Raw genomic sequence first — 57671 nt, forward strand, 5'->3', positions numbered from 1 at the left:
CGCAGCTCCGACTGGTTCAAACAGACGCTGTACGAGGCCGACCCGCATTTCCCGCCGCGGGGCAGCGCGGTCACCCGCCACTGGCATTACACCCCGGCCTACAACGTGGCCTGCATTGAAGACACCCGCTGGGACGAGACGCGCTACGGCTACAATGCCAATGACCAGGTGGTGACCGCCCAGTTTGGCGGGCCGCGAGCCTGTGACGAACAGTTTGTGTATGATGCCGGCCAGCATCTGCATTACCAAAAACGGGTACCGGAACGGCTCAGTGAAGACCTACGCCAGAGCTACCACACCCAGCAGGCGGGGCGGGTGATTCAGCACGGCGCCTGCGCTTATCGCTACGATGAAAACGGGCGACGAACAGAGAAAACCGAGCAGCGACGGGGCTACCGGCCGCGGACCTGGCGCTACCGCTGGGATGCGCAGGACCGGCTGACCGGGGTTATCAGCCCGGAAGGCACGCGCTGGCGCTATGGCTATGATGCTTTCGGGCGACGGATTAGCAAGCGGAAAGAGGAGGACACCGCCGGACCGCCGGTGAAACCGACCGCGATAATCGGCTACGATTACCTGTGGAGCGGGGAGCAGCTGATTGAAGAGACGCCGGTGTATGCGGACGGCACCGTCGGGTATGAGAACAGCATTCACTGGCTGTATGAGCCGGGTGCCCTGACGCCTTCGGCCCGGTTTGAAAAAGGCCAGCTATATTATGTCGTGAGTGATCACCAGGGGACGGTGCGGGAAATTCTGACCGAGGCAGGGGAACTGATCTGGGCAGGACGATTACTCACCTGGGGCGAGCCGGAATGCTGGCCGGTGCTGACGGTCAATGACCCGCGGAATCTGACCTGTAATCTCAGGTTTTGTGGCCAATATGAAGACACGGAAAGCGGTTTATTTTATAATCGGCACCGTTATTACGAGAGTGATACAGGCCAGTACTTATCGCCGGACCCTTTGAATCTTAGTGGCGGATTTAACCCGTACAGCTATGTCCATGATCCGGTAAACTGGATTGACCCTTTAGGGTTAGCGGGTTCACCTTCGCAATTATTAAATCGGAAACTTAGAGCTTTACAAAAAGCTCAAGGTTCTGCCGTAAATATCCGCGAATTACCTGATGGACGAATCCGTTATTATGATAAGGAAGCGTTAGCTAGAACTGAAGGGCCAACGCGTGGACGTTCTCATGTCACAGAGTGGAATCCATCAACAGGAAGTGTGAAGTCTTGGGAAGAAACTTACGATCATTCCAGCAAGGTTAATCGTGTACATCCTAAGATGAAAGATGGCCGGGTATTGGATTTACCTCATTATCCACCTACCAAAGCGGATATAGATTCAGGCATAGCAACAACTTCAGGAAAAGCTATTAAAAAATGTGGGGGATTGTCATGAACAATCTAATCCATCTTTTTATAAGTGGCCTGAATGAAAAACTTCAAGAAAATTACGATACTGCTAACATTGCTAGATATGCATATGAATTTTACCTTGATCATGACATTGATGATGAGAGGCTAAGATATGTTGTTGATTATTTAAAAGGAATGGATGCAGATCCTGTATTTGAATTAAGTAAAGACGAAGTCATTTCTTTTGTTCGAGAAAATCTTTTTTACGTCTAAAAACACCGGAAGATCCCAGTGATCTTCCGGCTTTCTTATAATCTATCTTGGCGCATACCTACAGTAAGCCTACGTTGATTTCACTCGTTCAATGTTTGCACCAAGTCCACGCAACTTATCTTCGATATGTTCATAACCCCGGTCAATATGATAAATACGGTCAACAACCGTTACGCCTTCCGCAATACAACCCGCCAGAACCAAGCTTGCCGATGCACGTAAATCCGTCGCCATCACCTGAGCACTAGATAATTTTTTAACACCATGACAAAGCACAGTATTACTTTCAATTTCCGCATGAGCTCCCATCCGAATTAATTCAGGAATATGCATGAAACGGTTTTCGAAAATAGTTTCAGTAATCATCCCTGCACCTTCAGCAACCAAATTCAACAAGCTGAACTGCGCCTGCATATCAGTCGGGAAACCGGGGTGCGGAGCAGTACGTAATGTCACAGCTTTAGGGCGCTTACCGTGCATATCAAGGCTTACCCAATCTTTACCAATTGCAATATCCGCACCCGCCTCACGCAATTTAGCTAATACCGCATCCAGCGTATTAGGCTGAGCATGACGGCAAACTACCTTGCCACCGGATATCGCCGCCGCAACAAGAAATGTCCCCGTTTCAATCCGATCAGGTAGTACACGATATACACCACCACCAAGACGTTCTACACCTTCAATGGTGATATGGTCTGTACCCGCTCCGGTGATTTTTGCACCCAAGGTATTGAGAAAATTAGCCGTATCTTCGATTTCAGGTTCACGTGCTGCATTCTCAATAACTGTTGTCCCTTCTGCCAACGTTGCCGCGGTCATAATCGTGACTGTCGCTCCAACGCTGACTTTATCCATCACAATGCAAGCCCCTTTCAGACGCCCATTAACGGAAGCCTTAACGTAGCCCTCTTCCAGCACAATTTCAGCACCTAACTGTTCCAAGCCACTAATATGCAGATCAACCGGGCGGGCGCCAATCGCACATCCCCCCGGTAAAGAAACTTGCCCCTGACCAAAACGCGCCACCAAAGGACCTAACGCCCAAATAGAGGCACGCATGGTTTTTACTAGCTCATAAGGCGCACAATATTGATTCACATCGCGGGCATCTACAAATACAGAACCATTACGTTCAACTTTAGTCCCAAGGCGATTCAACAATTTGATAGTGGTATCAATATCTTTCAATTCTGGAACATTTTGCAACTCAACAGGCTCTTCAGCCAACAACGCGGCGAACAGGATTGGCAGTGCAGCATTTTTTGCCCCGGAAATAGTAACCTCACCCGACAGACGAGTAGGCCCTTTCACACGAAATTTATCCATCTGTGACGACTCTCTTTATATAATTTGCTGTTCGCGGCGAGGCAAACAACATTAAAAACCGTTGAGCTTGCGATCCCGTTTCCAATCATCCGGTGTGTAGGCTTTAATTGACAAGGCATGAATACGATTATCAGCAATGTATTCCATCAAAGGCGCATAAACGGCTTGCTGCTGTTTTACCCGGCTCATGCCGGCAAACATTTCACCAACCACAATAACCTGGAAATGGCTGCCATCTCCGTTAACGATGACTTCATCCAGTGCTAATTTATCCATCAGCACTTGTTTAATCTCATTAGTATCCATAATTGCTCAATGTTCTGTACCCGTCATCTTTCAAGTTGCCTCTTTGTTGGCTGCACTCACTCACCCCGGTCACATAGTTCTCTATGCTCCCGGGGATTCGCTCCCTTGCCGCCGCGATGCATCTTGAAATCCATAGGGTATGTAGTTAGAAATAAATAATAGACAGCCATCTATCCTAATAGAATCCTGCTTATTCTTAAACTATGAAAACGCCCTTGTAATATTTCTGCTTACAAGGGCGCTGATTATACCCGTTATCTTTCAAGTTGCCTCTTTGTTGGCTGCACTCGCTCACCCCGGTCACATCGTTATCTATGCTCCCGGGGATTCTCTCCCTTGCCGCCGCAATGCATCTTGAAATCCATAGGGTATGTACAGATAATTAATGAGATTATCGGTTAGCTATCAATGATCATTTCTTGCATATCATAGAGCTTAATCAGGGTGTTAAGCCGTTCATCAATGCCAGAAAAGCGCAATTTATCCCCTCTCTTTTGCATATGATGTTTGAAACGGACTAAAAGAGCTAACCCGGTAGAATCCACATATTCAAGTTGTGACACATTGATGTCATTGATATCGACCAATAATTTCTCTTTTTGCTGCCAGAGAGGAAGCAAACTATTACGATCCAAAGTGCCCTTGAGAATCAATGTTTGCCCTATTTTTTCCCAGATCAGACTCTCAGCCATCTTATTTTTTCTCTTCCAGAGTAATTGGCTGACGGGCACTGATTTCAAGCTGCTTAGTTAAGCCATCAATACCTTGCTGACGCAAGATAGAGGCCCATTCACTCTGTTTAGTCGTAATCATACTGACTCCCTCAGCAATCATATCAAATGCCTGCCAGTAACCAGTTTTGCTGTTTTTGCGCCATTGGAAATCAAGACGGACAGGAGGACGGCCATTCGGATCGATAATAGTGACACGAATAGCAATAACATTGCTGTCCCCTAACGGCTTTTCAGGGTCAATCTGGTAAGTTTGATTATGATACATTGCCAAAGCCTGCCCATAGGCCTGCTCAAGATAAGATTCAAATGCAACAAAATAAGCCTTGCGCTGCTCTGGAGTCGTATCTTTATAGTATTTCCCCAGAACCAATGCCCCTGCGTATTTGATATGGACATAAGGCAGTAGCTCCTCTTTCACCACTTTACGCAGATAATCTGGATTTTGACGAATTTGTGATTGGCTATTTTTCAAACGAGTAAAAGTCTTTTCCGCCGCATCCTGCATCAGCTTATAAGGATTCGTTTGATCAACTGCGCTCGCTAATGGCGCAAAAACCAATAGCGCCATCATTAATAATCTCTTCAACATAATGGGTTCCTCTTAATGATATTCAGTTGCTGGCTAAGGTGTCGGCGGGTGCTCTGCCCCACTTTGGACATTATCACCACTCTTATACAAGAACTGGCCGATGAGATCCTCAAGTACCATTGCTGATTTGGTATCTTGTACGCGGTCACCCTCTTTCAGAATACGGGTGTCCATATCGGGATCTTCAAACCCTATATTCAAGGCAATATATTGTTCACCTAATAGGCCAGAAGTACGAATGGAAAGAGAACTGGTATCAGGGATATGGTCATATTGCTTCATAATATCCAGTGCCACTTGCGGCGTATAAGTTTTTTCATCAAGAGAGATACTTGCAACACGACCAATCACCACACCCCCAATTTTTACCGGTGAACGCACTTTCAAACCTCCAATATTGTCAAAAGTTGCGTACAAACGGTAAGTTGGCTGGTTGCCTACCGATTTAATATCTGCCACTTTTAAGCATAAAAAGACGATTGCAGCCAGTGCAATCAAGACAAAAAATCCAACCCAAATTTCACTTTTCTTGCTTTGCATTGGCTTAGTTCCCAAACATGAGTGCTGTCAGCACAAAATCCAAACCTAAAACCGCTAACGACGCATGAACCACCGTTCTGGTCGTTGCTCGGCTTATCCCTTCCGAAGTCGGGATCGCGTCATAACCATTGAATAGAGCAATCCAGGTCACAGTAATGGCGAAAACGACACTTTTAATAAAACAATTAAGCAAATCTTTCTGCCACTCGATAGCAGACTGCATGGAAGACCAGAAGAAGCCACTGTCAATCCCCTTCCAATCAACACCAACCATCGCACCGCCCCAAATACCTACCGCAACAAAAATCAAAGATAATAGCGGCATACTGATAAACCCGGCCCAGAAACGGGGAGCTATCACACGCCGTAATGGATCTACCGCCATCATCTCCAGGCTGGAAATTTGCTCCGTGGCTTTCATCAAACCGATCTCTGCGGTCAGGGCTGATCCTGCTCGACCAGCAAACAACAGTGCCGTGACCACCGGCCCCAATTCACGTAACAGAGATATCGCCACCATCATACCAAGACTGGCTTCCGCGCTGTATGTTGTCAGTACCAGATACCCCTGTAAGCCAAGCACCATGCCAATAAACAGCCCTGAAACGATAATAATCAATAATGACCGAACACCCACGCTGTAAAGCTGCTGTCGGAGTAACGGCCATTGTCTGGCAGGTTCTGGCTTGCCAATTATCGCGCGGAACAGCATAAAACCTGCACGGCCAAAAGAGGCAAACACCTCAATGGCTCGTCGGCCAAGTGCCGCCAGCGCCTGTGTTAACATTAACATCCCATTATCCTAATAACTCAGTTTTATAATCCCCTGCCGGGAAACGGAAAGGTACCGGCCCATCAGCAATACCATCCAGAAATTGCCGTACTCGCCTATCAGAATTAGAGTGCAACTGTTGAGCTGTACCCTCAGCAATAATCTGTTGTTCAGCGATAATATAAGCGTAATCTGCAATGCTCAGAACTTCCGGTACATCGTGGGAAACAACCACACAGGTAACGCCAAGTGCCTTATTCAGCTCATCAATCAACTTCACCAAAACCCCCATCGTAATCGGGTCCTGACCAACAAAAGGCTCATCAAACATAATCAGATCAGGATCAAGTGCAATGGCACGAGCCAGAGCCGCACGCCTTGCCATACCACCGGAAAGTTCGGAAGGCATCAAATTCGCGGCACCACGTAATCCTACCGCCTCTAATTTCATCATTACCGTGGTCTGTATAATTTCTTCAGGCAGGTTCGTATGTTCACGCAGCGGAAAAGCAACGTTCTCAAAGACATTGAGATCAGTGAATAATGCCCCAGATTGAAACAGCATACTCATCTTCTTGCGAGCAGCATACAAGTGAGAACGGGATAAAGCAGGAATATTATCACCATCAAACCAGATCTCTCCACGTTCAGGACGTAACTGACCACCAATTAATCGTAATAGTGTCGTTTTCCCTATCCCAGAAGGCCCCATAATTGCAGTGACTTTTCCTCTAGGCACAACTAGATTAATATCAGCAAAAATCAAACGGTTACCACGGGTAAAATACATACCACGGATCTCGATGAGATTTGCTGTCTGTTGATTCATTATTGATAGCCCTTAACGGTTAATAAATTGGCTTTAATATTTGGTTCATATATTAATCATATATACTACAAAAAAACTGGAAAATTTTCGCCATTAATGTGATGACAAATTTTACTTTTCTATCCACCGCCGTCAGAATATGTCCCATCTAACTGGGCAGACAATTTTTGTTTAGAAAATCAACCAGCGTTAACATTAATTCGGAATATACCTTACAAGGGACGCTTCATGCTTCTGACCTTTTTACTTCTAATTGCCGGGTTGATTTTACTGGTATATGGTTCCGATAGATTAGTATATGGTGCTGCAATTTTTGCCCGTACTCTGGGACTGCCTGCATTTATTATTGGTATTACCATTGTTGGCATTGGAACTTCTCTACCAGAATTAATGGTTTCAGTTACTGCAATGCTAGATAATCAACCTGATATGGCCGTGGGTAATGTTATTGGCTCCAACATTACTAATCTGCTATTAATACCCGGTGCTGCTGCATTTATTCGCCCAATGGAAGTAAAATCAGATATCCTGCGGCAGGAACTGCTGTTGATGCTACTGCTCACCGTCTTCTGTGGTTATTTAATGAGTGATCACTATCTCAGCCGGATGGATGGGTTGGTATTACTCGCTTCCGCCATAGTGTATATCTTACTGATGATAAAAATGGTTGCTCTACCGCGCCGCGCCGAAGCGGATATTTATACGCAAGAACAGGCTGCGGAATTACCGGTCGAAGGCAATAAACACATTGCCCTGCTTTGGATTCTATTAGGGTTACTTATTTTACCTATGGCAACTCGTATGGTTATTGATAATGCAACTGTTATTGCCCGCATTTATGGCATCAGTGAATTAGTTATCGGGCTTACCGTACTTGCGGTCGGTACCAGCCTGCCAGAATTAGCAACCTCCATTGCCGCAGCATTCAAAGGCGAAGATGACATCGCATTCGGGAATATTATAGGTTCGAATATATTCAATATATCAATTGTTTTGGGCCTTCCCGCATTACTCTCACCAGCAGCCATTTCACCTGAATCTTTCCATCGTGACTTTTGGGTAATGATGGTAGCCAGCATAATATTTACTGCATTTTGTCTGGGTCGTAAACACCGATTAAACCGATTTAAAGGTGTCCTGTTATTAAGCTGCTTTATCGCTTATTTTATCGTACTGTTTATTTCCCAATTACAGCATTGAATAAACACGAATGAGTAGGAAAAAGAAATGCCTAAGATTGATTTTCAGCAAGCGGGTAAAAAAGTATTACACATAGAACGGGATGGATTAACAGAACTTGAACAACATATAAACGGAGATTTTGACCGTATCTGTGAACTGATGTTCAACTGCGAAGGTAAAGTGATTGTCATGGGGATGGGTAAATCCGGCCATATCGGGTGTAAAATTGCTGCCACTTTCGCCAGCACCGGTACACCATCCTTTTTCGTTCATCCGGGAGAAGCCAGCCACGGCGATCTCGGCATGATCACACCTAAAGACATTGTCTTAGCCATCTCAAATTCGGGTGAATCCAGTGAAATTTTATCGCTGATTCCCGCATTAAAACGCCAAAAAATCCCGCTTATCTGCATGACTAACAATTACAACAGTAATATGGGAAAAGCCGCCGATATCCACCTGTGTATCAAAGTCCCGCAGGAAGCTTGTCCGCTAGGTTTGGCTCCTACAACCAGTACCACTGCAACACTGGTTATGGGTGATGCTTTAGCGGTTGCATTGCTCCAGGCACGCGGCTTTACTGCTGAAGATTTCGCACTATCACATCCAGGCGGCACTCTTGGACGCAAACTTCTGCTACTGGTGAGTGATTTGATGAATACAGGCGATGATATTCCAAAGGTTAATCGTCACGCCACCTTACGCGAAGCACTGCTCGAAATCACCCGACAAAAACTGGGGATGACCGTCATTTGCGATGAAAATATGTATATTGATGGTATTTTTACTGATGGTGATTTACGGCGAGTGTTTGATATGGGCGTCGATTTGTACAATGTCAAAATTTCAGATGTTATGACAACAGGTGGCTTCCGCATCAAACCAAATGCCCTTGCAGTTGATGCATTGAATTTAATGCAGTCACACCATATCACGTCCTTATTGGTTGCAGAGGACAATAAATTGCTTGGTGTATTACATATGCATGACCTGCTACAAGCTGGTGTGGTGTAACCGGAGAAAATGCCTTAATGAGCCAATTAGTTTATTTGGACACCTGTTATGGTCCAGTTAATAAAGACGTTATTGAAAAAGCCCGTAAAATCCGCTTGCTGATTTGCGATGTTGACGGTGTTATGTCCGATGGCCGGATCTATATGGGCAATAACGGTGAAGAATTAAAAACATTTAATGTTAGAGATGGTTACGGAATTCGCTGCTTAATTACTTCAGGAATCGAAGTCGCTATTATTACCGGCCGTAAAGCAAAATTGCTGGAAGATCGAGCAAATACCTTGGGTATTACACATCTTTACCAAGGACAAAGTGATAAGGTTTTGGCGTACAAAGAATTGTTAGATAAACTGGGATTAAAACCAGAACAGGTTGCTTATATTGGTGATGATCTGATTGACTGGCCTGTCATGGAACAAGTGGGGTTATCTGTCGCTGTGGCAGATGCACATCCATTACTCTTACCAAAAGCGCATTATGTCACCCAAATTGCAGGGGGACACGGTGCGGTAAGGGAACTTTGTGATTTGGTGCTTTTTGCTCAGAATAAGCTGGAAGAAGCCAAAGGATTATCAATATAGTAGGTTGAAGTGAAACGAGAATGGATAGAATCAAATCCTGGTTGGTGATAACTCTGGTATTAATCATCCTGGCGTTAATTGGCTGGAACTTGTCTGATTCAGATGAGATTAAATCATCTTCTGCCACAGATAACAGTCAGCCAACCTATCAAAGTCAGGAAGCTATAACTTTTGTTTATGACCCTACGGGGAAATTGACGTATAAACTGGTCGCTGATGACGTCCAAAACTATGCAGAGTCAAAACTTACCTGGTTTACCAAACCGGTATTAATTACTTATGACTCAAATGCCATTGCTACATGGACAGTTCGTGCTAACAAAGCCAAACTAACTAATGACAAAATGCTCTATCTTTACGGAGACGTACAGGTTGACAGTCTGACTAATACGTCACAATTACAACGTATTACTACAGAGAACGCTATCATCAACTTGGTCACTCAGGATGTTTCATCTGACGATCAGGTCACACTGATTGGTGTCGGGCTAAAATCCGTCGGTATGAAAATGCGTGGCAACCTGCGAAACAAAACCGCTGAACTGATTGAAAAGGTTAACACCTACTATGAAATCCAACATGAAAAACAGAATCCGTAATGCTTTTATTGCCAGTGCTATCTTTGTAGTCAGTCTTCCCGCTATGGCACTGAAAGATGACACACAGAAACCCATTTCTATCGATTCTGTTAAACAAGCCCTTGACATGACAAGGAACACTTCCACATTTACAGAAGATGTGATCATCAAACAGGGTTCTATCGATATCCGCGCTGACAAAGTTGTTGTGACTCGCCCAGATGGCGATTCTAAGAAAATGGTTATTGAAGCATTTGGCAATCCGGTAACCTTCTATCAATTACAGGACAATGGCAAACCAATCAAGGGCCGCGGTTCCAAAATACGTTACGAAATGGATAAAGAGCTGGTTACACTCACTGGCAATGCCTATTTGGAACAGTTAGACAGCAATATAAAAGGCGACCGTATCACCTATCTAGTCCCAACTCAGCAAATGGAAGCGTTTAGTGACAAAGGTAAACGAGTGACAACCGTCCTACTACCTTCTCAATTACAAGAAGAAGGCCCTGCTGGGGTTAACAACAAGAGTAAATAACGATATATGGCAATACTAAACGCAGAAAACCTGGCAAAAGCTTACAAAGGCCGTAAGGTCGTTGAAAATGTTAGCCTAAACGTGAACTCCGGCGAAATTGTCGGCCTGCTTGGTCCGAACGGTGCAGGGAAAACGACGACTTTCTATATGGTCGTCGGTATCGTTTCACGGGATACCGGGACAATTACCATTGATAATGAAGATATTAGCCTACTGCCACTTCACGAACGGGCACGACGTGGTATCGGTTATTTGCCTCAGGAAGCTTCTATTTTCCGCCGTCTAAGCGTATTCGACAACCTGATGGCTGTATTGGAGATCCGCCAAGATTTGACTCAAGAACAGCGGAAAGAACGTGCCGAAGAGCTGATGGAAGAGTTCCATATCAGCCACCTACGAGACAATCTTGGTCAATCACTTTCCGGAGGTGAACGTCGCCGCGTAGAGATTGCCAGAGCGCTGGCAGCTAATCCTAAATTTATTTTGCTGGATGAACCTTTCGCTGGCGTAGATCCTATCTCAGTCATCGATATCAAGAAGATTATTCAGCATTTGAGAGATTATGGACTAGGGGTCCTTATCACAGACCACAATGTCCGTGAAACATTGGATGTATGCGAACGTGCTTATATTGTCAGCCAAGGGCATCTGATTGCTCACGGCACACCTAATGATATTCTTAATAATGAACAGGTGAAGCGCGTTTATTTAGGCGAAGGTTTCCGGCTCTAATTCGGCCAGGAGAATTGATTTAACGCTATGAAGCAAAGTTTGCAACTCAGGCTTAGTCAGCAACTGGCTATGACACCACAGCTCCAACAAGCTATTCGTTTGTTGCAACTTTCTACGCTTGAACTCCAACAGGAAATACAACAAGCGTTAGAAATGAATCCTTTGCTTGAACAGGATGAAGATCATCAGGAAATTGGCAATCAGGAACTTCCCAATCACGAAACGGAAGCTATGGATACGCTTGATGCCTTGCAACAGAAGGATATGCCAGATGAATTACCCCTGGATGCCAGTTGGGATGAAATTTACACCGCTGGCACACCTTCCGGGACACGCAATGACTATAACGACGACGAACTGCCACTTTACCAAGGTGAAACAGTTCAAACCCTGCAAGACTATTTGATGTGGCAAGCAGAATTGACCTCTTTCACGGAAATAGATGCGGCGATTGCGACATCAATCATTGATGCCGTAGATGACACTGGCTATCTCACTGTACCACTAGAAGATATCCTTACCTGCATTGGCGACAATCAACTCACTCTGGCAGAAGTGGAGGCTGTGCTCAAACGGATACAGCATTTTGATCCTATCGGTGTCGCGGCTCGTGATTTAAAAGATTGTCTACTCGTCCAACTATCCATATTTCCACCAGAAACCCCTTATCTGAAAGAGGCGAGACTGATCATTTGCGAACATCTAGAGTTATTAGGTCATCGAGATTTCCGCAATTTAATCCGTCTGAGTCGCTTGAAAGAAGATACACTGAAAGAGGCTATAAATTTAATCCAGTCACTTGAACCAAAGCCTGGTCTGGCAATAAACACTGACCAATCAGAATATGTCATCCCCGATGTACTGGTTCGAAAAGAGGGTGAACACTGGCAAGTAGAATTAAATACAGATAGTATCCCCCGTTTACACATTAATCAGCATTATGCAGAGCTTGGGCAACATACGCGCAATGAAAGTGACAGTCAGTTTATCCGCAATAACCTACAAGAGGCCAAGTGGCTTATTAAAAGCCTGGAAAGCCGAAATGATACTCTGCTGAAAGTTGCGCGTTGTATTGTAGAACAGCAACAGGAATTTTTTGAACATGGTGAAGAATATATGAAACCTATGGTTTTGGCAGACATTGCTTTCCAGGTTGATATGCATGAATCCACCATTTCCAGGGTGACTACCCAGAAATTCCTGCACAGCCCACGTGGTATTTTTGAATTGAAGTATTTTTTCTCCAGCCATGTCAATACAGAAAGTGGAGGCGAAGCCTCTTCAACTGCAATACGGGCTTTGGTGAAAAAACTGGTAGCAGCGGAAAACCCCGCCAAACCATTAAGTGACAGCAAACTGACAAGCATGCTAGCCGATCAAGGCATCATGGTTGCCCGACGGACTGTCGCAAAATATAGAGAGTCGTTATCCATTCCGCCATCAAACCAACGTAAGCGTCTGGTTTGAAATGAACAGAGAAGGAAGACAATATGCAACTCAAAATAACCGGCCACAATATTGAAATTACTGATGCATTACGCGACATTATCACTGCAAAATGCAGCAAACTGGATCAATATTTCGACAGGATCAACCTGACTCAGGTAATCCTCCGAGTGGAAAAGGTACAACAAATCGCCGAAGCTACTGTACACATTAACGGAGGTGAGTTGCACGCATCATCAGAACATGAAGATATGTATGCAGCAATTGATGGACTGGTCGATAAACTGGCGCGTCAATTAACCAAACATAAAGACAAACTGAGACATCATTAACAGTTAGTTAACAAAAAATGTAGTAACAACAGCAGAGTATTACTGTAAAACAGTGCGCAAATACAGGATGCCACAGATAACCTATGGCATCCTGTATCAATAAGCACCTAAGTGAATAGGAAAATGAATAATCAAGCAGATTTACTACTAAGCTCTGTGCTTTCCCTCGCATGTACGCGCAATAATGTACATTGTTCGAGCAAAAAACGGGCTTTAGAGATTATCAGTGAGCTAGCATCTAAGCAGCTTAAGTTACCAGAAAATGTCGTATTCGAAGCAATATTAACCCGAGAAAAAGTAGGTACTACTGGAATTGGCAGTGGTATTGCTATCCCTCACGGTAAGTTAGATGAAGAAAGCTCAGATCAAGCGGTTGGCGTTTTCCTAAATCTGGAACAACCTATTGCTTTCGATGCTATTGATAATCAACCAGTCGATTTGCTGTTTGCTTTACTGGTTCCAAACGATCAATGCCAAACACACCTACACACATTGTCATTGATTGCCAAACGTCTTGCAGATAAAAATCTCTGCCGTCGTTTAAGATCGGCACAAAGTGATGAAGAACTATACGCAATTATCACTGAATAACTGTTGCAATGCATGGATAGCAATAGATAAGAGTGGCTCATAATAACCACTAAGAAATTAAGGGGAGTCGCCTCATGGTGCTGATGATAGTCAGTGGTCGTTCCGGTTCAGGTAAATCCGTTGCCTTACGCGCACTGGAAGATATGGGTTTTTATTGTGTAGACAACTTGCCGGTAGTATTACTGCCGGAATTAGCAAATACGCTAGCTGACCGCGATATTTCTGCTGCGGTTAGTATTGATGTAAGAAACATGCCGGAATCACCTAAAGTTTTCGAAGAAGCTCTGACTAAACTACCAGCGAGTTTCTCACCGCAATTACTATTCCTTGATGCTGAACGTAATACGTTGATCCGCCGTTATAGCGACACCCGCCGTCTGCATCCGCTATCAAGCAAAAATCTTTCTCTGGAAAGCGCTATTGATCAAGAAAGTGATCTGCTGGAACCCCTTCGTTCAAGAGCTGACCTGATTATCGACACCTCTGAAATGTCAGTCCATGAATTGGCTGAAATGCTAAGAACGCGTCTGCTAGGCAAACGGGAACGTGAGTTGACAATGGTCTTTGAGTCTTTCGGCTTTAAGCATGGCATTCCAATTGATGCCGACTATGTTTTTGACGTACGCTTCCTACCAAATCCACACTGGGACCCCAAATTACGGCCAATGACCGGTCTTGATCGTCCTGTAGCCGCTTTCCTCGACCGTCATACGGAAGTGCATAACTTCATCTATCAAACCCGCAGTTATCTTGAACTCTGGCTACCTATGCTTGAAACCAATAACCGCAGCTATCTGACCGTTGCTATTGGCTGTACCGGCGGTAAACACCGTTCTGTTTATGTGGCAGAACAGTTGGCCGATTATTTTCGTTCCAGAGGAAAAAACGTACAGTCGCGCCATCGTACTCTCGAAAAGCGAAAATAATGACTGTCAAGCAAAGACTTGAAATCAAAAATCGGCTGGGAATGCACGCCCGGCCAGCAATGAAGCTGTATGATCTAGTACAGCTCTTTGAATCTCATGTTATTTTACGCAATGATAGCCATGTTGAAGCCGAAGCCAGCAGTGTAATTGCTATGTTGATGCTGGATTCAGAAAAAGGCAGCTATATTGAAGTTGAAGCCAGTGGCCCAGATGAAGAACAGGCTCTTGCAGCTATTATTGATCTATTTAATTCGGGATTTGACGAAGAATAACCTTGCTCACTCACCTATGGATTATCATGTCCTTCACTGTTTTCATTAGCAGCACAAAACAGTTCGTGATCATGATCTCTTTATTTTCCAGTAAGAACAGCCTACTATCAGGTTAATCATTTTAAATAACACCCCCCTCCTCATGGTGCGGGGTGTTATTTTGTATTGGAATCCATTTGGAGTGTGGTATGACTAAACCAGCAATTATCATCAACGAATTAGACGCAGAACGTTTAGATTCCCTGTTGGAACAGCCAGCGTTTGCAGATACTAGTATCGCTGACGCTTTGAATGAGGAGCTGGATCGTGCAGAGATTGTACCGCCAGCAGAAATTCCATCAGATGTTGTGACGATGAACAGCCGGGTTCGTTTTATTGACCTGACAAGCAATGAAGAACGGGTACGTACTTTAGTTTATCCAGCGTCACTGCAAGACAGTTCAGATCAGCTTTCTGTTATGGCTCCTTTAGGTGCTGCATTATTGGGCCTTCGTATCGGTGACGAAATCAGTTGGGAATTGCCAAACGGCGAAGAAACCCGCGTCAAAGTATTAGAATTACTTTACCAACCAGAAGCTGCCGGTGAGCTCCACCGTTAATTCAGCCAGCCCATTTGATCCGGGCTGGCTAAAGTAATCGGAAACGAGTATCTCTTATTGACCAGCGATACTCATTTCCGGCAGTAAGACTGAACCACACTGGATATTACTACGCGTTTCAATATCATTCCCAATAGTGACCATATTGGCCCACATATCCTTTAAATTGCCTGCAATAGTAATCTCGCTGACAGGATACTGAATCTCACCATTTTCTACCCAAAAACCAGCGGCACCACGGGAATAGTCGCCAGTTACTGCACTGACTCCCTGCCCCATCAGTTCAGTGACCACTAACCCAGTTCCCATCTGACGCAGTAAATCTGCAAAATCTTGACCTTGCCCTGCAATGCACCAGTTATGAATCCCTCCTGCATGGCCGGTACTTGCCATTCCTAGCTTACGGGCAGAATAACTGGTCAGAAGCCAAGTCTGTAATATACCATCCTTGATAATATCCCGATTGCTGGTAGAAACACCTTCACTATCAAATGGAGAAGATGCTAACCCCGCCAGCAAGTGTGGCCGTTCTTCAATTGTCAGCCATGATGGCAGAATTTGTTTGCCCAGATGATCAAGCAGGAAAGAGGATTTCCGGTAAATACTGCTACCACTGATAGCGCCAACCAAATGACCGAAAAGGCCCGTTGCAACCTCCGCAGCAAACAACACCGGTGCTTTCATAGTCGGTAATTTACGTGGCGACAAACGAGATAATGCACGACGAGCACACTCCTGCCCAACCCATTCTGGCGATTTTAAATCTTCAAAACGACGACTAATGGTATACGCATAATCCCGTTCCATATCGCCATCAAGTTCAGCAATCACACAACTCGACATAGAATGACGACTGGAGCAATAGCTTTGCAACATACCGTGGCTGTTACCAAACACTCTGATACCGTAATGGCTGTTAAAACTGCCACCTTCAGTATTGGTAATACGCTTATCTGCCTGTAATGCAGCTTGTTCCGCACGAGCAGCCAGTTCAATTGCTTTATCCGCATCCAACTCTGTTGGATGGAACAAATCAAGATCTGGCGCTTCAAACGCCAGTAGCGCTTTATCTGCCGGGCCAGCACACGGGTCCCGAGAGGTATAACGAGCGATATCAATCGCAGCCTGAACAGTACGGGCAATGGCATCCGGGCTTAAATCTGTTGATGATGCGCTACCTTTACGTTGCTGATGATATACGGTGATCCCCAGAGCACCATCACTATTGAATTCTACATTTTCAATTTCACCAAAGCGGGTACTGACACTAATACCCGTTGTTTTATTAACCGCAACCTCCGCAGCATCACAACCCGCTTTTGCCAGCTCTAGTGCCCGTGAAACTGCGTTTTCCAGTTGTTTGCGTTGTTCCGCAATTTGATCCGTGATTTTCATTAATTACCTGTAATTTGATGAATAAAGGGAAAATCTGTCGGAAAAACAGAACCGTTTTATCCACACAGTCAATGTCGAGTGGTAATCCGACGTTTTTCCCAGTTACAATACACGATATTAGGATGTTAACACCCACCGAGCTACAGGTCATGCTCCAAAAATAAACCTGCCAGCTCCGGCCTTTTTAAAAGGAAAACCACTATGGCAAAGCAGCCTGAAGATTGGCTCAATGATTCTCCTGCCGAAGAGGAAGAGGAAGAGATAATTTGGGTCAGTAAAAGTGAAATTAAACGTGATGCCGAAGCATTGAAAAAGCTGGGTACAGAATTGGTTGAGCTCAGCAAAAGTGCGCTTGAACGCGTTCCGTTAGATGAGGATCTGCTGGCCGCCATTGAACTTGCACAGAAGATAAAAAGAGAGGGGCGCCGTCGCCAACTACAATTTATTGGTAAACTGCTGCGTACTCGGGATGTCGAGCCAATTACCACCGCGCTTGATAAACTGAAAAATCGTCATAATCAGCAAATCACTCTGCTCCATAAACTGGAAGAATTACGTGATAAATTGATTGATGGCAATGACGATGTTATTGATGAAGTGGTGGCGTTATTCCCACAAACCGATCGCCAGCAACTGCGTACTTTGATCCGCAACGCCAAAAAAGAAAAGGCGGCAAATAAGCCACCTAAATCTTATCGTCAGATTTTCCAGTATCTTAAAGATATGGCTGAATCCGCTTAACGACCTAAAACCCGTAAGGTTCTAATTTCTGTTAGGGGAAAATATTAAAACTAAGTTCCCCTTCCAGTTCTTCAATCACTGATTACGCGGGCGAGTTTGGAATTTTTCATCAGGTTTGCCATCTTCCGCGTCTCCACCATTATCGCTTGGTTTTCGTCAACAATTGCACGAGAAAGTTTGTGTTGAAAGTCGGCACGGGCATTGGCTATCCGTTCGTGTCTTATAATGATCTATCTCGGATAAACAACCAAAAATCAGGCTGTTCCTCCAACGGTCAAGTTGTCCAGTTTCAAAGTAGGCTGACCAACACCAACAGGGACACTCTGGCCCTCTTTGCCACAAACCCCAACACCTTTATCCAGAGCAAGATCGTTTCCTACCATAGAGATCTGCTGCATAGCCTCAATACCGGAACCGATAAGGGTTGCACCTTTCACTGGTTTGGTAATTTTACCGTTCTCAATCAGATAAGCTTCCGATGTCGAGAACACGAATTTACCGGAAGTGATATCCACTTGACCACCACCAAAATTTGGCGCATATAAACCATGTTCTACACTACTTATGATCTCTTCTGGTGTGGAATGACCCGCCAGCAAATAGGTATTAGTCATACGAGGCATTGGCAAATGGGCATAAGATTCACGGCGACCATTGCCCGTCGGCGCGACCCCCATCAGACGCGCATTCATTTTATCTTGCATGTAACCTTTCAGAATGCCATTTTCAATCAATACATTGTATTGTCCAGGAACGCCTTCATCATCAATTGCCAATGACCCCCGGCGACCTTTTATTGTGCCATCATCAACCACAGTACAGAGTTCAGACGCGACTTTTTCACCAATCTGACCAGAAAACACCGAGGTACCACGGCGGTTAAAATCACCTTCCAGCCCATGACCAACCGCTTCATGCAGCAACACTCCCGGCCAACCAGCTCCTAGAACAACCGGCATGGTACCAGCAGGTGCAGCAACAGCGGAAAGATTCACCAGTGCCATATGGACAGCTTCACGCGCAAATTGTTCTGCACGGATCTGACCACTAACCACTTCCAGAAAATATTCATAACCGTAACGGCCACCACCACCGCTAGTGCCGTGTTCACGTTTGCCGTTATCTTCCACCAGCACCGTGACAGATAAGCGAATGAGAGGACGGATATCAGCCGCCAAGGTCCCATCGGTTGCCGCGACCAACACCCGTTCATAGATCCCTGTCAGACTGGCATTGACTTCCTGTACTCTTGGATCTTCAGCACGAGCCACCTGATCCACACACTGCAATAACGCAACTTTTTCTTCACGGGAAAAACTTTGCAGCGGATCAATTGCTGCATAAAGCTGAGAATAGGTCACTTCGCCAAAAGTATGGGCTTTACCATTCCCTTTTTCATGGACGATGCTACGGGCAGCCTGTGCACTTTGTTGCAACGCATTCAACGTGATCTGGTCTGCATAAGCAAAACCCGTTTTTTCACCACTGATTGCCCTAACGCCAACCCCCTGATCAATATTATAGGAACCATCCTTAATAATCCGATCTTCCAGCACCCAAGATTCATGGTAACTGGACTGAAAATAGAGATCGGCATAATCAAGCCGACGTTCAGCCAGTTGACCGAGTACTGAAAACAGATCTTGATGGCTTAATTTATTTGCAGCCAGTAGGTGTTCACTGACAGAAGTTAAACTCATAATTGCTACTCTTTAATTTGCGGTATTTTTTCAATCAAGGAAGTCAACTGCGGTCGAAAGCGGTTATGTTTCACCACCTTCATCTGCTCACGCATAATCTTCAAGCTATCTGCCCTGATATTCAGTTGTAATGCACTGACTGCATCGGGGTTTTTCTTAATCACTTTCCCCCAACCATCCACTGCCATTGAGTGACCCCACGTCTGACGGGTTCCATGTACACCAACCTGAGCCGGCGCTAACAAAATACACTGGTTTTCAATAGCGCGAGCCCGCAACAGTGGCTCCCAATGTGCTTTTCCTGTTAAACGAGTAAATGCCGCAGGAACAGATATCAACTCAGCGCCTTGCTCACGTAATGCCTGAAACAACCCAGGGAAGCGCAGATCATAACATATGGTCATTCCGAGACGCCCAACAGGTGTATCTACAACGGTAATATGTTCCCCACGCTGGAAAACAGATGATTCATTATATGATCCATGTTCATCATTAATATTGACATCAAACATATGGATTTTGTCGTAACGTGCGCAAATCTTACCCTGATCATCAAACAACAGGCTACTACTGGTGAGCCGTTCAGGATTTTCACGACTGATAAGCGGCATAGAACCGATTAATAACCAAACACCATAACGGCGTGCAATCTCACTAACAGCTTGCTGCAAAGGCCCATGACCCTGTTGTTCCGCATGCCTACGATAGCTATCAGCATTAGCAAACAACAGTGCATTTTCCGGGGTCATGACAAACTTGATAGTATCTGGCAACTGCTTAATTTGTTGTTCAATTTGCGACAAATTATGTTTGATATTTTCACCGCTACATAACTGCAAGAGTGCAACATTAACGTTTCTCATGTTCCTCTATTCTCCTTAAGCTGACGCAGAACTTCATCAATTTTCGGTTGCTCAAGATTACCAGTAATCCGGTAACGAATAACGGATATCTTATTCCATAACGGCCCCAAAACCTTGGTCGCTGCGAATAATGCAGCACCTGCCATCGGATTGATGACAAAAGCCGTCGCTACCCCCACAGTAGCAGAAATCTCCGGCGTGACGATGGCTTCTATATTGATCTGTTGGCGAACAAGATCGATTTCACCTTTCGTTATCACATCGGCAATCAACCCATCAACCCGTAAGTTTTCGGTCTTGAGTATCCCATTTTTTACTGAAACATCACCACGAATTGAATCAAATTCAAAATCCTGGCTAAAGGTATCGCTAAAATCGAGCTGTAATTTACGTAACAGAGCATCAAAACTGACTAATTTTAGTAACTGACCAGCACTTCCTCCCCCCAATTTTTCAATAGCACCTTTGCCTAAGTCACTTTTAAGATTGCCATTCAGCGTCTGGAAATTGGGTTTCCACGGAGTATCCCACCAATTAAAATCAAAATGGAAGGTAAACGGTGAATTTACAATCGGTACGACTATACCAAGGTAAGATGCCATCTCATCAAACTTTTCACCAGAAAATTGCCCCATGATACGAGTATTATTCCCTACAGCCCCTTCTTGCCAACGACCTGCCAAAGTTAGTTTACTGACACTGTTTTCTACTATTCCATCTCTTAATACCAGCGAATTACCTTCTGGAATCAGGGAACCAGACACCTTCCCAAGTTTCAATCCCATAATCCAACATTCAGAACAGATGATGTCTAATGAAGGCCATTGATTCAACGAATAACGCAGAGTTGTACCTGTCTGAAATTGCTTAGGTAAATCCGATTCAGCTTGCAGAGGACTATGTTGCAGAGGATTATAGTAAAGATGGCTCAAATTCATCTGCCAAGAGCCACTATGACGGATATTAAGTTTACCGCTGATTTCCCGACTATTAGCAGTGATCTGCGTTCCCCAAAGCTGTTTTTCCACATCCAACGATAACTGATTCCAACGTTGTCCCCCCGCATCCAGTGATGGAAGTGATATATGCAGATGCTGTGGCAACATTGACATACCTGCCAATGAAGAACCAGAAGTCAGAGGCGCAATCAGCCCTAACCACTCTTCCCCCTCAACTACCGGAAGATTCAATTCCAATAGGGATTTTTCAGGCAAATCAGGAATTTTATCGCTGCTTTGTAAAATTCCACGTGACAGTTGAGTGCTTTTCCCAGCCAGACGCCATTGAGTATTAAATGCATACTGTTTATCCAGAGTGCCTTTTACTTGCAACTGTTCCATATCACCATCAGCCAGAATATGAAGAGCACGCAGTTCATCCGCTTTCAGGGCAGATAAATAACTATCTACTTGTGATAAATCAACGTCGATTTTCATATCATATTGAGGCTTGCCCTGAAACGGCAAACTGACACCGACCTTCCCTTCCCAATCAACAGAGCCAGAAAACGCTTTAGCAATCGCTGGTGAAAATTTAGATAATTTTGCCACAGCCCAATGCGCATTCAGACCAACATTGACTCGGTAGTTTTTGGGTAAACTTTTAGTAGAAAAATCAACCGTAACAGGCTGCCCAAGCCATTGGGCCGATAATTTGCCGCTTTGTAAATTACCATTATCAAAGCGAAACCGGCCACTCACATTTTTCATTTCGCTATCTAGAGGCTTAATCAACAAGTGATTATTGTTTAAAGTCACCTCACCACGGGCATCCACATTGCCACCATTGAGTGGAATATCCAAATGCAAATTACCAGCAATCCGACCACCAACCTGCAATATATCCAGCGTTTCACCAACAGAATTTGCTAACGGGCTACGGGTAAAATATTCATGAATATCTTTGCCTTCTCCCAGAAGATCAGCGTTGATTAACAATTTCTTACTGCGATAATTAGAAATTACTGCTGAAACATTGCTAGCTTTCACTTTACCAAGTGCCGTTTGCAGAGCAAGCATCCATAAACTGTTATTCTGGAAATTAAGATCAATATTGAGATCTAGCAATGCCGGCCAATTTGGTTGGTACTGAAAAGTCGCATGACGCAATGGAGCAAAAACTTGAAACTGACCATTATTCTTTGCAAATGGGAAATCTTTTGGATTGCCTTGAAAAACAAAAGTCGCGTTTTCTATCTGCCCTTTAATAATTGAAGCTGTTAGATAGTCAGTCAGAGATGTTCCCATCAAAGATTCTGGAAAATATCTCCAGGCATCACCTGCATCATAAACCCGTATTCCCGCCAGAATATTCAGCGCAGGAGGCTGTTCTTTAGGCTGTTGATAACGAAAATCACCATTGACCCACAATGATTTCGCCTGCAAATCCAATCCTTGACTCCAAAGTTGTAAGCCTCGCTCATCTTGCCGCCAGAGTATTTCGCCATGACTTTGGGATATCTCGAACGGTGCCAAGAACATATCTCGATAATCAACGACACTATTCTTCAATGCAAAACTCAGTTTGCCTTGCCGCAAGCTGCCATTGAGAGAACCAGAGAAATTATCAATAGAAGGCAATTCCTGCCAACGCTGCCAACTGACATTCTGCCATTGCATACTGATTCGGGAATCATCTGCCATTTTGGGTGTAATATCGAGGGCAAGATACTTTACCAATCCTTGTGGCTGACGATGCTGCCAATCCTTCACAAGATCAGACGTCAAAAAAGAAAAAGTCGGTAAAATGCTACTTAGCCGTTCAAGTTGAACGTTTTTTGCCCGGACACGCCAATGATCATGACCATCAGCTCTCTTGGCTTCCGGTAGATAGAGCACTGATACTTTTCCTGACGGCCATTGTTGACCATCAGTGATCAAATTTGCCAGCTCAGGTGCATCAAACAACCAACCACCATCTTGGCGACGCATTCGTAACACTAAATCACTGACAGAAAGGTTGTGGGATTTGTTAGCAACTTTCCAATTAGCTTTTCCCTGACGGAGTTGCAGTTGACCACCATCAATCCGACCATCTTTCAGCATAATCCAGCTAGACAAACTAAACTCAGCATCCTTCAGCCCAGTATTATCCTGCAACCAATGGCTTAGCCACGGATGAACATCAACATTATCTGCCTGTAAATAAATAGTACCGTTATCCAATATGCCATTAGTGTCATGCAAATCAAATTTAACTTGTATATCCCCATGCTGATTATTGATCGAAGAGAGACTAATTTTCCCTTGAGCTCGGTGACGATTATCTTTATTCAGCCAGGTTAATTGTGGTAACAGAAGATCAGCGCGTTCACCAGAGGGAGTAAGGAAAGTAAAACGGCTATCTTGCAGATTAAAATGATCAAACTGCTCCAGAAACAGATCAGAAAATAGATCCGATTGGGAAAACATATTACCGCTTTGATCATTAAACAGCGGTTGATAGTAATCTACTTGTAACTGATAAAAAGTAAGATCGCGGAAATTCCAACGCATCCTTAGTAAAGATAACCAGATATCCAATGCAACCGTGATCTTTTTCGCTTTCACATCAGCATTTGCGGTTTTTACACTGATATCACGTAATTCAAAAACAGGCCCGAAAGATTCCCATTCTCCTGCAATATATCCAGCATCAATGGGTACACCAATAATTGATTCAATTTTAGCGAATAATTGTGGGCGGTAATCATTAATATGTGGCAGTAGAAAACGTAATCCACTAACAAGCAAAGCCACAATGATAATGACTATTGCGGCTGTCGCTAATAATACTCCCGGCAGTCGCCTCACACGCATCTCCTTGGTTACCAATGCTGTTATGTCAGCAAATCAGATGGTTACATCATAACTACGTCAAATTGTTCTTGACTGTAGAGCTGTTCTGTCTGAACTTTTACCTGTTTACCGACAAAAATCTCCACTTCCGCCAGTGCATGAGATTCCTCTCCTTTCAACGCTTCAGCCACTGCGGGTGAGGCATAAATAAGGAAACGATCTGCGTCAACTGCCCGGTGCACTCGCACAATTTCACGCATAATCTCATAACAGACAGTTTCAACAGATTTCACGGTTCCCCTTCCTTTACAAGTAGGGCAATCGCCGCAAAGTATATGCTCGATACTTTCACGAGTCCGCTTACGAGTCATTTCCACCAGCCCGAGTTGTGAAAAACCATTAATCGTGGTTTTAACACGATCTTTACTCAGCACCTGTTCAAGAGAAGCCAATACCCGTCGGCGATGCTCCTCGCTATTCATATCGATAAAATCGATAATAATAATACCACCTAGATTACGCAGCCTTAATTGTCTGGCAATAGCTTGCGTCGCCTCAATATTGGTATTAAAAATAGTTTCTTCCAAATTACGATGACCAACAAATGCGCCGGTATTAATATCAATTGTGGTCATCGCTTCAGTTTGGTCAATAATCAAATAACCACCTGATTTTAATTCAACTTTGCGATCGAGTGCTCGCTGAATTTCATTTTCTACATCAAACAGATCGAAAATAGGCTGACTACCGTTATAAAGCTCTAATCTGGCTGTCATTTTAGGAATATATTCGCGAATAAATTCCTGTAACTGAGTAAACGTCAAACGAGAATCTACACGAATACGATCAAGGGCCGCGCCGGCGAAATCACGCAAAATACGATGAGCCAAAGCCAATTCGCCATAAAGTTTATTTTTAGTGACATTGCGCTTTTTACGCTCCATCACCTTACTCCACAATCGTTTCAAGAAAGCCGCATCCTGAGCTAATTCTTCGTCGCCAACGCCCTCGGCAGCCGTCCGAATAATGAAACCACCATGTTCATCACAATAATCAGCAACAATATTTTTCAGGCGATTACGCTCTTCTTCACTTTCAATACGTTGTGAAACCCCGACATGAGATGCACCGGGCATAAATACAAGATAACGGGAAGGTAAGGTAATATCGGTAGTGAGCCGAGCACCCTTGGTACCAAGGGGATCTTTCACTACCTGAACCATTAAATCTTGTCCCTGGCGAACCAACTCAGCAATATCTTTAACATGAAAGTTCTTTTGCTCCTCACCGGCAATACATTCCGTATGAGGCATAATATCTGAGGCATGAAGAAAGGCGGCTTTTTCCAGCCCAATATCAACAAAAGCAGCCTGCATTCCTGGTAATACCCGACTTACACGACCTTTATAAATATTGCCGACAATTCCCCTTTTGGCTTCCCTTTCAATATGGATTTCTTGCAAAATCCCACCATCAATGTAAGCAACGCGCGTTTCGGATGGTGTGATGTTGACTAATAACTCTGCTGTCATAGGTTCCCCTTCCCATCAACTAACGCAAAAAACTTTGTGATTAATTCGTGCGTTTCCACCAATGGCAGACCAACAACTGAGTGATAACTGCCATTCAGCGTTTTAACAAAGCAACCCGCTTTTCCCTGAATACCATAAGCTCCCGCTTTGTCCATCGGCTCACCGGTTGCTACATAATCCAAAATTTCCTGCGTGGATAATTGGCGAAAGGTTACATCTGTAATAACTATATCACTTAAGGTACGCTGACTATCTGATAAAGCAATGGCTGTCATCACCTGATGACGCTGACCGGAAAGTGCACTGAGCATTGCAACAGCATGTTGCTCGCTACGTGGTTTTTCTAGAATCTTACCATTCAATACAACAACAGTATCCGCTCCCAACACCAGAAAATCCTCTGGTGCAATAGCAACTCCCGCTAGAGATTTATCTTTTGCTAATCGGCTGACATACTGACGCGGAGTTTCACCCTCTTGCCACTGCTCCTTTACCTGAGGAGAAAGAATTTCAAATTTAAAGTCCAATAATCCAACCAGCTCACGCCGCCTTGGTGAGCCGGAAGCCAGATAAAGGGTTTTCATGATGATCTCGTCCTTACTACTACCTATCTCATTAGGCTATTTCATTTGCCATTTTGAACCTAGAGCAGAGCTTAATCCTCACGTACATTATGTACGCTCCGGTTATACGCACTACTCGTATCCTCAAGTTATTGGAAAAAATGGCCTGCATCAGTAACGCCTGCTGGAATAAGCTCTGTCAGGACATTAAAAACGGCGATCCGACCACTAATGTACATTAAACTGACGACGGATTTTTCGCATTAACAGGAACAACCACGGCCAAAGAATACCATTGACCAAACTGTTCCAGAATACTTCTGGATGAAAAGCAACATTTGATAACAAAAATTCTGCCCAAAAAACGCTGAGATCCATCAGTACCGATAAAGCAATGACAACCAAAGCCTGCTGCCAAAGTGCCATATTGCGAAATAATTGAAACTTAAATGACACCAAATAACTCACAAGGCTGTAAGCCAAAGCATTAACACCCAGTGTCGCTCCCTGAATCAAATCTACGATGATCCCCAATATAAAACCGGTACCAACACTGACTCTATGCGGTAACGCCATCACCCAATAAATCAACAATAGTGCCGACCAAGTTGGCCGATACATATAAATTTGCTCCGGCCACGGCATAATTTGCAGCACCATTGCAATCAAGAAAGATACCCAAATGATCCAACGCCCATGACTCCGGTATTGATTCATTAACGATTTCCCGAATTTATAAATTTAGCCGACGTTATTGTCGATTCAGCACCTTTTACTCTTTCTGTTGTCTTGGTTGCTTCATCAGAAACCGACGATGGTGCAGGTGGTCCCATTTCATTTGCATGTGGCAATACCTGGGGCATCATTTGCATTAAACGTTCGTTGGCTACACGATAAACCTCTGATGGAGGCAATGGTTCGGATGGATTATTATCTGCCCCCCACAACAACAACAAATAACGCAAACGCTGTAATTCTGCCGTTGGCCGAGCATGAATTACAGTATAAGCCCGTTGATTATCGACTTTAACTGACGAAACCACAGCAACCGGATAACCTTCCGGGAAGCGACCCCCTAACCCAGAAGTCACCAACACATCCCCAACCCGAATATCTGTGTTGCTCGGTAATAACTCAAACTGCAAATCATCAGTACAACCTGCACCAGCAATAATAGCCCTGATATCATTACGTAAGACCTGGATGGGTAAAGCATGAGTCGTATCACAAATCAGTAATACCCGGCTAGTAAACTGACTGACAGCAACAACCTGACCAACAATGCCTTTATCACTGATAACAGGTTGCCCTTCATAAACACCTTCTCTTGATCCCTTATCGATGACGACCTGATCACTATAAGGATTAGCCCTACCGGAGATCACCTGCGTCACCATCATGTGTTCATCCTGACGTAAAGGTGATCCCAATAGCTCACGCAAGCGGGAATTTTCCTGTTTAAGTTGGCCTAACAACAGCATATCGCTATTTTTCATCAATAATTCTTGGCGTAAAGCACGATTTTCCAATCGAAGTTGTTCACGGGAAGCAAGGGTTTCTGACACACCATCAAGCACTTGACGCGGGCCATTGGCGAGAAAATAAAATGGACTGACTACCGTATCCATATAATTACGGACTTTACTGAGAGCATCAAGGCGGCTGTCTGCCACAACCAAAGCAATGGCAACAATAACAGCAAAGAAAAGTCGTAATTGCAGGGAAGGCCCTCTGCTAAAAATTGGCTTCATAAGCTGCGCTATTCCAAACTGTACTGTTTCATAAACAATGGAATTCCCAGACAGCAATCGCAAGGAGGTCTGAGCTGCCCGTCATTCCCCCCTCACTTGCAAGTTAACACTCACTCCTCGCTGAAGAGTTCACCGCCATGCATGTCGATCATTTCAAGTGCTTTCCCGCCACCACGAGCAACACACGTCAAGGGATCTTCCGCAACAATGACAGGAATACCGGTTTCCTCTATCAGTAAACGGTCAAGATTGCGCAATAATGCACCACCCCCGGTCAAGATCATGCCTCGTTCTGAAATATCGGAAGCCAATTCTGGAGGACACTGCTCAAGAGCGACCATGACAGCACTGACAATACCCGTTAAAGGCTCTTGCAGAGCTTCAAGAATTTCATTGGAGTTAAGCGTAAAGCCACGTGGCACACCTTCAGCCAAGTTACGACCACGCACTTCAATCTCCAGCATCTCATCACCAGGATAAGCAGAACCGATCGTGTGCTTAATACGCTCAGCCGTTGCTTCACCAATCAGTGAACCATAATTACGACGAACGTAATTGATAATAGCCTCATCAAAACGATCACCACCGATACGTACAGAAGATGAATAAACAACCCCGTTCAAAGAGATAACCGCCACTTCCGTCGTGCCACCACCAATATCCACAACCATTGATCCAGTGGCTTCAGAAACAGGTAAGCCTGCACCAATCGCCGCAGCCATAGGTTCTTCAATCAAAAATACTTCACGAGCGCCAGCACTGAGTGCAGATTCACGGATTGCCCGACGCTCAACCTGAGTTGCACCAACCGGTACACAAACCAAAACTCGCGGGCTTGGACGCATGAAACTGTTGCTATGAACTTGCTTAATAAAGTGTTGCAGCATCTTCTCTGTAACATAAAAATCGGCAATCACCCCATCTTTCATCGGACGAATTGCCGCAATATTACCCGGTGTTCGACCCAGCATTTGCTTTGCTTCCTGCCCAACGGCAGCAACACTTTTCGATGAACCAGCACGATCCTGACGGATTGCGACGACAGAAGGTTCATTCAATACAATACCCTGACCTTTGACATAAATAAGGGTATTGGCGGTACCCAAGTCAATAGACAAGTCGTTGGAAAACATGCCACGAAATTTTTTAAACATAGCGAAAGGATAATCCTGCAAGCTGGGGACGGAACGAAACCCGTCTACTCTACCAACCACATGAAGCAGCGACAAGGCACACAAGCACTTGCTTCAATAAAAAAGTGGCTACGTTATTCATATCAACAGAGCGATATTCTACGTTACTTCTCCCAAACGGAGCAGAAAAAAACTGCATAAAAATGGGTTAATTTTACCAATTGTTCCATAACTGAATGCAAGAACCACCTGATTTTGCATAATTCAACATTAGGCACGGATACCGTAACCCGAATAAACCCGCTCCTGTTTTTTGACCAGTAACGATTCTTGTAAGTTCACATAAGACCCACACTTCTGCTCACTATTTCCAATATTTAACTACAAGTACGTAGTCTATGTAGTGAACAAATTAATGATGTAATAAATTGCGACTAAAATACAATACTTTCTGCTAATAAATAATAAAAAACAGAATTTTCTGAAATAGATCTCGATAGGTAATAGTCTGAAATCCGATACCGACATCATAGAAAAAATGTGAACAGATTCTGTTTCAGAATCCATCAATACTTTATTTTTTCTTATATTCCTTATGTAAATCACCCATTTTTATCTATTCTTATTTAATGACAAAATCAATTACAGAAAACGGAACGATCAATGAAAGCCTTGCTACTCAAACAACAACAGAATCAATTAACAGCGTCCATTGAAGAAGTTGAGACTTCTCATCTTCCCAAGGGGGATGTTACCGTCGATATTCACTGGTCAACCCTGAACTATAAAGATGCATTGGCAATCACAGGTAAAGGGAAAATTATCCGTCAATTTCCAATGATACCGGGCATTGATTTCTCTGGAATCGTACACCACACAGAAGATCCGCGTTTTCATATCGGCCAGCATGTTTTATTAACCGGCTGGGGCGTAGGAGAAAATCATTGGGGCGGCTTGGCAGAACAAGCCAGAGTTTCAGGGGAATGGTTAACGCCTTTACCCATTGGTTTGGATAGCCGACAGGCAATGATCATTGGTACTGCTGGCTTTACCGCAATGCTGTGTGTTATCGCCTTGGAACAAGGTGGCGTCAAGCCAGAAAATGGTGATGTTATTGTGACAGGCGCCAGTGGTGGTGTAGGAAGCACAGCAATAGCGCTACTCTCACAACTTGGCTATTCCGTTGTTGCCGTTAGCGGCAGACAAGAAAATCATGAATATTTGTTGTCCCTGGGGGCAAAAAAGGTTCTGCCACGTCATGAATTTAGCCAACCACCGCGCCCATTGGAAAAACAACTTTGGGCAGGAGCCATTGATACTGTAGGCGATAATATACTAGCAACAATACTGGCCCAAACTCACTATAACGGTACCGTTGCAGCCTGCGGTCTTGCCAGCAATGCCAATCTGCCAACAACAGTGATGCCATTTATTTTACGCAACATACGCCTGCAAGGTGTAGAGTCGGTCACGGTTCCATCAGCCAAACGCCCCGCCGTGTGGCAACGTCTGCAAGAGCTACTGCCTGCTGCTTTTTATCAACAAGCAACGACTGAAATCACACTAGACCAAGCTGTGGAATACGCTAATAAATTGATAGCTAACCAGGTTACAGGACGTACATTGGTAAGAGTTCGTTAAGAATTGTGATTAGCCTCTAAAGTACGGTTGTTTTATTCTTGACATTTTTTCTGATAAGACCAGTATTTAGCTGCTAAATGCTACGATATGATTATAATGTCGCGCTTTATCGCCGAAATGAACTTGTGGCTGTTATAAAAAGATGACAAATCGTTAATATAGGATTATGTTGGGCAGTTGTTGACAAATTGCCGGAGATACCAGCACAATGGCAGACAAGTTTCACATTTTACTCCTTAACGGCCCTAACTTGAATATGTTAGGAACCCGGGAACCTGATATCTATGGCAACTTAACGCTTGATGATATCGTCAGCAAATTGTCTGAAGAAGCCCATCAATCAGGGGTCAAATTCAGTCACCTGCAATCCAACGCAGAATTTGAGCTGATAAATAGAATTCATTCTGCACAGGGTAATACTGATTTTATCTTGATTAACCCTGCTGCATTCACGCATACCAGCGTGGCACTGCGTGATGCATTGCTGACAGTGAAGATCCCATTTATTGAGATCCACCTATCCAATGTTCACGCCCGCGAGCCATTTCGTCATCACTCATATCTTTCAGATCTTGCTGTTGGTGTAATCTGCGGTTTAGGGGAAGATGGCTATAGCTTTGCATTACAGGCAGCGGTAAACCGCTTGTCAAAACTCAACTAAATAAAACAGAAGAGTACGGAATCACACTCATGGATATTCGTAAGATAAAAAAACTGATCGAGCTGGTTGAAGAATCTGGCATTTCTGAACTGGAAATTTCTGAAGGGGAAGAGTCAGTGCGCATCAGCCGCGCATTAGCCCCCCAGAGTTTTCCGGCAGCTCAACAATATATTCCCGTCCAAGCGCAACAACCTGCGCTGGCTAGCGCTGTTGCGCCTTCTCAAGCTCTACCAGAAACGATCAGCGACAGATCGGTTGCAATCGACGGCCACGTTGTTCGTTCTCCAATGGTAGGTACCTTCTATCGTACACCTAGCCCAGATGCGAAACCGTTTATCGAAATCGGCCAACGTGTCAATGTGGGTGATACCCTCTGCATCGTTGAAGCAATGAAAATGATGAATCAGATTGAAGCCGACAAAGCAGGTGTGGTTAAAGCGATTCTTGTGGAAAACGGTCAACCCGTTGAATTTGACGAGCCATTGGTCGTCATCGAATAACGAGGCGTTCCCATGCTTGATAAAATTGTAATTGCTAACCGTGGTGAAATTGCCCTGCGTATCCTGCGAGCTTGTAAAGAGTTAGGGATCAAAACCGTTGCGGTACATTCCTCTGCGGATCGTGATTTAAAACACGTACTGCTGGCAGATGAAACTATCTGTATCGGCCCGGCAGCTTCTGCAAAAAGCTATCTTAATATCCCTGCGATTATTTCTGCGGCAGAAATCGCTGGCGCAGTAGCCATTCACCCTGGCTACGGTTTTCTGTCTGAAAATGCAGATTTTGCTGAACAGGTTGAACGTTCCGGCTTTATTTTTATCGGCCCAAAAGCAGAAACGATCCGCCTGATGGGTGATAAAGTTTCTGCTATCAATGCGATGAAAAAAGCAGGGGTTCCTTGTGTACCAGGCTCTGATGGTCCATTGTCTGATGACACAGAGAAAAACAAAACCATCGCTAAACGCATCGGCTATCCTGTCATCATCAAAGCATCCGGCGGTGGTGGTGGTCGCGGTATGCGCGTCGTCCGCAGTGATAAAGATCTGGAACAATCAATCAATATGACCCGTGCGGAAGCAAAAGCTGCTTTCAATAACGATATGGTTTATATGGAAAAATTCCTTGAGAATCCACGTCATATTGAAATCCAGGTATTGGCCGACGGTCAAGGTCAAGCAATTTATCTGGCTGAACGTGATTGCTCTATGCAACGCCGTCACCAGAAAGTTGTCGAAGAAGCCCCTGCTCCGGGTATCACGCCAGAGATGCGCCGCAGTATTGGTGAACGTTGTGCTAACGCATGTATTGAAATTGGCTATCGTGGCGCTGGTACTTTCGAATTCCTGTATGAAAACGGCGAGTTCTACTTCATTGAGATGAACACCCGTATTCAGGTCGAACATCCAGTTACAGAAATGATTACCGGTGTTGACTTGATTAAAGAGCAGTTGCGGATTGCCGCAGGTATGCCACTTTCAATTAAGCAGAAAGATGTTGTTATTCGTGGTCACGCCATTGAGTGTCGTATCAATGCCGAAGATCCGAACACATTCCTGCCAAGCCCAGGAAAAATTACCCGCTTCCACTCACCGGGTGGATTTGGCGTACGTTGGGAATCACATATTTATGCTGGCTACACCGTTCCCCCTTACTATGATTCAATGATTGGTAAGCTGATTACTTACGGTGAAAATCGTGACAATGCCATTGCCCGTATGAAAAATGCATTGGCAGAATTGATCATTGATGGCATCAAAACAAATATCGAGCTTCAACAGACGATTATGAATGATGAAAACTTTCAGAATGGTGGCACGAATATCCACTATCTGGAGAAAAAACTGGGATTACAGGAAACTTAAAACTGGTTTAATGACATCAATATCTTTGAAGGAGCGCTTAAACGCTCCTTCAAATTACTGACAAAGCGCCGCTTTTTAATTTTAATCAAGTTCTGTTCGCCAAACGGAGTTTACCACCACGTTAAAACCCACCTTGAGGTAAAATCAGTGTGATTTTAAAATCTGGAAAAAGGGCAAGCGCATCACGAAAAAACCGGTAAAAACGTTAGTCATTAAAGGTAAAACCGAAAGTAATTAAAGATTTTTTAAAGCAGGTAAAAAACTCGATACTATACTGATATTGGAAGAGAAAACATCAGGAAAAACGGCTTTTGAATCTATTAACCACATGACAAAATAATAGCGTTAATCAAAAAACAAGAAGATGAGATTGTATCAAAACATTCAACAGGATTAACCGCATTAAGAAAATTTTCTCAAACAAAAGATTTTGCATGACTGAAAGAAGTTTACGAAAAATGAGGATAATCGTTAAAAAAAGTTGAGAAGCTTTTAGATTAAACATGGAAAAAAGAACAAAAACGTTTAAAAGCATTAAAGATGATTAACTCAGTTATCCATCAGACAAAGGTTAAAAAAATAGGTTCCGATTAATACTAGCTTTTTAAGCAAGACAAAATGACTAAAAAACAGTTTACTCCCTGCCATATTTAATGCATTTATCAGCGATACTATACTCCGTTTATTTTATAATTACCAAATCTGTCATGACCATTTAAAAGCGAAAATACAGAGATATTAAAGATTTTATATAAAAAGCGGATTTAACTAAATACATGCAACTTTTCAAAAGGAGAGTTAATTATATTTAATCGAAGTCATCGACCATTAAAAGAAAGTCGAAAAGAAATCAGCATGCAAAAGCATATTATCCGAACAGATGGGTATTAACGCGCTTTATCATCGTTATTTTATGAAGAAAACCATAAAAACAACGCAATAAAAAAATGGATAAAACGATTAATCTGGCAGGATTAACACCCTGAAAAAAAGGGGATTATCTGAAAAAACATCAAGGGTAGTGATTTATTAAAACTACTCAGAATTGCCGGTAAAACAGCATCAATAAAGGGTATGATTAACGTTGGTTTGACGTAAAATAAGATATCCTATAGTGATTAAACTTAATAAAAATCAAGTGGTAAAAGTGTAGTGATCACAAACCGTCAAAACACTATACTGATTAAAACCCTAAATTAAAACAGTGACTTTAAATAACAGTTTAAAACCTGCTCATGATAAAACTCAAAGTGGAGCCTGTAATTTAAACTGGCTTTACACTATTTTAACTCGCCAATAATATGGCTTTTCTACGGTTCGATTAAACCGTTCCTCTTTATAAAAACCATTGCCCGTCAACTTCACAAATGATTTGGATATTGCTATATCGTTTTTGAAAGCGCGAGCATGATTATGTTCTATACCCGTCATCTTTCAAATTGCCTCTTTGTTGGCTGCACTCACTCACCCCGGTCACATAGTTATCTATGCTCCCGAGGATTCGTTCCCTTGCCATCGCGATCCATCTTGAAATCCATTGGGTATATATTATTAACCATTTTTCATTCCTATTTTAGTTTCTATTATTTGTTTTTTACTTATTTCTTTATCGCCTCTATTACCCGTTATATAAATAATACTACCGACCAAAGAAACAACTGTGATGATAGATGCCACTTTAATAGGTTCATGGTGAGATATATAACCAATAAACAATGATGCCAGTCCTGCACTACCTAATTGCAATGTTCCCATTACGCCGGAAGCTGTCCCAGCCGCTTGAGAATGCGTGGCAATTGCCGATGCAGTACCTAGTGGCAATAAAAAACCATTACCGAAAGTCAATACTGATATTGTTAGCACAGAAGTTATCAATGGGTAGGAACTAAAAAACATTTGTATCGTGAAAGCAATACCTCCAACAACAAAGATGAGATAACCATGAGAAATTGTCTTTCTCACGCCCTGACGGCGACTTAATTTTTTAGCCGTAAGATTACCCAACACATAACTTAAAGAGAGCATTATATAGGTGTAACCAACATATTTTTCTGGTAATCCCATAGCTGTAAGAATAAATGGAGATTCAATCAAATAAGAAAAATATGCCGTATAAGCGAAGCAAGGTATTGCTGCATAGTAAAGAAACTCTTTATTTATTATCACTTGGTAAGTACTAACCAATACATTTTTAATACTTAATTTTTTGCGTTTATTTATTGGTAGTGATTCTTTCAGAACTAGCAAGCACAATATAAGCGTGACTGTTATAAATAAAATAAGAAATAAAAAACAGGATTTCCAGCCATAATATTCACTTAACATACCGCCGATCATTGGTGCGATAGCGGGTGACATTCCCACAAAAGGGAAAATAATCAGATACAAATTGGCTGCCTCTTCTTTCTCCATCAGATCACTAATAATGGCACGACTTAATGTAATACCAGCACAAGCGCCTATTCCCTGGAATAAACGCAATAATAGTAACTCACTAATATGCGTACTGTAAAAAATACCGATTGTTGAAATCAACCATATAATCATCCCAGAAATAAGAACCGTTTTTCTTCCTAAACAATCACTTAATGGTCCATAAATAAGTTGAGAAAAGGCTATACCAAATAGAAATATAGTTATTGTACTTTGTATACTAGATTCGCTAACGTGATAATAGTTTCCCATTTTACTCAAAGCGGGTAGGAATATATCCGATGAAACCAGCCCCCCCATAGAAAGAAAAGCCATTAAAACGATAAATAATAAAGATTTATTTTTCATGGACCATAACCAATCAATATAATAAACATTATCCCAGAATAAATTATGTATAAAAACCACGCGCCAATTAAATTTATATTAAATGCATACAATCACTTATTTAATGAAAAGATCAAGATCTTGCATGTGAAAAGGTAACAAATTAATTTGCATATCACCTTGTGCTGCAAGAATTGAAAGATTTTCATAACAACATGAAAATTAAATCCCATTTACGCTTTAGATTAATAATTTTTTACTCTATAAATACCCCCTCCAAATATTGAGATACTTTTACACAACTTCTTTAATAATTAACTTTTACAAAAATAAATTCATGTAAATATTAATTAAAAAAATAGTAACACTAACATCACTTTTAGCAAACAAAAAAACATAGAATTTAAGTTCAAAAATGAATAAAAAAAATACAAAACACAACATATAATACTAAAAAAATCATTTTGAGATTCCAGCACGAACATGTACTTGCCCTTTTTGTACCAAGCACAATGCTGTCTGGACATCATTCGTCAGTGCGGAGTAGTGCCTGTTGTCATCAGTCAAATTAACGGTCGCGATTATGCCGTAGTTAACGTCAATACCTTTGAAGACGTTGACTCTGCGCTGCTTAAATATTTCCTGAATGAATTCGCATCTTGCCGTACAATCCTTCCCTTCCCATCTTATTTTATTACCGGAAGAACGAATGGACAGACGATTTGTTCAATCCCATAAAGAAGCACTTTGGGCCGTGTTCCTAACGCTTGCTTATCTTATTGGCTGGCTATTGACAGCCTATTTACCCAGTGATGCTCCCGGTGTCACCGGCTTACCTCGCTGGTTTGAAATGGCATGTTTGTTACTACCAGTTGTATTCATTATCCTCTGCTGGTTAATGGTGAAGTTTATTTTCAAAGAAGTCCCGCTGGAGGATGAGAATGCAAAGTGAAGTTATCTTACCTCTGCTTGGCTATCTTGCATTGGTATTTCTCCTGTCAGTTTACGCTTATCGACGCCACCAGAAAGGCACCTTCCTGACTGAGTATTTCCTTGGCAACCGTTCAATGGGCGGCTTTGTATTGGCAATGACCATTACTGCCACCTATATCAGTGCCAGCTCATTCATCGGCGGGCCAGGAGCAGCCTATAAATATGGTTTGGGATGGGTATTACTATCGCTGATTCAGTTGCCAGCAATATGGCTTTCCCTGAGTGTGTTAGGTAAAAAATTTGCCATTCTTGCCCGTCGCTATAATGCCGTCACCCTTAATGACATGTTATATGCCCGTTATGGCAGTCGTTTTCTGGTTTGGTTTGCCAGCCTAAGTCTTTTAGTCGCTTTTATTGGCGCGATGACCGTTCAGTTTATTGGCGGCGCACGCCTGCTGGAAACTGCTGCGGGTATCCCTTATGGCACTGGATTAATGATTTTCGGTATCTCTATCGCTCTCTATACCGCATTTGGGGGGTTCAGAGCGAGTGTTCTCAATGATGCCCTACAAGGGCTGGTAATGTTGCTAGGCACTGTTCTACTGCTGGTGGCGATTATCTATAAGGCAGGAGGTCTGTCAGAGGCGGTCGCCACATTACGAACAATTAATCCTGAGCTGGTTTCCCCACAAGGCGCAGGCCATATCCTTAGCGGACCTTTCATGGCATCGTTCTGGATACTGGTCTGTTTTGGGGTAATTGGATTACCTCATACTGCCGTTCGTTGCATCTCCTACCGCGATAGCAAAGCTGTTCACCGTGGGATCATCATCGGAACCATCGTCATGACGATCCTCATGTTTGGTATGCACCTAGCAGGCGCAATTGGTCGAGCCATTATTCCTGATCTGACCATTCCCGATCAGGTGATCCCAACATTGATGATCACTGTATTGCCACCATTCGCTGCTGGAATTTTTCTAGCCGCACCGATGGCCGCCATTATGTCCACAATTAATGCACAACTGCTGCAATCTTCTGCAACAATCGTCAAAGATCTCTACCTAAACCTGTTTCCACAACAAATCGCACAGGAAAAAAGACTCGCCCGAATTTCCAGTTTTTCTACCCTGATTCTTGGTTTGTTGCTACTTTTAGCCGCCTGGCACCCACCCGAGATGATTATCTGGCTGAATCTATTGGCCTTCGGTGGCTTACAGGCCGTATTCCTCTGGCCATTAGTACTGGGCCTGTATTGGGAAAAAGCCAATGCCTATGGCGCTGTCAGTTCGATGATTACAGGGGCAACAAGCTACACTCTGCTCGCGAGTTTCAATATCCATCTATTGGGCTTCCATCCGATCGTGCCATCGCTGCTACTCAGCCTGCTAACTTTCTGGATGGGCAATACCATCAGTCAGCGATTACCGCTAAAAGCGGCCAGACCACACTAAGTCGGTTTCTTTACCCTATTTTTTCAATTAAGGAAAATTTTTTATGCCTTGGATACAACTTCGATTAAATACTACAGGACAGCTCGCTGAATCCCTTGGAGATACTCTAATGGAAAATGGAGCAGTATCAGTCACCTTTCAAGATAGCCACGATAATCCCGTATTCGAACCCTTACCAGGCGAGACTCGTTTATGGGGAGATACAGATGTCATCGGGCTTTATGATGCTGAAACGGATATGAAAGCAGTTATCAGCCAACTCGAACAAGTTCCTCAGTTGGGTGAAGGATTTATTCATAAAATTGAGCAGTTGGAAGACAAAGACTGGGAACGTGAATGGATGGATAACTTCCACCCAATGCGTTTTGGCAACCGCTTATGGATCTGTCCAAGCTGGCGCGACGTCCCTGATCCAGATGCTGTCAACGTTATGCTAGATCCTGGACTGGCTTTTGGTACAGGTACTCACCCAACTACATCGTTATGCCTGCAATGGCTAGACAGACTCAATCTGGAAGGTAAAACGGTTATCGATTTTGGTTGCGGCTCCGGCATACTCGCAATTGCTGCGCTAAAGCTCGGTGCAACTCACGCTATTGGCATAGATATCGACCCACAAGCTATTCAGGCCAGCCGAGACAACGCAGAACGTAATGGCGTTCTGGAGCGTTTAACGCTATATTTGGCGAAAGATGCACCAACTGATCTTGAATCTGATGTAGTAATTGCTAATATTTTGGCAGGCCCTCTACGTGAACTCGCCCCTGTAATTGGTGCATTACCAAAACCGGGTGGCCTGTTAGGTCTATCGGGCATTTTAACGAACCAAGCAGAAAGTGTTATTCAGGCTTATACAGATAAATTTGTAATTGATCCTGTTGCGGAACAGGAAGAATGGTGCCGGATATCTGGGGTAAAAATAACAACAAATTAGAATTATTTTATTTTGTTATAATTTCAAGTGCAAATTTTGATCGCTTATTGATGATAATCCGTGCTGTCAGCAAACTTGCTGGTAGAAAAATCCTAAGTGATAAACTTTACCAATAACATATAACACCATGTTATTTATGAATAATTATATTTACCACAGAAGAGAAGCTGGAAAAAAGTTGTGACAAATGACGATTTGCTCAAAGTTTGGCCTTTCATATTTTGCGAAAAATGCGTAATATACGCGCCCTTGCAGTCACAGTATGGCCACTCTTTCTTCGTCTATGCGTATCGGACAATACCAGCTGAAAAACTGTCTTATTGCGGCCCCAATGGCTGGCATAACTGACCGCCCGTTTCGGTCACTATGTTACAAAATGGGTGCAGGTATGACAGTATCGGAAATGCTTTCTTCCAACCCACAGGTCTGGAAGACAGACAAATCCCGGCTACGTATGGTTCACAGTGACGAACCGGGAATTCGTTCCGTGCAAATTGCTGGCAGTGATCCCAATGAAATGGCAGCGGCAGCGAAGATCAACGTCGCTAATGGTGCTCAGATCATTGATATCAACATGGGGTGTCCAGCCAAGAAAGTGAATCGTAAGCTAGCAGGTTCGGCTTTACTACGTTACCCTGAATTGGTGGAAAAAATTCTTTCTGCCGTTGTAAACGCAGTAGATGTTCCTGTTACGCTGAAAATCCGCACTGGATGGTCGCCAGAAGAACGAAACTGTGTAAAGATTGCCCAATTGGCCGAGCATTGTGGTATCCAAGCTCTGACGATCCACGGCAGGACTCGTGCCTGTTTGTTTAACGGAGAGGCAGAGTACGACAATATTCGGACAGCTAAGCAGACTGTTGCCATCCCGGTTATTGCCAATGGTGACATTACTGACCCGCTTAAGGCCAGAGCAGTGCTTGAATACACCGGGGCTGATGCCCTGATGATAGGCCGCGCTGCTCAGGGAAGACCCTGGATCTTCCGGGAAATCCAGCACTATCTGGCAACAGGAGAACTGCTGTCACCGATGCCGATTGGCGAAGTGCAGCATTTAATGAACGAGCATATACAGGAATTGCACGACTTTTATGGTCCAAGCAAAGGAGCCCGTATAGCACGTAAGCATGTATCCTGGTATCTCCGGGAACATGCTCCTGATGACCAGTTCCGGCGCACATTCAACACCATAGAGGATGCCAGCGAACAGCTGGAGGTGTTGGGGGCATATTTCGAAAATTTTGCGTAATATAAAGAAAAGAGCTGACAGAACTATGTTCGAACAACGCGTAAATTCTGACGTACTAACCGTTGCTACTGTAAATTCACAAGATCAGGTAACCCAAAAACCTTTACGTGATTCAGTTAAACAAGCACTGAAGAACTATTTTGCTCAATTAAACGGTCAAGATGTTAATGATCTGTATGAGTTGGTATTGGCTGAAGTGGAACAGCCATTGTTGGACATGGTGATGCAATACACCCGTGGCAACCAAACGCGCGCTGCCCTGATGATGGGCATCAACCGTGGCACACTGCGTAAGAAATTGAAAAAATATGGCATGAACTAATTAATTAACCGTTAGTTCATTAAAAAAGGCGCTGTACCTCTTGGTAAAGTGCCTTTTTTGCCAAATTCACCGGTAGAGGATTGATGCTACTGGAATAACAGCATTGCAATGCTCTTTAGCCATTGCATGAGGCTATATTGATAAAATATAACTTAGAATCTAACGCTTTCCCTTGTGCGTGGTAGCGATTTCACCATCTTTTTCAAGAAAATGACCGATCGATCCCCAAGAGAATATATGTCTGCTTATAGGGAACGTCGTTATTGAGGTAAGTCGTTATTGAGATAATATACAAAAATTGCCAACATCAAAATAGCTATTCATCAAAAGAACTATCCACCATATGAACATAGACGTCGGCAATTGCATCAAATAAAGAAGATAGCTAATAACATTCTACGTACATAAATATACCTTGTTAAAAGCTATTATTTTTCATCATCATTTATCAACTGATAAGATACAGCAATATTTGCTGCCTGACCAGCTAATGGGTTGTAATCACTGGACAAATATATCCCTGCAATATAGTGGCTTTCACCAACATAAAACTTCCTATATCGAGATGTTCCAGGCGAGCCCAATGACAATAACAATGGTTATTCTAGACATATTTATTTTCCTCATTAAAATTTAAATAAAATATACTCAACTTGCATATAAATATTTTCAAAAACAGCATTACCACTTAATTAAAGATACTCTTTAACTATCATAGAACTACTATACCCGTCATCTTTCAAATTGCCTCTTTGTTGGCTGCACTCGCTCCCCCCGGTCACATAGTTACCTATGCTCCCAGGGATTCACTCCCTTGCCGTCGCGATCCATCTTGAAATCCATAGGGTATATTACCTTTGAAAATTAATTCCCCAATATATTACGTGGACTTTACATACCACAATAACTCATCAGAATATTAATATATCCATATTATAAGTAAGTTATTAATGAGACATATCTAAAAAAATCACAATAATATAAAAACTATAGCAGAGATAAAGTTCATGTCAATGCCCCTCTTCAATGAAATCACTATTATTTAAGAGTTAATAAAATTATATGAGATATAAACAACACATACAAAAATATTAAAATGGGAATTATTGGCATTACGTTATTCACCTGAGATTAATAATATGAATATTGGTTGCTATAGTACTATATGATTCTATTTTTATTTTCCAATTTCACCTTTATACAGTGACTGTAATAATTCACAAATTCACTCGCAATGTTAAAATGATAATAAATAAATCAACTTCATAATAACAAAATAATTTTGACTGTAGATTTTAGCTATTCAAATATGCTGAATACAATTAATTAACCTTCCATTACTCCACCAATAAACTATATCCGTTATCTTTCAAGTTGCCTCTTTGTTGGCTGCACTCACTCACCCCGGTCACATAGTTACCTATGCTCCCTGGGATTCGCTCCCTTGCCGTCGCGATCCATCTTGAAATCCATTGGGTATATATCGCTTAAAATATGACGAAAAAACACAGAAAAAAATAAGGGCAGATTTCAAAGCATTTGAAACCACACTCGTTGCCGCGCCCCCAGATAATACCAGACTTAAAGCGTTATTAATGGCATCCTCACCTTGGGAAAAACAACCTTCCCAGTACTACGAGGATAATCAACCATCTTAATTCCCTTCCTGTGAAAAAGAATACGCCTCTATCCTCCCAAATACGCATTTCTCACAGCTTCATTAACCAATAATGCAGACCCGCTGTCTTCTAGTACGATCTTACCGTTTTCCAATACATATCCTCGGTCAGCCAATTTCAATGCCTGATTTGCATTCTGTTCAACTAAAAAGATTGTCATCCCCTCTTCCCTCAACTGCTGTATAGTATCGAAAATCTGAATGATAACTATCGGTGCCAGTCCCAATGAAGGCTCATCCAGCAACAATAATTGTGGCTGGCTCATTAAAGCGCGGCCAATTGCCAACATTTGCTGTTCACCACCGGACATCGTTCCAGCCCGCTGGTTACGTCTTTCCTGTAAACGCGGAAATAAATCATAAACCCGCTCAATGCGCCGCTGATACTGAGTCTTATCAGCAAAAAAGCCGCCCATTGCCAAATTCTCTTCCACTGTCATACGAGCAAACACTCTGCGACCTTCAGGAACAATCGCGATGTCCTCACGCATAATACGAGATGTCGACCATTGGGTGATATCCTGACCACGAAAAATAATGGAACCTTCAGTTGCTCTGGGTTCACTACATAAGGTGCTGAGCAATGTTGTTTTTCCTGCGCCATTTGCACCAATCAGAGTGACAATTTCTCCCTGCTGAATATTCAGGCTAACCTGATGCAACACCTGAACTTCCCCATAGTGGGCGGATACCCGCTTAAATTCCAACATAATTAATACACCTCGCCCAGATATGCCCGGATAACATCCGGGTTGTTACGAATCTCTTCTGGCCTCCCTTGCGCCAAAGACATTCCCTGATTAACAACATAGATACGATCTGAAATTCCCATCACCAATTTCATATCATGCTCAATCAGCAATACAGAAACTTGATGATGTTCCCTTAGTTCAGCAATTAAAGCATTAAGCTCTTCTGTCTCTTTCGGATTCAGACCCGCAGCAGGTTCATCCAGCATCAAAATTTCCGGGCGAACCACCATGCAGCGAGCAATCTCCAAACGCCGTTGCTGACCGTATGCCAGATTACCTGCCTGTCTGTTTGCCAGTGGTAATAAACCAATCCGTTCTAACCAAGTTATGGCCCAATCTACGGCCTTAGATTCTGCCCGGCGGAATGCCGGCGTTTTAAAAAGGCCGGCAAAAAGGCCCCTTTTAAGATGCTGATGCTGCGCCACTAATAGATTCTCAATCACCGTCATCTCTCGGAATAACCGCACATGCTGGAATGTTCTGATAACACCCATACGAGCAATAGCCTGCCCAGATAACCCTTCCAGATGTTTTTCCCGCAGCTTTATCGTACCGCTTGTCGGACAGTAAAATCCTGTCAGACAATTAAAGATCGTGGTTTTCCCTGCTCCATTAGGGCCAATAAGAGAAACAATTTCACCCTGATTTAGCCTCAGGGCAACGTTATTAACCGCCAGCAAGCCACCGAAGCGCATGGTCAGATCGGAAACTTGCAATAATGGTGTTGTACTCATGCTTGCTTTCCTCCCTGTACCTGTCGTTCCAATTTGACATGACGGCGTTTTGTCGGTAGCAACCCTTGCGGACGCCAAACCATCATCAATACCATCATTGCCCCTAGCAGCAACATACTATAGGCATTCAGATCACGCATCATCTCACGGGAAACCACCAACAAAATGGCGGCTAGAATCACCGCAGTCTGTGAGCCCATCCCTCCGAGTACCACAATCGCCAGCACAAAAGCAGATTCAGAAAAAGTGAAGGACTCTGGGCTGACGAAACCCTGCCGGGCAGCAAATAAAGTACCCGCAAAACCGGCAAATGCCGCACTGATAGTAAACGCAGCCAGTTTAATACGGGTTGGACTCAGACCAAGAGAGCGGCAAGCAATCTCATCTTCACGCAGCGCTTCCCATGCGCGACCTAATGGCATACGCAGTAGTCGATTAATAATAAATACTGTCAGTATTACCAACAGTAACGCCACCAGATAAAGGAAGATGACCCGATCACTGGGATCGTATTTCAAGCCAAAGAAATTGTGGAAAGTATCCCAACCACCCTCTTTCACACTTCGGTTAAATTCCAGCCCGAAGAAAGTCGGTTTTGGGATCTGGCTGATACCATTCGGGCCACCGGTTATTTCAGTATTATTCAACAGTAGAATGCGAACAATTTCACCAAAACCAAGCGTAACAATTGCCAGATAGTCACCTCGCAATCGCAATACCGGAAAGCCCAACAACAACCCCGATAAAGCAGCCGTTAACCCCGCCAGCGGCAAACTCTGCCAAAACCCTAATCCGTAATAGTGACTTAGCAAAGCGTAGGTATAAGCACCGATAGCATAAAAACCTGCATACCCAAGCACCAGCAACCCCGACAAACCAACCACGACATTCAAACCCAACCCTAGCATGACATAAATTAACGTCAGTGTAGCAATATCAACACTACCACGGGAGACAATAAACGGCCAGAAAATTGCAGTAATAATGACCAATATTGCCAGTAACTTTTGTCCTTTGGTTGAGCCATCGAAATCCGGCAACGACCAGCTTTTAATCGGTACTTTCTTCATTATCTGCTGAACAACCGGACGCAATAGCTGGAACAGAAAAACAACCGCACAGCCAATACCAATCCATAACCATCGCACTTCATCGGCACGATGGACGACCAACTTCGTACCCTCCAGCGACAACTGCATCCCCATCATAAAGGCAGACAACACAAATAAAGCGACTGAGGCGATAATGGCATTCACCCAATTAGCATGTTTCATACCTTTTCTACCTCTGGACGGCCTAAGATTCCAGTCGGCATAAACAACAGCACAACAATGAGCAGAGCAAAAGAAACGGCATCTTTATATTCTGTGCTCAAGTAAGCAGAAGTTAAGGCTTCAGAAATTCCCAAAATCAAGCCACCAATCATCGCCCCTGGAATACTGCCAATTCCTCCCAATACTGCTGCGGTGAAAGCTTTCATGCCTGCCATAAAACCGATATACGGATTTATTACACCGTAGAACTGCCCCAACAAAACACCGGCTATTGCAGCCATAACTGCACCGATAACAAAAGTTAAGGAAATCATTCGGTTAGTATTGATCCCCAACAAACTGGCCATTTTCAGATCTTCCGCACAAGCACGGCAGGCACGTCCCATACGGGAGTAGCGAATGAATACTGTCAATATCAGCATGGTAAGAAATGTCACTATCCAGATGGTCAGTTGCATTGCGCTAATACTGGCAGAAAATCCATCACTTTCGCCTAATACCCACTGCCCGGTAATCAGGCTAGGCAATGCCAGATCGCGAGAACTTTGTGACAGACTGACATAGTTTTGCAAGAAAATAGACATCCCAATCGCCGAAATCAGCGCAATCAAGCGTTTGGAATGACGAACTGGCCTGTAAGCCACTCGCTCAATACTCCAACCATAAGCAGCAGCAATGACAATTGATGTTAAAAAAGCCGCAGTAATCAGCAACCAGCCCAAATCAACGCCCATCATGATCAGAGCCGCAATCACAATAAAGGAGACATAGCTACCAATCATGTAAACTTCACCATGAGCGAAGTTAATCATCCCGATAATGCCATAAACCATCGTATAACCAATGGCAATCAATGCATAAGTACTACCCAGAGTCACTCCATTTAACATCTGTTGTAAAAAATAGAGAAATTGCTCTGACATACCTTGTACCTCTGGAATAACAGCTCCTGACAAACAGAAGCTGACGACTGTTCTGATGACTTTACTTCACAGAAGTAGAAGAACCATCTGCATGCCATTCAAAAATACCAAATTCGAACCCTTTTAGATCGCCAACGGCATTCCAGCTTAGTGTTCCCATTACGGTATCTACTGGATTCGCTTTCAGGTCTTTCACCAAATCAATCGGTTCCATACTACCGGTACGGTTCATTGCCGCAGCCAGAGATTGCAGAGCAGCATAGGTTGTCCAGACGAACGGACCTGTCGGATCACCTTTCTTACCTTTGATCGCCTCAACAATAGCTTTGTTCACCGGTACCTGATCGTAACGCTTAGGGAGGGTGACTAACATTCCTTCAGAAGCAACTCCGGCGATATTAGATAGCGAGGAGTTACCTACACCTTCCGGTCCCATAAAACGAATATTCAGACCAGCCTGTTTAGCTTGACGCAGAATTTGCCCCATTTCAGGGTAGTAGCCACCAAAATAGACAAAATCCACATTCTCTTTTTTCAGGCGGGCAACCAGAGCCGAAAAGTCTTTGTCACCAGCAGTAACGCCTTCAAACAAGACAATATTGGCTCCCGCTTTTTTCAATTTATCGAGAACAGATCGAGCCAACCCTTCACCGTATTGCTGTTTATCATGAACAATAGCTATACGCTGAGGTTTAATCTTTTCAGCAATATATTTCGCTGCCGTTGGTCCCTGATCAGAATCCAGCCCGGTAGTACGCATAATCATTTGGTAACCACGAGTTGTCAGATCGGCATTGGTTGCTGCTGGTGTAATCATAATGACACCTTCATCTTCATAGATGTCAGATGCCGGTTGAGTAGAGGAAGAGCATAAATGGCCGATAACATAGCGAATGTTGTCATTAATCACTTTATTCGCGACAGCGACAGCCTGTTTCGGGTCACACGCATCATCATATTCAACCCCCACCAGCTTATTACCATTAATACCACCATTAGCATTGATATCTGCAATCGCCTGACGTGCGCCAGTAAATTCCATATCACCATATTGCGCAACTGGACCAGACATTGCCCCCACAATCGCCACGTTGATCTCTTGTGCCCACAGTGAGTAACTCATCATCATGACAATACAGCCGGCTAATAGGTTTTTACCTGTTATGACTTTCATTTTATTTATCCCCGTGTCGTTATTGGTCTAATTTATTGTGTTTACCTTTTAGATCTCCGATTATCTAATGGGATAACCGTGATCTTTTGTGATCGCTGATTAGATAAAGTAATTTTTATGAATAAGATTTTATTTTTCATGCTATTAAAATAGCATTTCATGCTTAAAATCAAATTAACAAGGTAGATAAAAGCATTAATTACAGCATAAAATACCGCCAAAGTTGATTGGAATTTAGACAAAACATAGTGTGATATTCTGGTTAAATATTAGTAAAGCAATCTTTAACTCGAAATATCGATCATGTTAAAAACATTTTTCCAGTAACGTATAAAAGCGGTTACGCGACACTCCACTCTATCGATCTATGCAACTAAAATTGATATGGAAAAACCATGAAGCTAACTATTGAACAACTTACTGTTTTGTCCGCACAAGATATGATTGATCTGAAAAAAATCTGGCCTCAGCAAATACCTGAACAGTGGCAAATCCATCTAAAAAACGGAAATAAACTGTTCGCTGCTCGTTTTAATGATAGATTACTGGCCGCAGTAAAAGTGACTTTCAGTGATCAATCCGGCCTGCTTAAAGATTTATGTGTCCGTGAAATAACACGCCGCCGGGGAGTGGGTTTATATCTGATAAATGAAATAAAAGCTCAGCATCCCACCATTAACCAGTGGAAGTTAAGCCTTGAAGGGTTCTCCGATGCTAACGAACCAGCATTAAAAGGTTTTATGAGTGCCTGTGGTTTTTACTACGATCCCAAATCAAATTCTTATTCTAGCTGACCCATTTTCCAGACCGCAGCCACATTGCGGGCAGTCACCCTCAAATTCTCATGCCCGCAAGCAAGAGCGTCAGAAAGAGAACAAACGCCGGGCATAATTGAGAAAACGGCATCCAATCCGTGCTCATGAACGATGCTATAGTTCTGACTTATACTGCCAACTAATGCAATGGTTGAAATAGCATACTTTTTGGCGATACGAGCAACACCAATCGGTGTTTTACCGTAAATAGTCTGGCTGTCCATTCGGCCTTCACCAGTAATAACCAGATCAGCGCCTTGTACTGCCTTTTCCAATTCCAGCGTGGAGATAACAATATCAATTCCCGGTTGCAATTTAGCGTCCAACCAACCAAGTAAAGGAACGCCCATTCCCCCTGCTGCTCCTGCACCCGGTACGTCAATGACCTTAATGCCGGTCAGTAACTCAATTTTCTCACCATAATGGCGCAAGGCTGCATCCAACTCTTTCACCATCTCTGGTGTCGCTCCTTTCTGTGGCCCGAAAATAGCAGATGCACCAAACTCGCCGCATAATGGGTTAGTCACATCACAGGCAACGATAATTTCAGTCCGACTCAAACGAACGTCCAAACCAGAAAGATCGATTTTAGCGAGCCGACTTAGCGCAGCCCCGCCAGCTTCCAACGCTTTACCATCAGAATCAAGCAAACAAGCCCCCAACGCCTGCATCATACCGGCACCGCCATCATTAGTCGCGCTACCACCAATGCCTAAAATTATCTTTCTGACACCTTGATCCAAAGCAGCCAACATCAGCTCGCCGGTACCATAAGTCGTGGTTATCAGCGGATTACGCTTTTCCATCGGCACCAGATGTAAGCCAGAAGCCGCCGCGATTTCAATAACAGCGGTTTCTCCATCACCTAGCACGCCGAAAAAGCTATCCACCGGCTGATTTAACGGACCAGTAACCGACAGGTGTACAACTCTCCCATTGGTGGCTGCAACCATCGATTCAACCGTACCTTCACCGCCATCAGCCATCGGCAATTTAATGTATTCTGCTTGTGGATAGATTTCCCGAAATCCTTGCTCTATCGCTTCAGCGGCCTGTAAGGCACTGAGACTTTCTTTAAATGAGTCAGGCGCAATAACAATTTTCATAGGATTAGATGACAACAATGAAAAATAAAACAAAAAAGGCGATAAACCATTATCGCCTTTTTAATTTATTCATTGCGAATGCATTAACGCAAAATCACTCTATTTATGCCTCAATGGCTACACGCAATTTTTTCATGGCATTTTTTTCAAGCTGACGTACACGCTCCGCAGAAACACCATACTTATCCGCCAGTTCTTGCAGGGTAGATTTATTGTCATCATCTAACCAGCGGCAACGGATAATATCCTGACTGCGCTCGTCTAAACTTTCCATCGCTACCGATAATTTATCAGCCGCATGGTTTTCCCAATTGTCCTCTTCAATGCCGTCTGCAAAATCAGATGCTTTATCCTGAAGATACAGCACTGGCGCAACCGGTTGACCTTCCTGACTATCATCATCGGCAGACATATCAAACGCCATATCCTGCGCTGACATACGAGATTCCATCTCACGCACATCTTTACTGGTCACACCAAGTTCTTTGGCGACCATTTCTACTTCGTCCTGATTGAACCACCCTAAGCGCTGTTTAGTTTTACGCAGGTTAAAGAACAGCTTACGCTGTGCTTTAGTTGTTGCAACTTTAACAATACGCCAGTTACGCAGTACATATTCATGGATTTCAGCTTTAATCCAGTGGACGGCAAAAGAAACCAGACGCACCCCTACTTCCGGGTTAAAACGACGTACTGCTTTCATCAGGCCAATATTCCCTTCCTGAATTAAATCCGCCTGAGGTAGCCCATAACCAGCATAGCTACGAGCGACATGAACAACGAAGCGCAGATGAGACAGAATCAGCTTCTTAGCTGCATCCAGATCTCCCTGGTAATGCAGCCTTTCAGCCAGTTCCTTCTCTTCCTCTGCTGTCAGCATTGGATAAATATTAGAGGCACGGATATAGCCCTCTAAACTTCCTTGAGGAACTAACGCTAAGGTTTGCATTTCTTTGGCCATTCAAATCCTCTCAAATAAGGCTCAAATCGTTAGTATGGATTAGATTACATCAGTGTATATGAGAACCTACGTTCAACATACAGCGGTACAGTCTATCACCAGAATGTGCATATTCAAGTTACAGATCCGTGGAAGAGTAATAATTTCAGTACCGACCATCCCGATAATGGGTCCACAGAACAAAAAATAACAGATAGTTTTATATTTATGCAACTACCTTTATTTGTACTATCCCCGACAAATATTAATCCCATTTCACAAAAGCGCCCGCCAGGTTCACCGGGAGAGTACAAGCACCTTTTTAATTAATTCTACACAGAAGAAAATCGAAAATTACCGTTTTATTCTGGCGTAAAATGACGCAAATGCTGAGTTGTCGCCAACCAAGCAGCGACCCAACCAATCATTGCGGAGAGCAAAACTAGCAGCAGGGACTCATCCCATGAAAGCCCATGTAAATTAAATGTCGTGCCAAATACACTGGCAACCTGTGTGACAACATCAGAAAGTTTCCACACCAACAGCGCAGACAAAATTAACGATAAAATTGCCCCCAAAGCCCCTAACAAAGCACCACCATTGAGGAACGGGCGCAAAATAAAGCCATCCGTTGCACCAATAAGCTTCATCACGTTAATCGTATCACGATGACTGAAGATGCTGAGACGCACACTATTACCGATGACCAAAAACAGCGCAACGATCATCAGAATACCGATTACTGTCACAATCTGACCGATAAGACCTGTCAGCGCCGCCAGACGAGCAAACCAGCTATCATCCATCCGAACTTCTTCAATACCTTTAACCTGAGAAACTCTATCACGCAGCGTGGTCAGCGTCTGTGAACTCTGAAAATCGATTTTCGGTGTGATAATAGCCACCGCGGGCAACGGATTCTCTTCCAGCATATCCAGTGCGCTACCAAAGCCAGACCAGGCGCGGAATTCTGTCATTGCTTCCTGACGTGAGAGATAGTTGACATTATCCACACCATCAAGTGCTTTCAGCTCACTTATTAATTTCTGAGCACTGCTATCATCCAGTGATTTATCGAGATATACCGTCAGTTGAGGGGAGGGATACCATGTCTCCGCAGCCTGGCTGACATTCTTCCACACAATGTAACAAACACTTGGTAATGTCAGGGAGATAGCAATCACCATCACGGTCAACAAAGTTGCCAACGGCTGACGCGACATATCTGTCAACGTATTCATCCAAGCATAGCGCCACTGCTCACGCCATCCTCCTTGTAAAACTTTACTTTTCGATCTTGTTACTTTCCCCGCTGCCTTACGCACATTTTTAACCATGATGCTCTCCCGCCATACGGCCTTGGCTCAGAGTCAGAATACGATATTTCCGTCTTTCAATCAGTGCCATATCATGGGTCGCTATCAGCACTGTCACCCCAACCCGATTAAATTCTTCAAACAGTCGTAAAATACCCTCTGACAACTCACCATCCAGATTACCGGTAGGTTCATCCGCCAACAAAACAGTCGGCTTATTCACAACCGCACGAGCAATGCCAACTCGTTGTTGTTCTCCCCCTGAAAGTTGAATTGGGAAATTTTTCGCTTTGTCCAGCAGACCAACCTTATCCAAAGCAGCGGAAGTCCGACGACGGATATCTTCAGAACTTGCACCTGAAATAATCAGTGGCATTGCCACATTATCGTATACCGTCCGCCCCAACAGCAGATGATGATCTTGGAAAATCATACCAATTTGACGACGTAGAAAAGGTACCTCACGGCTTTTTAACCGGCTGATATCATGACCGGCAAACCAGATATGTCCGGCACTAGGCCGCTCAATGCCACAGATAAGTTTCAGCAAGGTACTTTTACCTGCCCCTGAGTGACCGATTAGAAATGCCATTTCCGCAGGGCGCAAATGAAAATCCACCCCTTGCAGGGCTTGCCGTCCCCCCAGATAAGCTTTACTGACCTGTTCAAAGCGAATCATAGGTAATTAATCCTCTCGGGCAAAAAGTGCCTCTATAAAGTCGTCTGCCTTAAATGGCCGTAGATCTTCAATTCCTTCACCAACCCCAATATAACGAATAGGAATTTCAAACTGATCAGCAATGGCGAAAATTACTCCACCTTTGGCAGTACCATCCAGTTTTGTCAATGAGATGCCTGTCAACCCAACAGCTTCATGGAATAGTTTAGCCTGATTTATCGCATTCTGACCGGTACTGGCATCCAATGTCAGCATAATTTCATGTGGAGCATTTTCGTCCAGTTTTTTCATCACTCGGACAATCTTCTTCAATTCTTCCATCAGATGAGATTTATTTTGCAAACGACCTGCGGTATCTGCAATCAGGACATCGACACCTTTGGCTTTAGCTGACTGAATAGCATCGAAAATCACAGAAGCGGGATCAGCGCCAGTATGTTGCGCCACTACCGGAATATGGTTACGTTCCCCCCACACCTGTAACTGTTCAACGGCGGCTGCACGGAAAGTATCTCCGGCTGCCAGCATGACAGATTTACCTTGTGCCTGAAATTGACGCGCCAATTTACCAATTGTCGTGGTTTTTCCAACACCATTAACACCAACCATCAGAATGACGTACGGCGTTTTTCCTTCAATGTCCAAGGGTTTATTCACTTTAGTCAGAATACCAGACATCTCTTCTTTCAGTTTGGCATACAACGCTTCTGCGTCTTTTAGCTCTTTACGGCTGGCATGTGTTGTCAAACTGCTAATGATTTTACGGGTAGTATCGACACCAACATCAGCAATCAATAACTGCTCTTCCAATTCATCAAATAGGTCATCATCGATCTTTTTGCCACTGAATAGACTAAGAAAACCGGACCCTAAATTCTGACGAGTTTTAACCAAACTGCGTTTCAGGCGAGAGAAAAAGCCCTCTTTAGTCGGACGCTCTTGCTCTTTTGATATAACTAGCTCTGTCTGTTCAGTTTGTACCTGCTCTGCCGCCAACCTTGCGGCTTCCTCGGCAAGACGCTGTTGTTCCGCCTGCTCCGCCGCCAATCTTGCGGCTTCCTCGGCAAGACGCTGTTGTTCCGCCTGCTCCGCCGCCAACCTTGCAGCTTCCTCGGCAAGACGTTGCTGTTCCGCCTGCTCCGCCGCCAATTGTTCTTCTTTTTGCTGCTCTTCCTGACGGCCACGCCCGAACCAGGAGAAAAAGCCTCTTTTTTTCTCTTTTGCCATTAGCCACTGCTCTCCTCAAGGTTAAATCATGGCGTTACAACAAGGAATAATAACGAAATTAGAAACAGTCTAACATTTTCGTAATAGCTCAACACATATCAATCATGAATTTCATGGTAAATTAATGCCTGTAAGTCTTAACAACTGTTACGCAAATTATGGCAAAGAAATCACAACGGCAATCGATGGGACAAATCCGCATTATTGGCGGAAAATGGCGAGGCCGAAAATTACCTGTACCGGATAGCCCTGGATTACGTCCAACGACAGATCGTGTCAGAGAGACGCTATTTAACTGGCTAGCCCCAGTTATTCAGGAAGCACACTGCTTGGATTGCTATGCAGGAAGCGGAGCACTTGGATTAGAAGCGCTTTCTCGTTATGCAGCCCAAGTTACCCTAATTGAATATGAACGTAATATAGCCAAACAGCTTTCCGCGAATTTGGATCTGCTCAGTACCCAAAACGCCGAGGTCATTAACGACAGTGCATTAACCTATTTATCCCAATCAGGAAAACCCTACGATGTCGTTTTCCTTGATCCTCCTTTTCGTAAAGGAATGCTTAGCGAAACTATAAAATTGTTGGAAGAGCAAAATTGGCTGGCAGATGAAAGCTGGATTTATGTTGAGGCTGAATCTGAATCAATGGCGATTGATGTGCCTGTTAACTGGCAACTTCATCGTGAAAAAGTCGCCGGACAAGTCGCATACCGGCTCTATATCCGTTACTTACCTGCATAACGCTTACTTTGGAGTATACACTGATGTTTATTCAATTGGGCAAACTGTTAATGATCTGCGTTTGGGGATTTCTGATCTTTAACCTGATCCATCCATTTCCAAAACCATTGAAGTATTTTATGGATGTCGCCATGATTTTCATGGTGGTCATGCATGCATTTCAAATGCTGCTTCTGAAAACCAGTCAGCCCAAAGACCAAAAACTCTCTAGCCTGATGCAAACCAAGATCTTCTTTTTTGGTGTTTTTGAACTACTGTCAATGCAGAAAAAACAACGGAAAGAGAAAAGCCATCACCTCAAATAGTAGACACACGCCCCAACACCCGGAAAGTATATATACCCGTCATCTTTCAAGTTGCCTCTTTGTTGGCTGCACTCGCTCACCCCGGTCACATAGTTACCTATGCTCCCGGGGATTCACTCCTTGGCCGTCGCGATGCATCTTGAAATCCATAGGATATACAATTATGTGAGGAATGATTCATTTCATTCCTCTTTCCGGTTATGAGGAGGGCGTTCAGAATTCTGTCTCAACACAACTTATTGCCTGCTTTCTTTGCTGAACAGATAAATCATTTCTTAATTTATTGCCTATTTCCGCACAGATACTTAAACCAATCTCTATTATTTAAGTCTATATTTTGATAGTAAAAGAGTAGAACCCTTATCCATTACTTATTTAAGGAACAAAGATGAGCTGGCCATTTATTGCAGTATTTCTTTCTGGTTGGTTGTATGTTGATGCAGCTTACCGTGGTCCAAACTGGCAAAGATGGCTATTCAGGCCAGTCACTCTGCTATTGTTGTTATTGTGGGCATGGCAAGCGCCTGAGCTGCATATTTCAGGTTATTTAATCTGTCTTGGGTTATTCACTGCTTTAATATCAGATGCTCTGCGCATGCTCCCCAGTAAGTATTCACTACTCTCCCTAAGCACATTATTCCTCTGTTATCTGCTCTACACGATAAGCTTTGTAATGCAGATGAATTTCAGTTTCTTCTTCCCGCTGCCATTAATTTTACTGGTTCTGGGCTCCGTTATTCTGCTGGTTATTTGGAATAAACTGGAGGAAATGCGCTGGCTAGTCGTTGCCTCAATTGTCATGCTCCTGATAATGGTGTGGATGGCAGGTGAACAATATTTCTCCCTTAATACAGCGTATGGTTTCTCCCTGTTAGCAGGCACTATCTTGTTGTTACTGTCACATAGTGTCTGGTTGATTAACCATTACCGTTTCCAGTTCAAATCTTCTAAGGCGATTGTAGCAACCTGTTATTTTATCGGCCATTTTCTGATTATTCGTTCTATTTATCTTTAATAAAAAGATTAAGTTGAAAATAGATATCAGCACTCAGTCGTACAATTTGACAACTTTATTTTTTCTTTTTATTGACTCTGGAGTAGGCTCCAAAGTGTAGAGTTTAATCATTATCTTTGAGTTAACTCTATTCAGGGGGAGTCCATGTACTCAAATTCAAACAAAAATAGTGCTCATCAACATAACCACCAGCATGGAAGCTGTTGCGCGACGACTACTTGTTCAGATCAGGCTAAACAAGTTAGTGAACATTTACATCATCATGAACATGAACATGGTAAGGCTTGCTCACATAAGCATCACCCTTCCCATGATACACAAGAGACACAAGCACCTGCGCTTTTGGCAAACCAACGTTTCAGTTGGGTGGTTAATGGTATGGATTGTCCAAGTTGTGCCCGTAAAATTGAAACCGCGGTTAGCAAAATTCCAGAAGTGAAACAAGCCAAGGTTCTATTCGCAACAGAAAAACTAGTTGTGGATGCGGATACCGATATACGTTCAGCCGTTATTCAAGCCGTTAATCAGGCTGGATTTACTCTACGCAATTCCGATTCAAGTCAGAAAGCAGAAAAAAGCAGCCGCTGGAAAGAATTTGCCCCAATCATCACTCTTTCACTGATGATGCTGATAAGTTGGGGAATCTCTCACATCAATCCCTCATTTGGCCGTATTGCCTTTATCATCACCACCGTGATTGGATTGGTACCTATTGTCACCAAAGCCTGGCAGCTCATACGATCAGGCACGCCATTCGCCATTGAAACATTGATGAGTGTTGCCGCCATTGGCGCACTGTTTATTGACGCCACCGCTGAAGCAGCAATGGTACTACTGCTGTTTATGCTGGGTGAAATGCTGGAAGCTTATGCTGCCGGCCGTGCTCGTCGAGGGGTTAGCGCATTGATGGCACTGGTGCCGGAAGAGGCTCTACTGATAAAAAATGGTGAAAAAAGAACTGTCCCAGTTTCAGACCTTCGCCCTGGCGATATCATCGAGATTGCTCCAGGCGGACGTTTACCCACTGATGCCGAATTACTCAATTCATTCGCTAGCTTTGATGAAAGTGCACTGACAGGCGAATCTATTCCGGTTGAACGAATGCAAGGAGAAAAAGTTCCGGCAGGTTGTTTATCCGTGGATCGTGCAGTCCAAATGAAAGTGCTGTCCGAACAGGGCAACAATGCCATTGACCGTATTCTGCAACTGATTGAAGAAGCCGAAGAACGCCGCGCACCGATTGAGCGTTTCATTGACCGTTTTAGCCGGATTTACACTCCGCTGATTATGCTGTTTTCTGCGTTGGTTATCATCATTCCACCTACTGTATTCAGCCAACCTTGGGACACATGGATCTACCGTGGTCTTACTTTGCTACTGATCGGTTGCCCTTGTGCTTTAGTGATTTCCACACCCGCCGCAATTACCTCTGCCCTTGCAGCAGCAACCCGCCGAGGTGCCTTGATTAAAGGTGGTGCGGCACTGGAACAACTGGGACTAATCACCACTATCGCTTTTGATAAAACCGGTACGCTGACCGCCGGTAAACCACAAGTCACAGATATACAACCAGCAGAAAACATCAGCGAATCCCAGTTATTAACTTTGGCTTCCGCAGTAGAAAGCGGCTCCCACCACCCACTGGCTAAAGCCATTTTGCAATATGCAGAAAGTAAAAACGTTAGTATTACCGAAGCTGAACACCGTAAAGCGCTGGCGGGTGTTGGTGTTGAAGGTCAGTTGGACGGTAAACGTATTCTCGTCAGTGCGCCCGGAAAACTGCCAGCAAACACGTTATCTGAGCATTGGAAACAAAAAATTGTTCAGTTAGAAGATTGCGGTAAAACCGTTGTTGCCGTGATGCATGATGAACAATTTACTGGCCTTATCGCGATGCAAGATACGTTACGTCAAGATGCAATTGATGCTATCCGTTTACTGAAAGATCAAGGTATTAAATCGGTGATGTTGACAGGGGATAACCCACGTGCAGCAACTGCAATTGCCGGTCAGTTAGGGATAGATTTCCGCGCCGGGTTAATGCCAGAAGATAAAGTCAAAGCGGTCATTGCATTGAATAAAGATCACAGCACAATGATGGTCGGTGACGGCATCAATGACGCACCCGCAATGAAAGCTTCCAGTATCGGTGTAGCGATGGGAAGCGGTACCGATGTCGCTCTGGAAACCGCAGAT

Annotated in this window: 56 protein-coding genes and 1 pseudogene (1 of these 57 running past the window's edge); 29 read left to right on the forward strand and 28 right to left on the reverse strand. The window is 43.6% G+C overall.

Annotated features, from left to right (window positions below):
* The first annotated feature begins 171 nt into the window (after positions 1 to 171).
* Positions 172 to 1404 carry an RHS repeat domain-containing protein gene (locus tag LGZ98_RS10630; protein WP_262978065.1) on the forward strand — a complete coding sequence of 411 codons (1233 nt, stop codon included), beginning with the start codon at positions 172 to 174 and terminating at the stop codon, positions 1402 to 1404.
* Positions 1401 to 1634, forward strand: a complete 234-nt coding sequence (locus LGZ98_RS10635; RefSeq protein WP_113043699.1) for a hypothetical protein — start codon at positions 1401 to 1403, stop codon at positions 1632 to 1634. The genes LGZ98_RS10630 and LGZ98_RS10635 overlap by 4 nt, the downstream gene beginning before the upstream one ends.
* A 69-nt stretch (positions 1635 to 1703) precedes the next feature.
* Here LGZ98_RS10635 and murA read toward each other — a convergent pair whose 3' ends face one another.
* The 7 genes from murA to mlaF form a co-directional block, all read right to left on the reverse strand.
* Entirely contained in the window at positions 1704 to 2963 is a 1260-nt protein-coding gene (gene murA / locus LGZ98_RS10640) for a UDP-N-acetylglucosamine 1-carboxyvinyltransferase (RefSeq protein ID WP_113043698.1), read from the reverse strand.
* Between the two features lie 51 nt (positions 2964 to 3014).
* Positions 3015 to 3269 (reverse strand): BolA family iron metabolism protein IbaG, encoded by a 255-nt coding sequence (ibaG, locus tag LGZ98_RS10645; protein WP_011148158.1) that lies wholly within the window; start codon positions 3267 to 3269, stop codon positions 3015 to 3017.
* A gap of 398 nt (positions 3270 to 3667) precedes the next feature.
* On the reverse strand, positions 3668 to 3961 hold the full coding sequence (gene mlaB / locus LGZ98_RS10650) for a lipid asymmetry maintenance protein MlaB (protein ID WP_113043697.1): 294 nt from the start codon (positions 3959 to 3961) through the stop codon (positions 3668 to 3670).
* Position 3962: 1 nt separating this feature from the next.
* Positions 3963 to 4592, reverse strand: coding sequence for a phospholipid-binding protein MlaC (gene mlaC, locus LGZ98_RS10655; protein ID WP_113043696.1), 630 nt, complete (start codon positions 4590 to 4592; stop codon positions 3963 to 3965).
* Between the two features lie 33 nt (positions 4593 to 4625).
* Positions 4626 to 5132: an outer membrane lipid asymmetry maintenance protein MlaD gene (mlaD, locus tag LGZ98_RS10660; protein WP_113043695.1), complete on the reverse strand. Its 507-nt coding sequence runs from the start codon at positions 5130 to 5132 to the stop codon at positions 4626 to 4628.
* 4 nt (positions 5133 to 5136) lie between these two features.
* Complete coding sequence (gene mlaE / locus LGZ98_RS10665) at positions 5137 to 5919, reverse strand: lipid asymmetry maintenance ABC transporter permease subunit MlaE (RefSeq protein ID WP_113043701.1); 783 nt, start codon at positions 5917 to 5919, stop codon at positions 5137 to 5139.
* A gap of 10 nt (positions 5920 to 5929) precedes the next feature.
* A complete protein-coding gene (mlaF, locus tag LGZ98_RS10670; protein ID WP_112896289.1) occupies positions 5930 to 6733 on the reverse strand; it encodes a phospholipid ABC transporter ATP-binding protein MlaF in 804 nt (267 codons plus the stop codon).
* A 228-nt stretch (positions 6734 to 6961) separates the two neighbouring features.
* Between mlaF and LGZ98_RS10675 the strand changes: the two genes are divergently transcribed.
* The 12 genes from LGZ98_RS10675 (at position 6962) to rnk (ending at position 15524) form a co-directional block, all read left to right on the forward strand.
* Complete coding sequence (locus LGZ98_RS10675) at positions 6962 to 7933, forward strand: calcium/sodium antiporter (RefSeq protein ID WP_262978066.1); 972 nt, start codon at positions 6962 to 6964, stop codon at positions 7931 to 7933.
* A 27-nt stretch (positions 7934 to 7960) separates the two neighbouring features.
* Positions 7961 to 8929, forward strand: coding sequence for an arabinose-5-phosphate isomerase KdsD (gene kdsD / locus LGZ98_RS10680; protein ID WP_262978067.1), 969 nt, complete (start codon positions 7961 to 7963; stop codon positions 8927 to 8929).
* A gap of 17 nt (positions 8930 to 8946) precedes the next feature.
* Positions 8947 to 9510: a 3-deoxy-manno-octulosonate-8-phosphatase KdsC gene (kdsC, locus tag LGZ98_RS10685; protein WP_112879243.1), complete on the forward strand. Its 564-nt coding sequence runs from the start codon at positions 8947 to 8949 to the stop codon at positions 9508 to 9510.
* Positions 9511 to 9530: 20 nt separating this feature from the next.
* On the forward strand, positions 9531 to 10109 hold the full coding sequence (gene lptC, locus LGZ98_RS10690) for an LPS export ABC transporter periplasmic protein LptC (protein WP_112879244.1): 579 nt from the start codon (positions 9531 to 9533) through the stop codon (positions 10107 to 10109).
* On the forward strand, positions 10090 to 10626 hold the full coding sequence (lptA, locus tag LGZ98_RS10695) for a lipopolysaccharide ABC transporter substrate-binding protein LptA (protein ID WP_113043692.1): 537 nt from the start codon (positions 10090 to 10092) through the stop codon (positions 10624 to 10626). Before lptC ends, lptA begins: the two co-directional genes overlap by 20 nt.
* Before the next feature lie 6 nt (positions 10627 to 10632).
* Positions 10633 to 11358 carry an LPS export ABC transporter ATP-binding protein gene (gene lptB / locus LGZ98_RS10700; protein WP_011148169.1) on the forward strand — a complete coding sequence of 242 codons (726 nt, stop codon included), beginning with the start codon at positions 10633 to 10635 and terminating at the stop codon, positions 11356 to 11358.
* Between the two features lie 27 nt (positions 11359 to 11385).
* Positions 11386 to 12825: an RNA polymerase factor sigma-54 gene (rpoN, locus tag LGZ98_RS10705; protein ID WP_113043691.1), complete on the forward strand. Its 1440-nt coding sequence runs from the start codon at positions 11386 to 11388 to the stop codon at positions 12823 to 12825.
* A 23-nt stretch (positions 12826 to 12848) separates the two neighbouring features.
* On the forward strand, positions 12849 to 13136 hold the full coding sequence (gene hpf, locus LGZ98_RS10710; protein WP_036775988.1) for a ribosome hibernation promoting factor: 288 nt from the start codon (positions 12849 to 12851) through the stop codon (positions 13134 to 13136).
* Positions 13137 to 13259: 123 nt separating this feature from the next.
* Entirely contained in the window at positions 13260 to 13727 is a 468-nt protein-coding gene (gene ptsN / locus LGZ98_RS10715; RefSeq protein ID WP_112896282.1) for a PTS IIA-like nitrogen regulatory protein PtsN, read from the forward strand.
* A 74-nt stretch (positions 13728 to 13801) separates the two neighbouring features.
* Positions 13802 to 14653, forward strand: coding sequence for an RNase adapter RapZ (gene rapZ / locus LGZ98_RS10720; RefSeq protein ID WP_113043690.1), 852 nt, complete (start codon positions 13802 to 13804; stop codon positions 14651 to 14653).
* The gene (gene npr / locus LGZ98_RS10725; protein WP_011148174.1) at positions 14653 to 14925 is read left to right on the forward strand and encodes a PTS phosphocarrier protein NPr; all 273 of its coding nucleotides are present in this window, start codon (positions 14653 to 14655) and stop codon (positions 14923 to 14925) included. The genes rapZ and npr overlap by 1 nt, the downstream gene beginning before the upstream one ends.
* Positions 14926 to 15113: 188 nt before the next feature.
* Complete coding sequence (rnk, locus tag LGZ98_RS10730; RefSeq protein WP_112879249.1) at positions 15114 to 15524, forward strand: nucleoside diphosphate kinase regulator; 411 nt, start codon at positions 15114 to 15116, stop codon at positions 15522 to 15524.
* Positions 15525 to 15578: 54 nt separating this feature from the next.
* Here the strand turns inward: rnk and pmbA are convergent, their stop codons facing one another.
* On the reverse strand, positions 15579 to 16919 hold the full coding sequence (pmbA, locus tag LGZ98_RS10735; protein ID WP_113043679.1) for a metalloprotease PmbA: 1341 nt from the start codon (positions 16917 to 16919) through the stop codon (positions 15579 to 15581).
* Positions 16920 to 17120: 201 nt separating this feature from the next.
* Here pmbA and yjgA point away from each other — a divergent pair, with 201 nt between their 5' ends.
* Complete coding sequence (gene yjgA / locus LGZ98_RS10740) at positions 17121 to 17660, forward strand: ribosome biogenesis factor YjgA (protein ID WP_113043678.1); 540 nt, start codon at positions 17121 to 17123, stop codon at positions 17658 to 17660.
* Between the two features lie 74 nt (positions 17661 to 17734).
* On the opposite strand, the pseudogene LGZ98_RS10745 reads toward yjgA, so the two are convergent.
* The 9 genes and pseudogenes from LGZ98_RS10745 to mreB form a co-directional block, all read right to left on the reverse strand.
* Positions 17735 to 17878 (reverse strand): annotated as a pseudogene (locus LGZ98_RS10745) (RNA-guided endonuclease TnpB family protein); the annotation flags it as partial.
* Between the two features lie 36 nt (positions 17879 to 17914).
* Complete coding sequence (gene tldD, locus LGZ98_RS10750) at positions 17915 to 19360, reverse strand: metalloprotease TldD (RefSeq protein WP_262978068.1); 1446 nt, start codon at positions 19358 to 19360, stop codon at positions 17915 to 17917.
* Between the two features lie 5 nt (positions 19361 to 19365).
* The gene (nit1, locus tag LGZ98_RS10755; RefSeq protein ID WP_113043676.1) at positions 19366 to 20223 is read right to left on the reverse strand and encodes a deaminated glutathione amidase; all 858 of its coding nucleotides are present in this window, start codon (positions 20221 to 20223) and stop codon (positions 19366 to 19368) included.
* A complete protein-coding gene (gene yhdP / locus LGZ98_RS10760) occupies positions 20220 to 24014 on the reverse strand; it encodes an AsmA2 domain-containing protein YhdP (protein WP_262978069.1) in 3795 nt (1264 codons plus the stop codon). The genes nit1 and yhdP overlap by 4 nt, the downstream gene beginning before the upstream one ends.
* A 47-nt stretch (positions 24015 to 24061) precedes the next feature.
* Complete coding sequence (gene rng, locus LGZ98_RS10765; protein ID WP_113043674.1) at positions 24062 to 25531, reverse strand: ribonuclease G; 1470 nt, start codon at positions 25529 to 25531, stop codon at positions 24062 to 24064.
* Positions 25528 to 26115 carry a Maf family protein gene (locus LGZ98_RS10770; protein ID WP_113043673.1) on the reverse strand — a complete coding sequence of 196 codons (588 nt, stop codon included), beginning with the start codon at positions 26113 to 26115 and terminating at the stop codon, positions 25528 to 25530. The genes rng and LGZ98_RS10770 overlap by 4 nt, the downstream gene beginning before the upstream one ends.
* A gap of 207 nt (positions 26116 to 26322) precedes the next feature.
* Complete coding sequence (mreD, locus tag LGZ98_RS10775; RefSeq protein WP_112879257.1) at positions 26323 to 26811, reverse strand: rod shape-determining protein MreD; 489 nt, start codon at positions 26809 to 26811, stop codon at positions 26323 to 26325.
* Positions 26811 to 27845 carry a rod shape-determining protein MreC gene (mreC, locus tag LGZ98_RS10780; RefSeq protein WP_112896274.1) on the reverse strand — a complete coding sequence of 345 codons (1035 nt, stop codon included), beginning with the start codon at positions 27843 to 27845 and terminating at the stop codon, positions 26811 to 26813. The genes mreD and mreC overlap by 1 nt, the downstream gene beginning before the upstream one ends.
* A 110-nt stretch (positions 27846 to 27955) precedes the next feature.
* Positions 27956 to 28999, reverse strand: a complete 1044-nt coding sequence (mreB, locus tag LGZ98_RS10785; protein WP_011148194.1) for a rod shape-determining protein MreB — start codon at positions 28997 to 28999, stop codon at positions 27956 to 27958.
* A gap of 642 nt (positions 29000 to 29641) precedes the next feature.
* Between mreB and acuI the strand changes: the two genes are divergently transcribed.
* The 4 genes from acuI to accC all read left to right on the forward strand — a co-directional run bounded on the left by acuI (position 29642) and on the right by accC (position 33142).
* Positions 29642 to 30619 carry an acrylyl-CoA reductase (NADPH) gene (acuI, locus tag LGZ98_RS10790; protein WP_113043672.1) on the forward strand — a complete coding sequence of 326 codons (978 nt, stop codon included), beginning with the start codon at positions 29642 to 29644 and terminating at the stop codon, positions 30617 to 30619.
* Between the two features lie 208 nt (positions 30620 to 30827).
* Positions 30828 to 31280: a type II 3-dehydroquinate dehydratase gene (aroQ, locus tag LGZ98_RS10795; RefSeq protein ID WP_113043671.1), complete on the forward strand. Its 453-nt coding sequence runs from the start codon at positions 30828 to 30830 to the stop codon at positions 31278 to 31280.
* A 29-nt stretch (positions 31281 to 31309) separates the two neighbouring features.
* Positions 31310 to 31780: an acetyl-CoA carboxylase biotin carboxyl carrier protein gene (accB, locus tag LGZ98_RS10800; protein ID WP_113043670.1), complete on the forward strand. Its 471-nt coding sequence runs from the start codon at positions 31310 to 31312 to the stop codon at positions 31778 to 31780.
* 12 nt (positions 31781 to 31792) lie between these two features.
* Positions 31793 to 33142 carry an acetyl-CoA carboxylase biotin carboxylase subunit gene (gene accC / locus LGZ98_RS10805; protein WP_113043669.1) on the forward strand — a complete coding sequence of 450 codons (1350 nt, stop codon included), beginning with the start codon at positions 31793 to 31795 and terminating at the stop codon, positions 33140 to 33142.
* A gap of 1551 nt (positions 33143 to 34693) precedes the next feature.
* Here the strand turns inward: accC and LGZ98_RS10810 are convergent.
* A complete protein-coding gene (locus LGZ98_RS10810; protein WP_262978070.1) occupies positions 34694 to 35923 on the reverse strand; it encodes a multidrug effflux MFS transporter in 1230 nt (409 codons plus the stop codon).
* A 688-nt stretch (positions 35924 to 36611) separates the two neighbouring features.
* Here LGZ98_RS10810 and LGZ98_RS10815 point away from each other — a divergent pair.
* The 5 genes from LGZ98_RS10815 to fis all read left to right on the forward strand — a co-directional run bounded on the left by LGZ98_RS10815 (position 36612) and on the right by fis (position 40794).
* Positions 36612 to 36854, forward strand: a complete 243-nt coding sequence (locus LGZ98_RS10815; RefSeq protein WP_112879754.1) for a YhdT family protein — start codon at positions 36612 to 36614, stop codon at positions 36852 to 36854.
* The gene (gene panF / locus LGZ98_RS10820) at positions 36844 to 38289 is read left to right on the forward strand and encodes a sodium/pantothenate symporter (protein ID WP_262978071.1); all 1446 of its coding nucleotides are present in this window, start codon (positions 36844 to 36846) and stop codon (positions 38287 to 38289) included. The genes LGZ98_RS10815 and panF overlap by 11 nt, the downstream gene beginning before the upstream one ends.
* Before the next feature lie 43 nt (positions 38290 to 38332).
* Positions 38333 to 39223: a 50S ribosomal protein L11 methyltransferase gene (gene prmA, locus LGZ98_RS10825; protein ID WP_262978072.1), complete on the forward strand. Its 891-nt coding sequence runs from the start codon at positions 38333 to 38335 to the stop codon at positions 39221 to 39223.
* A gap of 283 nt (positions 39224 to 39506) precedes the next feature.
* Positions 39507 to 40472 (forward strand): tRNA dihydrouridine synthase DusB, encoded by a 966-nt coding sequence (gene dusB, locus LGZ98_RS10830; RefSeq protein ID WP_113043704.1) that lies wholly within the window; start codon positions 39507 to 39509, stop codon positions 40470 to 40472.
* Between the two features lie 25 nt (positions 40473 to 40497).
* On the forward strand, positions 40498 to 40794 hold the full coding sequence (gene fis / locus LGZ98_RS10835) for a DNA-binding transcriptional regulator Fis (protein ID WP_010847912.1): 297 nt from the start codon (positions 40498 to 40500) through the stop codon (positions 40792 to 40794).
* Positions 40795 to 42480: 1686 nt separating this feature from the next.
* Here the strand turns inward: fis and livF are convergent.
* The 5 genes from livF to LGZ98_RS10860 all read right to left on the reverse strand — a co-directional run bounded on the left by livF (position 42481) and on the right by LGZ98_RS10860 (position 47329).
* Positions 42481 to 43182, reverse strand: a complete 702-nt coding sequence (livF, locus tag LGZ98_RS10840) for a high-affinity branched-chain amino acid ABC transporter ATP-binding protein LivF (RefSeq protein ID WP_113043707.1) — start codon at positions 43180 to 43182, stop codon at positions 42481 to 42483.
* 2 nt (positions 43183 to 43184) lie between these two features.
* Entirely contained in the window at positions 43185 to 43958 is a 774-nt protein-coding gene (livG, locus tag LGZ98_RS10845; protein WP_113043708.1) for a high-affinity branched-chain amino acid ABC transporter ATP-binding protein LivG, read from the reverse strand.
* Entirely contained in the window at positions 43955 to 45232 is a 1278-nt protein-coding gene (locus LGZ98_RS10850) for a high-affinity branched-chain amino acid ABC transporter permease LivM (RefSeq protein ID WP_113043709.1), read from the reverse strand. Before LGZ98_RS10850 ends, livG begins: the two co-directional genes overlap by 4 nt.
* Entirely contained in the window at positions 45229 to 46155 is a 927-nt protein-coding gene (livH, locus tag LGZ98_RS10855) for a high-affinity branched-chain amino acid ABC transporter permease LivH (protein ID WP_113043710.1), read from the reverse strand. The genes LGZ98_RS10850 and livH overlap by 4 nt, the downstream gene beginning before the upstream one ends.
* A gap of 61 nt (positions 46156 to 46216) precedes the next feature.
* The gene (locus tag LGZ98_RS10860; protein WP_113043711.1) at positions 46217 to 47329 is read right to left on the reverse strand and encodes a branched-chain amino acid ABC transporter substrate-binding protein; all 1113 of its coding nucleotides are present in this window, start codon (positions 47327 to 47329) and stop codon (positions 46217 to 46219) included.
* Between the two features lie 395 nt (positions 47330 to 47724).
* Here LGZ98_RS10860 and panM point away from each other — a divergent pair, with 395 nt between their 5' ends.
* Positions 47725 to 48123 carry an aspartate 1-decarboxylase autocleavage activator PanM gene (gene panM / locus LGZ98_RS10865; protein WP_113043712.1) on the forward strand — a complete coding sequence of 133 codons (399 nt, stop codon included), beginning with the start codon at positions 47725 to 47727 and terminating at the stop codon, positions 48121 to 48123.
* On the opposite strand, the gene LGZ98_RS10870 is transcribed toward panM, so the two are convergent.
* The 5 genes from LGZ98_RS10870 to ftsY form a co-directional block, all read right to left on the reverse strand.
* Positions 48111 to 49250 carry a glycerate kinase gene (locus LGZ98_RS10870; RefSeq protein WP_113043741.1) on the reverse strand — a complete coding sequence of 380 codons (1140 nt, stop codon included), beginning with the start codon at positions 49248 to 49250 and terminating at the stop codon, positions 48111 to 48113. The two genes, panM and LGZ98_RS10870, sit on opposite strands and share 13 nt — an antisense overlap.
* Positions 49251 to 49353: 103 nt before the next feature.
* Positions 49354 to 50211, reverse strand: a complete 858-nt coding sequence (gene rpoH, locus LGZ98_RS10875; RefSeq protein WP_113043713.1) for an RNA polymerase sigma factor RpoH — start codon at positions 50209 to 50211, stop codon at positions 49354 to 49356.
* A 341-nt stretch (positions 50212 to 50552) separates the two neighbouring features.
* Positions 50553 to 51527, reverse strand: coding sequence for a permease-like cell division protein FtsX (gene ftsX / locus LGZ98_RS10880; protein ID WP_112878267.1), 975 nt, complete (start codon positions 51525 to 51527; stop codon positions 50553 to 50555).
* Positions 51520 to 52185 (reverse strand): cell division ATP-binding protein FtsE, encoded by a 666-nt coding sequence (ftsE, locus tag LGZ98_RS10885; RefSeq protein WP_113043714.1) that lies wholly within the window; start codon positions 52183 to 52185, stop codon positions 51520 to 51522. The genes ftsX and ftsE overlap by 8 nt, the downstream gene beginning before the upstream one ends.
* Positions 52186 to 52191: 6 nt before the next feature.
* Positions 52192 to 53412: a signal recognition particle-docking protein FtsY gene (ftsY, locus tag LGZ98_RS10890; RefSeq protein WP_113043715.1), complete on the reverse strand. Its 1221-nt coding sequence runs from the start codon at positions 53410 to 53412 to the stop codon at positions 52192 to 52194.
* A 158-nt stretch (positions 53413 to 53570) separates the two neighbouring features.
* Here ftsY and rsmD point away from each other — a divergent pair, with 158 nt between their 5' ends.
* The 4 genes from rsmD to LGZ98_RS10910 form a co-directional block, all read left to right on the forward strand.
* Positions 53571 to 54155, forward strand: a complete 585-nt coding sequence (gene rsmD / locus LGZ98_RS10895) for a 16S rRNA (guanine(966)-N(2))-methyltransferase (protein ID WP_113043716.1) — start codon at positions 53571 to 53573, stop codon at positions 54153 to 54155.
* 23 nt (positions 54156 to 54178) lie between these two features.
* Positions 54179 to 54460 carry a DUF1145 family protein gene (locus tag LGZ98_RS10900; protein ID WP_112878263.1) on the forward strand — a complete coding sequence of 94 codons (282 nt, stop codon included), beginning with the start codon at positions 54179 to 54181 and terminating at the stop codon, positions 54458 to 54460.
* Positions 54461 to 54848: 388 nt separating this feature from the next.
* The gene (locus LGZ98_RS10905; protein ID WP_113043717.1) at positions 54849 to 55475 is read left to right on the forward strand and encodes a lysoplasmalogenase; all 627 of its coding nucleotides are present in this window, start codon (positions 54849 to 54851) and stop codon (positions 55473 to 55475) included.
* A gap of 144 nt (positions 55476 to 55619) precedes the next feature.
* Positions 55620 to 57671, forward strand: partial view of a zinc/cadmium/mercury/lead-transporting ATPase gene (locus tag LGZ98_RS10910; protein ID WP_262978073.1) — the 5' portion only. Its footprint extends 234 nt past the window's final position; 2052 of the gene's 2286 nt are visible here — the first part of the coding sequence; the start codon lies at positions 55620 to 55622; the stop codon falls past the right edge of the window.

It is taken from the genome of Photorhabdus kayaii (genome assembly GCF_025384895.1).
Classification (GTDB): domain Bacteria; phylum Pseudomonadota; class Gammaproteobacteria; order Enterobacterales; family Enterobacteriaceae; genus Photorhabdus; species Photorhabdus kayaii.

Bases quoted from the DNA above. Each gene is read 5' to 3' on its own strand.
- LGZ98_RS10635 (WP_113043699.1), top strand. From the start codon at position 1,401: ATGAACAATCTAATCCATCTTTTTATAAGTGGCCTGAATGAAAAACTT.
- murA (WP_113043698.1), bottom strand. From the start codon at position 2,963: ATGGATAAATTTCGTGTGAAAGGGCCTACTCGTCTGTCGGGTGAGGTT.
- ibaG (WP_011148158.1), bottom strand. From the start codon at position 3,269: ATGGATACTAATGAGATTAAACAAGTGCTGATGGATAAATTAGCACTG.
- mlaB (WP_113043697.1), bottom strand. From the start codon at position 3,961: ATGGCTGAGAGTCTGATCTGGGAAAAAATAGGGCAAACATTGATTCTC.
- mlaC (WP_113043696.1), bottom strand. From the start codon at position 4,592: ATGTTGAAGAGATTATTAATGATGGCGCTATTGGTTTTTGCGCCATTA.
- mlaD (WP_113043695.1), bottom strand. From the start codon at position 5,132: ATGCAAAGCAAGAAAAGTGAAATTTGGGTTGGATTTTTTGTCTTGATT.
- mlaE (WP_113043701.1), bottom strand. From the start codon at position 5,919: ATGTTAACACAGGCGCTGGCGGCACTTGGCCGACGAGCCATTGAGGTG.
- mlaF (WP_112896289.1), bottom strand. From the start codon at position 6,733: ATGAATCAACAGACAGCAAATCTCATCGAGATCCGTGGTATGTATTTT.
- LGZ98_RS10675 (WP_262978066.1), top strand. From the start codon at position 6,962: ATGCTTCTGACCTTTTTACTTCTAATTGCCGGGTTGATTTTACTGGTA.
- kdsD (WP_262978067.1), top strand. From the start codon at position 7,961: ATGCCTAAGATTGATTTTCAGCAAGCGGGTAAAAAAGTATTACACATA.
- kdsC (WP_112879243.1), top strand. From the start codon at position 8,947: ATGAGCCAATTAGTTTATTTGGACACCTGTTATGGTCCAGTTAATAAA.
- lptC (WP_112879244.1), top strand. From the start codon at position 9,531: ATGGATAGAATCAAATCCTGGTTGGTGATAACTCTGGTATTAATCATC.
- lptA (WP_113043692.1), top strand. From the start codon at position 10,090: ATGAAAAACAGAATCCGTAATGCTTTTATTGCCAGTGCTATCTTTGTA.
- lptB (WP_011148169.1), top strand. From the start codon at position 10,633: ATGGCAATACTAAACGCAGAAAACCTGGCAAAAGCTTACAAAGGCCGT.
- rpoN (WP_113043691.1), top strand. From the start codon at position 11,386: ATGAAGCAAAGTTTGCAACTCAGGCTTAGTCAGCAACTGGCTATGACA.
- hpf (WP_036775988.1), top strand. From the start codon at position 12,849: ATGCAACTCAAAATAACCGGCCACAATATTGAAATTACTGATGCATTA.
- ptsN (WP_112896282.1), top strand. From the start codon at position 13,260: ATGAATAATCAAGCAGATTTACTACTAAGCTCTGTGCTTTCCCTCGCA.
- rapZ (WP_113043690.1), top strand. From the start codon at position 13,802: ATGGTGCTGATGATAGTCAGTGGTCGTTCCGGTTCAGGTAAATCCGTT.
- npr (WP_011148174.1), top strand. From the start codon at position 14,653: ATGACTGTCAAGCAAAGACTTGAAATCAAAAATCGGCTGGGAATGCAC.
- rnk (WP_112879249.1), top strand. From the start codon at position 15,114: ATGACTAAACCAGCAATTATCATCAACGAATTAGACGCAGAACGTTTA.
- pmbA (WP_113043679.1), bottom strand. From the start codon at position 16,919: ATGAAAATCACGGATCAAATTGCGGAACAACGCAAACAACTGGAAAAC.
- yjgA (WP_113043678.1), top strand. From the start codon at position 17,121: ATGGCAAAGCAGCCTGAAGATTGGCTCAATGATTCTCCTGCCGAAGAG.
- tldD (WP_262978068.1), bottom strand. From the start codon at position 19,360: ATGAGTTTAACTTCTGTCAGTGAACACCTACTGGCTGCAAATAAATTA.
- nit1 (WP_113043676.1), bottom strand. From the start codon at position 20,223: ATGAGAAACGTTAATGTTGCACTCTTGCAGTTATGTAGCGGTGAAAAT.
- rng (WP_113043674.1), bottom strand. From the start codon at position 25,531: ATGACAGCAGAGTTATTAGTCAACATCACACCATCCGAAACGCGCGTT.
- LGZ98_RS10770 (WP_113043673.1), bottom strand. From the start codon at position 26,115: ATGAAAACCCTTTATCTGGCTTCCGGCTCACCAAGGCGGCGTGAGCTG.
- mreD (WP_112879257.1), bottom strand. From the start codon at position 26,811: ATGAATCAATACCGGAGTCATGGGCGTTGGATCATTTGGGTATCTTTC.
- mreC (WP_112896274.1), bottom strand. From the start codon at position 27,845: ATGAAGCCAATTTTTAGCAGAGGGCCTTCCCTGCAATTACGACTTTTC.
- mreB (WP_011148194.1), bottom strand. From the start codon at position 28,999: ATGTTTAAAAAATTTCGTGGCATGTTTTCCAACGACTTGTCTATTGAC.
- acuI (WP_113043672.1), top strand. From the start codon at position 29,642: ATGAAAGCCTTGCTACTCAAACAACAACAGAATCAATTAACAGCGTCC.
- aroQ (WP_113043671.1), top strand. From the start codon at position 30,828: ATGGCAGACAAGTTTCACATTTTACTCCTTAACGGCCCTAACTTGAAT.
- accB (WP_113043670.1), top strand. From the start codon at position 31,310: ATGGATATTCGTAAGATAAAAAAACTGATCGAGCTGGTTGAAGAATCT.
- accC (WP_113043669.1), top strand. From the start codon at position 31,793: ATGCTTGATAAAATTGTAATTGCTAACCGTGGTGAAATTGCCCTGCGT.
- LGZ98_RS10810 (WP_262978070.1), bottom strand. From the start codon at position 35,923: ATGAAAAATAAATCTTTATTATTTATCGTTTTAATGGCTTTTCTTTCT.
- LGZ98_RS10815 (WP_112879754.1), top strand. From the start codon at position 36,612: ATGGACAGACGATTTGTTCAATCCCATAAAGAAGCACTTTGGGCCGTG.
- panF (WP_262978071.1), top strand. From the start codon at position 36,844: ATGCAAAGTGAAGTTATCTTACCTCTGCTTGGCTATCTTGCATTGGTA.
- prmA (WP_262978072.1), top strand. From the start codon at position 38,333: ATGCCTTGGATACAACTTCGATTAAATACTACAGGACAGCTCGCTGAA.
- dusB (WP_113043704.1), top strand. From the start codon at position 39,507: ATGCGTATCGGACAATACCAGCTGAAAAACTGTCTTATTGCGGCCCCA.
- fis (WP_010847912.1), top strand. From the start codon at position 40,498: ATGTTCGAACAACGCGTAAATTCTGACGTACTAACCGTTGCTACTGTA.
- livF (WP_113043707.1), bottom strand. From the start codon at position 43,182: ATGTTGGAATTTAAGCGGGTATCCGCCCACTATGGGGAAGTTCAGGTG.
- livG (WP_113043708.1), bottom strand. From the start codon at position 43,958: ATGAGTACAACACCATTATTGCAAGTTTCCGATCTGACCATGCGCTTC.
- LGZ98_RS10850 (WP_113043709.1), bottom strand. From the start codon at position 45,232: ATGAAACATGCTAATTGGGTGAATGCCATTATCGCCTCAGTCGCTTTA.
- livH (WP_113043710.1), bottom strand. From the start codon at position 46,155: ATGTCAGAGCAATTTCTCTATTTTTTACAACAGATGTTAAATGGAGTG.
- LGZ98_RS10860 (WP_113043711.1), bottom strand. From the start codon at position 47,329: ATGAAAGTCATAACAGGTAAAAACCTATTAGCCGGCTGTATTGTCATG.
- panM (WP_113043712.1), top strand. From the start codon at position 47,725: ATGAAGCTAACTATTGAACAACTTACTGTTTTGTCCGCACAAGATATG.
- LGZ98_RS10870 (WP_113043741.1), bottom strand. From the start codon at position 49,250: ATGAAAATTGTTATTGCGCCTGACTCATTTAAAGAAAGTCTCAGTGCC.
- rpoH (WP_113043713.1), bottom strand. From the start codon at position 50,211: ATGGCCAAAGAAATGCAAACCTTAGCGTTAGTTCCTCAAGGAAGTTTA.
- ftsX (WP_112878267.1), bottom strand. From the start codon at position 51,527: ATGGTTAAAAATGTGCGTAAGGCAGCGGGGAAAGTAACAAGATCGAAA.
- ftsE (WP_113043714.1), bottom strand. From the start codon at position 52,185: ATGATTCGCTTTGAACAGGTCAGTAAAGCTTATCTGGGGGGACGGCAA.
- ftsY (WP_113043715.1), bottom strand. From the start codon at position 53,412: ATGGCAAAAGAGAAAAAAAGAGGCTTTTTCTCCTGGTTCGGGCGTGGC.
- rsmD (WP_113043716.1), top strand. From the start codon at position 53,571: ATGGCAAAGAAATCACAACGGCAATCGATGGGACAAATCCGCATTATT.
- LGZ98_RS10900 (WP_112878263.1), top strand. From the start codon at position 54,179: ATGTTTATTCAATTGGGCAAACTGTTAATGATCTGCGTTTGGGGATTT.
- LGZ98_RS10905 (WP_113043717.1), top strand. From the start codon at position 54,849: ATGAGCTGGCCATTTATTGCAGTATTTCTTTCTGGTTGGTTGTATGTT.